The sequence below is a fragment of the Clostridium vincentii genome (genome assembly GCF_002995745.1).
Classification (GTDB): Bacteria; Bacillota; Clostridia; order Clostridiales; family Clostridiaceae; genus Clostridium; species Clostridium vincentii.
Map to the genome: position 1 here is coordinate 115,343 of NZ_PVXQ01000003.1, position 43,404 is coordinate 158,746.

42 protein-coding genes (1 of these 42 running past the window's edge) are annotated in these 43,404 nt (G+C 30.8%); 41 read left to right on the plus strand and 1 reads right to left on the minus strand.

Annotation, left to right across the window (positions count from 1 at the left end):
- From CLVI_RS02290 to CLVI_RS02415, 26 genes are all read left to right on the plus strand, one after another.
- Positions 1-1,100 carry the 3' portion of an acetate/propionate family kinase gene (locus CLVI_RS02290; protein WP_106058494.1) on the plus strand. The gene continues 97 nt to the left of window position 1, outside the view, so only the last 1,100 of its 1,197 coding nucleotides appear in the window; its start codon lies beyond the left edge, outside the window; the stop codon is at positions 1,098-1,100.
- Positions 1,101-1,196: 96 nt separating this feature from the next.
- A complete protein-coding gene (locus CLVI_RS02295) occupies positions 1,197-1,709 on the plus strand; it encodes a YceD family protein (protein WP_106058495.1) in 513 nt (170 codons plus the stop codon).
- Between the two features lie 2 nt (positions 1,710-1,711).
- On the plus strand, positions 1,712-1,897 hold the full coding sequence (gene rpmF, locus CLVI_RS02300) for a 50S ribosomal protein L32 (RefSeq protein ID WP_106058496.1): 186 nt from the start codon (positions 1,712-1,714) through the stop codon (positions 1,895-1,897).
- 55 nt (positions 1,898-1,952) lie between these two features.
- Positions 1,953-2,951 (plus strand): phosphate acyltransferase PlsX, encoded by a 999-nt coding sequence (plsX, locus tag CLVI_RS02305; RefSeq protein WP_106058497.1) that lies wholly within the window; start codon positions 1,953-1,955, stop codon positions 2,949-2,951.
- A gap of 85 nt (positions 2,952-3,036) precedes the next feature.
- Complete coding sequence (gene acpP / locus CLVI_RS02310) at positions 3,037-3,267, plus strand: acyl carrier protein (RefSeq protein ID WP_106058498.1); 231 nt, start codon at positions 3,037-3,039, stop codon at positions 3,265-3,267.
- A gap of 103 nt (positions 3,268-3,370) precedes the next feature.
- A complete protein-coding gene (gene rnc, locus CLVI_RS02315) occupies positions 3,371-4,063 on the plus strand; it encodes a ribonuclease III (RefSeq protein ID WP_106058499.1) in 693 nt (230 codons plus the stop codon).
- Positions 4,056-5,063: an elongator complex protein 3 gene (locus tag CLVI_RS02320; protein ID WP_106058500.1), complete on the plus strand. Its 1,008-nt coding sequence runs from the start codon at positions 4,056-4,058 to the stop codon at positions 5,061-5,063. The genes rnc and CLVI_RS02320 overlap by 8 nt, the downstream gene beginning before the upstream one ends.
- Positions 5,064-5,333: 270 nt before the next feature.
- A complete protein-coding gene (locus CLVI_RS02325; protein WP_106058501.1) occupies positions 5,334-6,092 on the plus strand; it encodes a phage replisome organizer N-terminal domain-containing protein in 759 nt (252 codons plus the stop codon).
- Between the two features lie 101 nt (positions 6,093-6,193).
- Positions 6,194-6,445 carry a hypothetical protein gene (locus CLVI_RS02330; RefSeq protein WP_106058502.1) on the plus strand — a complete coding sequence of 84 codons (252 nt, stop codon included), beginning with the start codon at positions 6,194-6,196 and terminating at the stop codon, positions 6,443-6,445.
- A 438-nt stretch (positions 6,446-6,883) separates the two neighbouring features.
- The gene (locus tag CLVI_RS02335; protein WP_106058503.1) at positions 6,884-7,552 is read left to right on the plus strand and encodes a response regulator transcription factor; all 669 of its coding nucleotides are present in this window, start codon (positions 6,884-6,886) and stop codon (positions 7,550-7,552) included.
- Positions 7,539-8,522: a sensor histidine kinase gene (locus tag CLVI_RS02340; protein WP_106058504.1), complete on the plus strand. Its 984-nt coding sequence runs from the start codon at positions 7,539-7,541 to the stop codon at positions 8,520-8,522. Before CLVI_RS02335 ends, CLVI_RS02340 begins: the two co-directional genes overlap by 14 nt.
- 102 nt (positions 8,523-8,624) lie before the next feature.
- Entirely contained in the window at positions 8,625-9,380 is a 756-nt protein-coding gene (locus tag CLVI_RS02345; RefSeq protein ID WP_106058505.1) for an ABC transporter ATP-binding protein, read from the plus strand.
- Positions 9,380-11,353, plus strand: a complete 1,974-nt coding sequence (locus tag CLVI_RS02350; protein ID WP_106058506.1) for an FtsX-like permease family protein — start codon at positions 9,380-9,382, stop codon at positions 11,351-11,353. Before CLVI_RS02345 ends, CLVI_RS02350 begins: the two co-directional genes overlap by 1 nt.
- 339 nt (positions 11,354-11,692) lie before the next feature.
- On the plus strand, positions 11,693-12,004 hold the full coding sequence (locus CLVI_RS02355) for a PadR family transcriptional regulator (RefSeq protein ID WP_106058507.1): 312 nt from the start codon (positions 11,693-11,695) through the stop codon (positions 12,002-12,004).
- Positions 12,005-12,017: 13 nt separating this feature from the next.
- Complete coding sequence (locus tag CLVI_RS02360; protein WP_106058508.1) at positions 12,018-12,533, plus strand: DUF2812 domain-containing protein; 516 nt, start codon at positions 12,018-12,020, stop codon at positions 12,531-12,533.
- A 305-nt stretch (positions 12,534-12,838) separates the two neighbouring features.
- Complete coding sequence (gene smc, locus CLVI_RS02365) at positions 12,839-16,393, plus strand: chromosome segregation protein SMC (protein WP_106058509.1); 3,555 nt, start codon at positions 12,839-12,841, stop codon at positions 16,391-16,393.
- 19 nt (positions 16,394-16,412) lie between these two features.
- The gene (ftsY, locus tag CLVI_RS02370) at positions 16,413-17,324 is read left to right on the plus strand and encodes a signal recognition particle-docking protein FtsY (RefSeq protein ID WP_106058510.1); all 912 of its coding nucleotides are present in this window, start codon (positions 16,413-16,415) and stop codon (positions 17,322-17,324) included.
- 82 nt (positions 17,325-17,406) lie between these two features.
- Positions 17,407-17,736: a putative DNA-binding protein gene (locus CLVI_RS02375; protein ID WP_106058511.1), complete on the plus strand. Its 330-nt coding sequence runs from the start codon at positions 17,407-17,409 to the stop codon at positions 17,734-17,736.
- A gap of 19 nt (positions 17,737-17,755) precedes the next feature.
- Positions 17,756-19,111, plus strand: a complete 1,356-nt coding sequence (gene ffh, locus CLVI_RS02380) for a signal recognition particle protein (RefSeq protein WP_106058512.1) — start codon at positions 17,756-17,758, stop codon at positions 19,109-19,111.
- 34 nt (positions 19,112-19,145) lie between these two features.
- Positions 19,146-19,391, plus strand: a complete 246-nt coding sequence (gene rpsP / locus CLVI_RS02385; protein ID WP_106058513.1) for a 30S ribosomal protein S16 — start codon at positions 19,146-19,148, stop codon at positions 19,389-19,391.
- Positions 19,392-19,440: 49 nt separating this feature from the next.
- Positions 19,441-19,668 carry a KH domain-containing protein gene (locus CLVI_RS02390; RefSeq protein WP_106058514.1) on the plus strand — a complete coding sequence of 76 codons (228 nt, stop codon included), beginning with the start codon at positions 19,441-19,443 and terminating at the stop codon, positions 19,666-19,668.
- 59 nt (positions 19,669-19,727) lie between these two features.
- Entirely contained in the window at positions 19,728-20,225 is a 498-nt protein-coding gene (gene rimM / locus CLVI_RS02395) for a ribosome maturation factor RimM (protein WP_106058515.1), read from the plus strand.
- Positions 20,215-20,931: a tRNA (guanosine(37)-N1)-methyltransferase TrmD gene (gene trmD, locus CLVI_RS02400; RefSeq protein WP_106058516.1), complete on the plus strand. Its 717-nt coding sequence runs from the start codon at positions 20,215-20,217 to the stop codon at positions 20,929-20,931. Before rimM ends, trmD begins: the two co-directional genes overlap by 11 nt.
- A gap of 119 nt (positions 20,932-21,050) precedes the next feature.
- The gene (gene rplS / locus CLVI_RS02405; protein ID WP_106058517.1) at positions 21,051-21,398 is read left to right on the plus strand and encodes a 50S ribosomal protein L19; all 348 of its coding nucleotides are present in this window, start codon (positions 21,051-21,053) and stop codon (positions 21,396-21,398) included.
- Positions 21,399-21,467: 69 nt separating this feature from the next.
- Positions 21,468-22,424, plus strand: coding sequence for a ribosome biogenesis GTPase YlqF (ylqF, locus tag CLVI_RS02410; protein ID WP_106058518.1), 957 nt, complete (start codon positions 21,468-21,470; stop codon positions 22,422-22,424).
- 1 nt (position 22,425) lies between these two features.
- Positions 22,426-23,244 carry a ribonuclease HII gene (locus CLVI_RS02415; RefSeq protein WP_106058519.1) on the plus strand — a complete coding sequence of 273 codons (819 nt, stop codon included), beginning with the start codon at positions 22,426-22,428 and terminating at the stop codon, positions 23,242-23,244.
- Between the two features lie 25 nt (positions 23,245-23,269).
- Here the strand turns inward: CLVI_RS02415 and CLVI_RS02420 are convergent, their stop codons facing one another.
- Positions 23,270-23,635, minus strand: coding sequence for a YraN family protein (locus tag CLVI_RS02420; protein ID WP_106058520.1), 366 nt, complete (start codon positions 23,633-23,635; stop codon positions 23,270-23,272).
- A 117-nt stretch (positions 23,636-23,752) separates the two neighbouring features.
- Between CLVI_RS02420 and CLVI_RS02425 the strand changes: the two genes are divergently transcribed.
- From CLVI_RS02425 to CLVI_RS02495, 15 genes are all read left to right on the plus strand, one after another.
- Positions 23,753-25,279 (plus strand): YifB family Mg chelatase-like AAA ATPase, encoded by a 1,527-nt coding sequence (locus CLVI_RS02425; RefSeq protein WP_106058521.1) that lies wholly within the window; start codon positions 23,753-23,755, stop codon positions 25,277-25,279.
- A gap of 16 nt (positions 25,280-25,295) precedes the next feature.
- Complete coding sequence (dprA, locus tag CLVI_RS02430; protein ID WP_106058538.1) at positions 25,296-26,348, plus strand: DNA-processing protein DprA; 1,053 nt, start codon at positions 25,296-25,298, stop codon at positions 26,346-26,348.
- Positions 26,349-26,396: 48 nt separating this feature from the next.
- Positions 26,397-28,493 carry a type I DNA topoisomerase gene (topA, locus tag CLVI_RS02435; RefSeq protein ID WP_106058522.1) on the plus strand — a complete coding sequence of 699 codons (2,097 nt, stop codon included), beginning with the start codon at positions 26,397-26,399 and terminating at the stop codon, positions 28,491-28,493.
- 214 nt (positions 28,494-28,707) lie between these two features.
- Complete coding sequence (gene codY / locus CLVI_RS02440; protein ID WP_106058523.1) at positions 28,708-29,484, plus strand: GTP-sensing pleiotropic transcriptional regulator CodY; 777 nt, start codon at positions 28,708-28,710, stop codon at positions 29,482-29,484.
- A 273-nt stretch (positions 29,485-29,757) separates the two neighbouring features.
- Complete coding sequence (gene rpsB / locus CLVI_RS02445) at positions 29,758-30,483, plus strand: 30S ribosomal protein S2 (protein WP_106058539.1); 726 nt, start codon at positions 29,758-29,760, stop codon at positions 30,481-30,483.
- A 95-nt stretch (positions 30,484-30,578) separates the two neighbouring features.
- The gene (tsf, locus tag CLVI_RS02450) at positions 30,579-31,490 is read left to right on the plus strand and encodes a translation elongation factor Ts (protein WP_106058524.1); all 912 of its coding nucleotides are present in this window, start codon (positions 30,579-30,581) and stop codon (positions 31,488-31,490) included.
- Positions 31,491-31,560: 70 nt separating this feature from the next.
- Positions 31,561-32,271 carry a UMP kinase gene (gene pyrH, locus CLVI_RS02455; protein WP_106058525.1) on the plus strand — a complete coding sequence of 237 codons (711 nt, stop codon included), beginning with the start codon at positions 31,561-31,563 and terminating at the stop codon, positions 32,269-32,271.
- 13 nt (positions 32,272-32,284) lie between these two features.
- Positions 32,285-32,842, plus strand: a complete 558-nt coding sequence (gene frr / locus CLVI_RS02460) for a ribosome recycling factor (RefSeq protein WP_106058526.1) — start codon at positions 32,285-32,287, stop codon at positions 32,840-32,842.
- Positions 32,843-32,908: 66 nt separating this feature from the next.
- Positions 32,909-33,682: an isoprenyl transferase gene (locus CLVI_RS02465; protein ID WP_106058527.1), complete on the plus strand. Its 774-nt coding sequence runs from the start codon at positions 32,909-32,911 to the stop codon at positions 33,680-33,682.
- Positions 33,683-33,692: 10 nt separating this feature from the next.
- A complete protein-coding gene (locus CLVI_RS02470; protein WP_106058540.1) occupies positions 33,693-34,487 on the plus strand; it encodes a phosphatidate cytidylyltransferase in 795 nt (264 codons plus the stop codon).
- A gap of 117 nt (positions 34,488-34,604) precedes the next feature.
- Positions 34,605-35,561: an AI-2E family transporter gene (locus CLVI_RS02475; protein WP_242980522.1), complete on the plus strand. Its 957-nt coding sequence runs from the start codon at positions 34,605-34,607 to the stop codon at positions 35,559-35,561.
- Between the two features lie 23 nt (positions 35,562-35,584).
- A complete protein-coding gene (gene dxr / locus CLVI_RS02480) occupies positions 35,585-36,745 on the plus strand; it encodes a 1-deoxy-D-xylulose-5-phosphate reductoisomerase (protein WP_106058529.1) in 1,161 nt (386 codons plus the stop codon).
- Between the two features lie 11 nt (positions 36,746-36,756).
- Complete coding sequence (locus tag CLVI_RS02485) at positions 36,757-37,815, plus strand: M50 family metallopeptidase (RefSeq protein WP_106058530.1); 1,059 nt, start codon at positions 36,757-36,759, stop codon at positions 37,813-37,815.
- A 12-nt stretch (positions 37,816-37,827) separates the two neighbouring features.
- Complete coding sequence (gene ispG / locus CLVI_RS02490) at positions 37,828-38,877, plus strand: flavodoxin-dependent (E)-4-hydroxy-3-methylbut-2-enyl-diphosphate synthase (protein WP_106058531.1); 1,050 nt, start codon at positions 37,828-37,830, stop codon at positions 38,875-38,877.
- 80 nt (positions 38,878-38,957) lie between these two features.
- Complete coding sequence (locus CLVI_RS02495) at positions 38,958-43,280, plus strand: PolC-type DNA polymerase III (RefSeq protein WP_106058532.1); 4,323 nt, start codon at positions 38,958-38,960, stop codon at positions 43,278-43,280.
- Positions 43,281-43,404 lie beyond the last annotated feature (124 nt).

Genomic DNA, 43,404 nt, shown 5'->3' on the forward strand with positions numbered 1-43,404 from the left:
GAGTAGGAATAGATGGATCAATTCTTACTCAGAAAGTAAAGGGTAGAGATAAGTATATTGTACAAGTGCCTATGAAGGATCATAAGGAAGCGATTAGTCATGCTTTAAATGCATTAGTTGATAAGACTAATGGAGTTATTAAAAGCATGGATGAAATTTCTGCTGTAGGTCATAGAGTTGTTCATGGAGGAGAAAAATATTCACAATCTGTATTAGTTAATGATGAAGTTATGGACTATTTAGAAGAATGTGTAAAATTAGCACCGCTTCATAACAGGCCAAACATAATAGGTATAGAAGCTTGTAAGGCACTTATGCCCAGGATTCCTATGGCTGTAGTTTTTGATACAGCATTTCATGGAACAATGCCTAAACGGGCATACCTTTACCCACTACCATATGAACTTTATGAAAAGCATGGCATTAGAAAATATGGTTTTCACGGAACTAGTCATAAATATGTTTCGCAAAAAGTTGCTCAGGTTATGGGTAAAAACATTGAAGACATAAATATTATTTCTTGCCATATAGGAAATGGAGCAAGTATTACAGCTATTAAGGGCGGAAAATCTATAGATACTTCAATGGGATTTACCCCTCTTGACGGTGTAGCAATGGGAACTAGGAGCGGTAGTATCGATCCAGCAATTATAATGTATTTGGTTAAGGAACTTGGATATACAATTGATGAAGTTAGTGAAATTTTAAATAAAAAGTCTGGAGTTTTAGGAATCACAAGTATAAGCTCAGACTTAAGAGATATTAAGGAAGCTGCGTATAACAATGAAAATGAAATTGCTAAATTAGCTTTAGACATTTTTAGTTATAAGATAAAAACACAAATTGGTGCATATGCTGCAGCCTTAGGTGGAGTAGATGTTATTGTATTTACAGCAGGTATTGGTGAAAATTCTTTTGAAACAAGAATCGACATTTTAGAAGGCCTTGAATATATGGGCGTGCATTTAAATAAGGAAAGAAATAAGGTTATGGGAGAGATTGCTTTAATATCAACTGATGATTCGAAAGTCAAAGTTTATGTCATTCCGACTAACGAAGAGTTAATGATTGCAAAAGAAACAAGAGACTTATTACATTAATCCCTTGACTTTTAGTCCGATGCTTTATATAATAAATTGTGTTTGTTCAGCAAATATTTCTACTAAGGAGTGAAAAGACTCATTAGAGTCTGTCTTATGAAGATTAAATTATCAGACTTAATTTCAAAAAAAGAACGGAAAAAGAATATTTCACTTAATTTTAAGATTGAACCCTTTACTTTTGAAGGGGACAAAGTTAATCCAATATCAGAAGTTATAACAGAAGGTTCAGCTGCGGCGGATAATGATGTTGTAAGCATACAAATACATATCCAGTGTGAAGTAGAACTTATTTGTTCAAGATGTTTAGATACCTTTATCTATCCAATAGATATTGATATAGAAGAAAGGTTTACAAGTGATAGTAGTCTTCTAATAGGGGAAGATAATCTAACATTTGTACAAGATGATGTTTTAGACATCGCAGAAATTGTTGAAAATTCAATAATTTCGACCTTACCTATTAAAAAACTTTGCCAGGTGCATTGCAAAGGATTATGTCAAAGTTGTGGTGCTAACCTAAATAGGCAAAGTTGTAACTGTAACAACGAAGACTATGATATCAGATTAGAAGGATTAAGATCGTTGTTGAATAATAAGGAGGTGTAACAATGGGAAATCCAACAAGAAAAACATTTAGAGCTAGAAGAGATTCAAGAAGAGCTCAAACTATGAAGACAAGTATACCTGGTATAGTTGAATGTCCTCAATGTCATGACATGAAACTTAGTCATAGAGTATGTAAGAATTGTGGTTATTATAAGGGCATAGAAGTAGTAGCAATTGCTCAAGAATAAAGAAAGTCTTTTGACTTTCTTTTCTTTTATTTAAACGAAAAAAGGAGAGAAAATTATGAAGATAGCTATAGATGGAATGGGTGGAGATCATGCACCTAGGGCTGTAGTAGAGGGTATGGTACAAGCATTAAAAGAATATAATGATTTAGAAATATATATTACTGGGCCAAAAGATAAAATTGAAGCGGAACTTTTTAAATATAATTACTCTAAGGAACGAGTAACAATAGTAAATGCAACAGAGGTTATAGAAGCTAATGAGCATCCTGTTATGGCCTTAAGAAAGAAAAAAGATTCAAGTATAGTTAAAGCATTGAACTTAGTAAGTACAGGGGAATGTGAAGCAATAATTTCTGCAGGAAGTACGGGAGCATTTTTAGCGGGATGTACCCTTATTATTGGAAGAATTAAAGGAATTGAGAGACCGGCCCTAGCGCCTATAATGCCAGGACGACGAGGAAAATTTATGGTTGTCGATGTTGGTGCTAATGTGGATTGTAAACCGGAGTATCTAGTTCAATTTGCTAAGATGGGTAAAATATACTATGAAGCTATGTTTGATTCAAAAAATACTTCTGTGGGTCTTGTTAATATAGGGGTGGAAGACGAAAAGGGTAATGAATTAACTAAAGCTACTTATAAACTTCTTAAGGAAGAGGAGTTTAATTTCGTTGGTAATGTTGAACCTAGAGAAATTCCTAAGGGAGAAGTTAATGTATTAGTTACAGATGGATTTGTTGGAAATACAGTTTTAAAAATGTATGAAGGCTGCGCTTCAAATTTATTAGGAATGATTAAGGATGAAATTTATTCATCGTCAATATTTGCGAAACTGGGAGCTTTACTATTAAAGCCTGTTTTCAAAAAACTTATGGTTAAATTTGATTATAAGGAAGTTGGAGGAGCACCGTTTTTAGGAGTAAAGGCAGTTTGTATAAAAGCACATGGTAGTTCTGATGGAAAGGCTTTTAAAAATGCAATAAAACAAGCTAAGAGTTTCAAAGAAAGAGGGATATTGTCTAAAATTGAAAGCGAAATGGCAAAAACAAAATAATATTCCAAATTTATTTAAAAGGTATATTGACGAATATATTTATATATACTATTATCAAAAGGAAAGGACTTTGGAGGTGAAGATAATGTTTGAAAAAATACAAGAAATAATAGCAGATAAACTTAGTATTAATGTTGAAGAAATTACTTTGGAATCATCATTTACAGATGATTTGAATGCAGATTCTTTAGATATTGTTGAATTAATAATGGCTTTAGAAGATGAACTAGACTTAGAGATACCTGATGAAGAAGTTGAAGGATTCAAAACAGTTGGAGATGTAGTTACTTACGTAAAGACACAACAAGAGGACTAATATAATCCCGCATTTTGGCGGGATTTTCATTTTAGAATAGTGTATTCTTGAATTTATTAGAATGAAAATCTAAAGATTGAAGAATACACTTATAGGAGGCACAATGAAGAATTTAATAAATGTTGAAGAGGCTATTGGAGTCAAATTCAATAATTCAACTTTAATACAGACTGCACTTACTCATAGTTCATATGCAAAGCAGTTTAAGGATGCACAGTACAACGAGAGGTTAGAATTTTTAGGTGATTCTGTTTTACAATTATGTATTACAGAATATTTGTTTGTAAATTATAAAAATAAGTCAGAAGGGGAATTGACTAAGATTAGAAGCCTAATAGTATGTGAAAATTCCTTATATAAAGTTGCCCGAAAAATTAATCTATCAGAGTTTATTAGAATGAGTCGAGGAGAAGAACTAACTGGCGGTAGAGAAAGAATTTCTATACAAGCTGATGCTGTTGAAGCCGTTCTTGCTGCTATATATTTAGATAGAGGGATTGAAGAAGCAAATAAATTTATTATGGAAAAGTTTATGGACATAATTAGCAAAGCTGTTCAAAATAAGATAATATTGGATTTTAAGACCAAATTACAAGAACTCTTACAGGTAAATGGAGAAGTAAATATTACTTATGAGTTAATTAAATATGAAGGGCCACCCCATCATAGAAAGTTTTTTGTTAGTGTTTTTCTGGCTGACAAGGAGATGGGTAAAGGTCTAGGGTATAGTAAAAAGGAAGCTGAACAAAATGCAGCAAAGGAAGCCTTGATTAACTTGGAAGCTATAGATGAGTAAAGATTATTATATTATACCTATATTTGTACCCCACGAAGGATGCCCACATAACTGTGTATTCTGTAATCAAGATAGGATAACAGGTGTAAAGGATAGAGTTACTGCTAGAACTGTATACAATATAGTTGATGAGTATTTAAGTACTATTAATAGAATTGGTTCTACTGTGGAAATATCTTTTTTTGGGGGGACATTTACAGCTATAGAGGAAAAGAAACAACAGGAACTTTTGCAAGTAGCCATGGAATATAAGGATAAAGGTTTAATTGATAAAATAAGATTGTCGACTCGTCCTGATGCAATTAATCAGTATATACTTAATTACATTGAGGAATACAAGGTTGATATTATTGAACTTGGAGTACAATCTCTCTATGATGATGTTCTTGTGGCTTCAGGAAGAGGACATACAGTTAAGGATGTGGAAGTGGCATCTAAGCTAATTAAAGAGTCTGGCTTTACATTAGGGCATCAGATTATGCCTGGGCTTCCAAAGGACAACTTTAATAAAGATATTATGTCTGTTAAAAAATCAATAGAGATGAAACCTGATATCTGTAGAATATATCCTTCCTTAGTAATAAAGGATACTCCAATGGAAACTATGTATCTAAGAGGGGAGTATATCCCATATTCATTAGAGGAAGCCGTTGAAGTATGTAAAGAGCTTTATAAATTATATACTGAGGCTAATGTTCAAATTATTAGAATAGGGCTTCAACCAACAGAAGCTATTGCTAAAGATGTGGATGTCATAGCTGGGCCATTTCACCCCGCATTTAGAGAATTAGTTGAGGGAAGTTTGATGAGTGAAAAGATTAGAGAAACATTAGGAAGTCCTTCAAAGGCATTGGTGGAAATTAATGAAAAAGATTTAAGCAAGTTATATGCAAATAAGAAATTTTATTATAATAAGCTGAGTAGAGAAGGTTACGAGATACAGGTTAAGGTTTCTGGTGAATTAGAAAGAGGAAATATTTTAATAAGTAAGATTATTTAAGATGCAGCTATTAGCTGTGTCTTTTTCAATATAAGGGAAATTATAGATTCTTTTATAAAAAGATATTACATCTTGTGGGATGTAGTGTCTTTTTTTTATTTTCTATAAAAATATAATCAAAAGGAAAAATTTGTAGAAATTTAATGAAAAAAAATCACTCGATTTACTGTAATATTTTTATGTAAAGCATATATCTAAAGTGAAAAGTACAATGAAAAAAATAAATCCGTGTACAAGCGAGTACGCGAGATATCATGAGGAGTGATTATTATGAGACCGAGAAAAATTGTTAAAATAAAAATTGATATGTATGAAGATATTAAATTAAAAATAATAGATACAAGGCCTGAAAGGGATCTTATCCAACATATTTGGTCTAGGCTTGTAAATTTAGCTGGTAAGGTTAATCAGGAAGGCGATTTATATATGTCAAAAAACATGCCATATACTATTGAAACCTTAGCAATAGAATTTAATAGAGACTGTAGGCAAATTAAGTTAGCCCTAGATACATTTATAGAATTAGAAATGATTGAACTTAATGAAGTTAATGTTTATAGAGTTACGAATTTTGCTAAACATCAAAACATTAAGGTGCAAGAAAAAATAAAGTCTAAAGATGAAGAGGTAAAAAATAAGGAAATAGTGGTAAAAGAAGATTTGAAAAAAGAGATATATGATAATGAAGATAAAGGGTTTGAAAATACAATAGGTCAAAATAAAGTTGAAGTTGTTAAAATTGAGGACATAGGTAATTTAGAAACTACTAGCAGTAGCATTAACAAAGTTGATAAAACAGTTAAGGACAAGCCTAATAATAAGTTGCAAGAGAAAATTCCTATAGGTTTGGAAACCAAGAAAAATATGATGATGGATAAAAAGAAGAAAAAAGAGAAAATCTATGATTTTACAGATGAAAAAGATGAAAAAGATGTTAAAGGTAATGATATGGTTGATTTTCAAGATTATGATGAGAATAAATCTTTGGGTAAAGGTGAGACTTTAGTTAGTCGCTTCGTGGTCTTTTAGATAGAGATGGGTGTTTGAATGTGACATATTATGTGATTGTTTACTAAAATCTAATGTATAATAGAGGTATGAAAATATATTTGCAAAGAAGGAGAGTTCATATGCCGTTATTAATAACACAAGAACAGTATAATCATGCAATGTCAATTATACATGGTAAAGACGTATTAATACCATTTTTTCAAGAGTTAAAAGAATGGATAGAAGAAGAATATCAGATTAATGTAATAGATTTTATTATGGAAGATTCAATTTGTGAAGATAAAAAGAGGATACTTATGCTAATTAATAAAAGTCTGAATTATCAAGAAAATAGGTATCGTAAAAAATTAGAGCAGATAAATAAAATATGATGAGGCATATATCACCTTTGACAGTAAGGAAGTTTTAGATACTTGTTATAATGGAAACCTATGGCACTATTATAAATAGTAATGTTTTCTATTTTTGCACGTGAGAGCGAGTAAAGTGTTGGTTATGTCTATAATTGGAAGCTGCTGTTGCTAGAGAAAAGGACTTAAATATTGAATAAAGTTTAGGATTATTAATGGGGAACCGTACCATAAATAGTACAATACTATATATGCTTTAAAATAATTCGGATTTAAACAATATGATCACAATTTAATATTATGGCTTATTGTAGTGATGAATTTAATGAAAACTCTAAATCGGATTTACAGTAGATTTATCTTAGGCGTGAAAGAACATATAAAAGGATTAAAGGTAAAATTATAGAATTAAATAATAAATAATAAATTTAAAATAAGATTAAATAAAAGAGGATGAAGATGAGGAAAAAACTTTTACTTATAGAAGATGATGCTAAGTTAATAAAATATATGGAAGAATACTTAAGTGCTTATGATTATTCAGTTCAAACAATAAAAGATTTCAATCATGTTGAGGAGGAAATATATAAGGCCGAAAGTGATTTAATACTTTTGGATATAAATCTTCCTAAGTTTGATGGATTCTATTTTTTGAAGGTAATTAGGAAAAAGCTAAATACTCCTATTATTATAGTTTCTTCAAGAAGTGAAGAGGGAGAACAAATTAGAGGGATAGATCTAGGCGCAGATGATTACATAACAAAACCTTTTAGCATGGGAATACTTTTATCAAAAATAAATGCAGTCTTAAGAAGAACAAATAGTTTCAATGAAAACATTATTGAGGTTAAGAATATAAAGCTTTTTTGTGAGAGCATGGAAATAAGAGTAGATAATGAAAGTATTCCTTTATCTAAAAATGAATACAAGCTCCTTAAGATATTTTTCATTAACTATGAAAAAGTAGTTAAAAGAGAAGAATTGCTAGAGGTATTATGGGATGAGGATGAATTTGTAGATGATAATACTTTAACAGTTAACATAACAAGGTTAAAGAAGAAGCTTAAGGATAAGGAAATACAATTAACCATAGAAACGAAGAGGGGGATGGGCTATGTCCTTAGGTAAATTAGTAAGAGCTACTTTAAAAAAGGAGAAAGTTTTTCTTTCTATTTATTTATGTAGTGTTTTTTCTATAATGCTCTTTTATTACTTTCTATATGATAAGGAATTTATGTTTTATCCTATTTTAATGTGTTTATTTTATTTAGGTGTATATTTAATTTATAAATTTTTTATATACAAATCATTTTATAAATCCCTTGAAGAAGTAAAAACAAGTCCTAGTTATAAAGCTGAAGATAGTATTTTTGAAGAAGTATTTGATGAAATTAGAGAAGTCCATAATGATTATATTTCAAAAATATATACTTTAGAAAACAGAAATGAAGAGAAGGAGAAATTACTTATAGAGTGGATTCATAATATGAAAACTTCTGTTGCAGTAATAAATTTGGCAATAGAAAAATTATCTGATGGAGATGTGGTTAAGGATATAAGAGGTGAAAACAGTTTATTACAAAAGAATTTAGAAGGAGCATTAAATATATTTAGACTTGGAGCATTTTCTAAAGACTATGTCCCAGAAGGTATAAATCTAAAGAAGCTAGTCAAGAAAAGTATTAATTCACAAAAAAGAAATTTCATCTATGCTAATGTATTTCCAGAGGTTAATATTCCTGAAGATTTTTATATCTTATCAGATTCAAAATGGAGTGAATATGTTGTTGTGCAAATTATAAGTAATGCTATAAAGTATTCATTAGCAGCAAGGAAGGTATGCTTTTATGCAGAAGAGAGTGAGGATAAGGTTATACTTTATATACAGGATTCAGGAATTGGAATAAAAACTGAGGAGCTTTCTAGAGTTTTTGAGGCGTTTTTTACAGGCAGTAATGGAAGAAAAGAAGAAAAATCTTCTGGTATAGGACTTTATATGTGTAAATGTATTTGTGATAATCTTAATGATGAAATACACATAACGTCTGAGGTTGATAAAGGGACAAGAGTTAGTATTACATATTTAAAAGAAAAGTAACCTTTCACTCATGTAAGGTTAGGTAAGCAAAATCGATTTGAGAATATGGTAATAGATAATATACTTTAGATAAAGTTTAGAAAAGGAATGAGGTATATTTATATGAAAGTTTTAGAATGTAAAAAAGTAACTAAAGTTTATGATGCATTTAAAGGCGCGCAAGCTATAAAAGCACTTAATGACATATCCTTTAAGGTTGAGGATGGAGAATTCTTAGGAGTTATGGGGCCTAGTGGAAGTGGTAAAACAACTTTATTAAATATTTTAGCTGGAATTGATAAAGCTACAGCAGGTGAAATTTTTATAGGTGAAAAAAATATTATTACTATGAAAAAGGATGATATGGCTATTTTTAGAAGGAACAATATTGGTTTTATATTTCAAGAGTATAATCTTTTAGATAGCTTAACTGTTAAAGAAAACATAGGATTTCCTTTAACATTAGATAGGGTAAAACCAAAAGTTATTGAGGATAAGGTTAATGAATTAATAGAATATTTTGGTTTAAAGGAAGTGAAAAATAGTTATCCTTATAATATTTCAGGTGGTCAAAAGCAAAGAACGGCAGAGGCTAGGGCGTTAATTAAAGAGCCTAAAATAATACTGGGGGATGAGCCTACAGGAAATTTAGATTCAAAATCATCAATGAATATAATGGAAAGTTTTAAAAAGATAAATGAAGAGAAAAAATCTACAATTGTTATGGTAACTCATGATCCTTTTGCAGCATCCTTTTGCAAGAGAATTATATTTATAAAGGATGGAGCTATTAAGCTTGAGATAAACTCTAATGGAAATAGAAAAGGGTTCTTTGATAAGGTAATAGAAGCTCAACTTGTTATAGGGGGGCAAGAATAATGGATTTTTCTTCAATGATTATAAAAAATATTAAGCATAACATTAAGAATTACACAGCTTATCTTCTTGGCAATAGTCTTATTCAATGTATTCTATTTATGTTTTTTACTTTAATATTTAGTCAGGAATTTATGAATGCAGATGAAACTATACCTTTAAAAGCAAATATTAATTCTACAGTGATAATAATGGTAGCTTTTTCTGCAATATTTATAATATTTACAACAGTTTCTTTTACAAAATACAGGGGAAAAGAATTTGGAGTATATTTTACAATAGGATTAACTTCAAAAGAAATAATAAAGATACTTTGCTATGAAAATATTATAATTTCTATGTTATCTTTTCTATTTGCATCTATTGGGGGAAGTGTGTTTTCAAAACTTTTTCATATGGCTATAGGAAAAATATTAAGAATTGACAATATACTTATTCCTCTAAGTTTTAAAGCTTATGGAACAATATTATTAATTTCAGCTGGAATATTTTTATTTACTACAGGATATCAAATGGTGTTTTTAAAAAGATATTCAGTTATTAATATATTAAAGTCTAAGTCAAAGAAAGATGTAGGAAGTACAAGTGTTATTTTAGGAATTATAGGAATAATAATTTTTATTAGTTCACTTATTGCATTTAATATGCTTGTTAACGACAACGCAAAAATTAATTCAAACTTAGTTCTTTCATATTCTATATTTGGAACTGCAGTATCAGTTTATTTATTAATAGGGTTTTCAATGACTGTGGTAGTAAAGGTTCTGAGGAAATTTAAAAGAACCTATAATAATAATATATTATTTGTTAATTCGCTTGCACATAGGTTTATGTCTTATAAATCAGTGTTATATGTAGTTGCATTAATGGTTTCAGGTGCAATGATATTTATATCTATGGCCTATAGCAATTATAAGTCAACGGAGAGAAAAATTGAGATAAAGTATCCTTATGATATGAGTTTTATAGTTGATAAAAGTCAGATGAATAATAAAAACATAAAAGATATTGTTTTAAAGAACTTAGGTGAAGTTAAAAATTACATTGCGTTAGAAGGATTAAATATTCCTGATATCAGAGTTTATGAAGGTAAATGCTTATATCGTAGATTTAATTTGTTAGTAATAAGTGAAGATAACTATAGAAGTCTAGGAAAGAAGGAACTAAATTTAAAAAGAGGAGAAGTTCTTTATTCTCATACGCAAAAGACGGGAGGTCTTTTAGATGGGGGCTTTATTTTAGATTTATCTAAGAAAGAAATTAAAGATGAAGTATCTTTAGATCAATATAAAGAGCAACATAAGATGGATGAGTATATGTATGTAGCAAATGAAAATAAAAGAGATGAAGTATCTACTGCTGTAAATACCTTCTACAGCGATAACTATCTTAGAGGTGATGAGATAGTTGTTAATAATGAAGATTATAATATGATGAAGGAAAAGCTTGGAGATGAAGTAGTCACCTATGATGTACTTTTTAATGTTAAAAATAGTGAGGGTCATGAAGGTTTAAAGGATAGTTTAGAGTCTAATTTAAGTAAGGCAGTTAGTGATACATTAATTATTAAGGAATCCATGTTTGATGCTGCTATTAAAGGAAATGGTTTTATGCTATTTATTTTTAGTTTTATGGGAATGATGTTTTTAATAGGAAGTGCGGCAGTTTTATACTTTAAGACAATAGCATCTATTGAAGAGGATAGAGAAAGAAGTAAACAATTAATGAAAATAGGCTTAACTAGAAATGAAATTAATAAGTTAGCTATGAAAGAATTAGGTGCAGTATTTCTTGTCCCTCCAGTTATAGCTTTAACTTGTACAGGTTATTTTTTATCTACTATATTTAATGTTATTAGTGATGGTGAAAATATGTGGAAAAATAGTTTGTTTGTTTTTGCTGTATATTCTGTTATTCAAATTATATTTTATGTTATAACTAGTAGTAAGTATAAAAAGCAGATTAATAGAATTTAGCACTAGTTAATAAAAAAGTAGAGAAAATAAGATGTGTGTATTAATATAGTAAGTTTAATAGATCATTATCACTATAGACTTGTATCTCTAGGTGATGATGAATTAAGTGTAATAATAATTTATTAAACCATGTATATTACCAGGATTTATGGAGTTATTACCAAAGGAGCAAGAAATATTTAAGGATACCTATAAGGGATACAGTAGACTATTGTTTAGTTAAATTCAAAAATAGTGTAGCTTCGGCTATGCTATTTTTTTAAAATATATTATTGACACATATATCGAGAGGTGATATATTATATATATCACCGGACGATAGATAGGAGGTCGATATATTTGGATAAAAGTATACCATTGACAGAAGCTTTATTTTATATTTTATTGGCGGTACGAACACCTAACCATGGATATGGGATTATTCAGGATGTAAGTGAAATGACAGTTGGAAGGGTCACATTAGGACCAGGAACCTTATATGGTGCTATTAATTCAATGCTTACAAAAGAATGGATCAGTTTATATAGTGAGGATAAGGAATCTAGAAAGAAAAAGGAATACCTGCTTACAAATATAGGCAAAGAAGTATTTCAAAATGAAGTCAAAAGGTTGAAGGAACTTGTGAAAAACTCAAAAAATATGGAAGATTAGGAGGTATAGATAAATGTTAAAATTCAAACTATATTATGACAAAGATGAAGAAGAAGATTGGTTAAGAACAATGTCTTTAAATGGATGGGCCTTCAAAAAATTCTTCCTTGGATTTTATACTTTTCAACAATGTGAGCCTGGAGAATACAGTTATCAGATAGATTTGCTTGATAATTGGAAGGGTGACAAGGAGGAGTATGCATCTTTTATGGAGGAGGCAGGAATAGAAGTTATAGGTCAGTGGTGGAGATGGGTATATTTACAGAAAAAAGCAGTGGACGGTCCTTTTGAAATGTATACAGATGTGGAATCGAAAATCGCTCAATACAGTAAGATTGAGAAATTTTTCAAAGTATTTTTAGCAGTAGAAATCATTATTTTCTTTATAGAGTTGGTGGGGACAATTACAACTGGTTCATATATTATTGGAATATTTACAGTAGTACTTGCGGTGATATCTTTTTCAATTTTAAAGTTAGTTTTAAAATGCAAACGGAAAATTCAGCAATTTAAACGTGAAGAAATATAGGAGTTGATATACAGAAAAATAACAGCACTTGCTTAGTAAAATAAGTAAGTGCTATTTTATATTAATTTTTAAATTTAATAGTGATTTTATGATGTTATTAAATTGCCTATCCACTAATATACTTTTCTTACTCAGATTTATTGAATTTTAACAACATTTACTATAAACTTAGATTATAAGAATGGAGTGATTATTTTGAGAAAAAAGAAAAGACAATTAATTATATATGTATTAGCGGCCTTAATGGCAATTAGTTTTATTATTGGATTAATTCCAAGTATATTTTAGTATGAGGAGTGGATTAGGTGTTTTTAAAATCTCTTGAAATAAGAGGGTTCAAATCCTTTGCTGATAAAACAGAATTGAAATTTAAAAAGGGAGTAACGGCAGTCGTTGGTCCTAATGGCAGTGGGAAAAGTAATATTTCTGATTCAGTTAGATGGGTACTTGGAGAACAGAGTGTAAAGACCTTAAGAGGCGGAAAGATGGAAGATGTTATTTTTGCTGGAACCCAGTATAGAAAAGCTGTGGGTCTTGCGCAAGTTTCATTGACCTTAGATAATGAAGATGGTACTTTGTCTACTGATTATAATGAAGTAACCGTTTCAAGAAGAATTTTTAGGTCGGGAGAAGCTGAATATTTAATAAATGGATCTAAATGTAGACTAAAAGATATTACTCAATTGTTTATGGATACTGGTATAGGTAAGGAAGGTTACTCATTAATTGGACAAGGTAAGATAGAAGCGATTTTAAGTGGAAAGACAGAGGAGAGAAGGGCACTTCTTGAAGAAGCTGCGGGAATTGTTAAATATAAATCTCGAAAAGAAGAAGCTGAGAAGAAACTCTCAAATACTGATGTAAATCTTATACGGATTAAAGATATAATATCTACCTACGAAGAGAGAATTGAGCCTTTAAAAATTGAAAGAGAAAAAGCTCTAGAATATACGGAAATTTCAAATGAGCTTAAAGAGAAGGAAGTTTCTTTATTAGTCTGCTTTATTAATGAAATAGAAGTAAATTTAAAAGATTCTGTTTATGAAGTAAATTCAAGGCAGAAAGATTTAAACAACAAGAAAAAAGAACTTCAAGAAAATAAAGATAAACTTAGAGACTTAGAGGAAAAAATAGAGAATATTAATAAAATTACAAGTGAAAAGAAGTTGGAGTATTATAATAGAAAAGAACTTATAGGTAAAATTAATAATGATATTGAAATATATAAGGAAAGAATAAATAATATAAATGCCAATATAGAAAAGAATGCTGACATTATACATGGAGTAAATATTAAGATAGATCTTTTGAAGGATGAAAAGTTAAAAGCAGAAAAGGATTTAAATGACAAAGCTGCTCAACAGGAATTAAAAGAAGTAGCAATAAAGGATTTAGAGGAGAAAAGCTTAGATTCAATTAATTCAATTTCTATTGCTGAAAATGAAATTAGAGATTTAAAAGAAGATGAATTTGAATTCTTAAGAGGGCAGTCAGATATTAAAAATGCTATTACTTTAATAAATAATGATTCTAAATTTAAGAAAGATAAGAAAGAATTATTTAATTTATCCTTATCCTCAACAGAAGAAAATATAAAGATTAATTTAGCTACATTAGAAGAAATCAAGGAAAGATTACAAGAGGACAATTCTTATGTTAAAGGCTTAGAATATGGAATACTTGAAAAGAAAAAAGAAACATCTATATTAAGTACAAATATAACAAAAAAATATTCAGAGGTTAATTTAGTTAATAAATCAATAAATCAATTAGAAGCTAATAAGACTATACTAACAAATCTTGAAAAGCATTATGAAGGATATAATAGATCTGTTAAGGTTCTGATGGAAAGAATTCAGACTGGAGCTATAAAACTGGCGGATGAGACTAAAGTAGTAGGAGAGATATTTAAGGTTAATAAGGATTATGAAACTGCTATTGAAATTGCACTAGGTGCAGGAATTTCTAATGTCATAACTGAAGATGAAAAAATTGCTAAAGATCTTATTAATTATTTAAAGAACAATCATTTGGGAAGAGCTACATTTTTACCTTTAAATAATATTAGAGGTAATAAGATTCAACTAGATAGTTATATTAAAAATATAGATGGATTTATAGGAATAGCCTCAGAGGTTATATCCTTTTCTGAAAAGTATGAAAAGGCAATTAATAACCTTTTAGGAAGAACTATTGTATGCAGGGATATGGATTCAGCATTAAACATATCTAAAAAAGGAAATAATAACTACAGAATAGTTACTTTGGCAGGTGAAATTATAACTCCAGGGGGAGCTTTAACTGGAGGTAGTATTCATGCTAAACACACTAATATACTTAGTAGAAAAAGAGAAATAGAGGAAATACATGAAAATCTTGAAAATAAGAAGCGAGAACTAGCAAAGATTTCAAACGAATTAGAAGCGTTAAAATTAAAACTTAAAACTTTAGATGAAGAAATGTTAAATAACAAAGATGAAGTTCACTTTAAAACTGTAGAAATTGCTAAAGCTGAAAGTCAACTTGGTTCATTAAAAAATGAAACACAAAAATTATCTTATAGCCTTGAAATCTCAAAGGGTGAAAAGAAGAGAAATGAAGAGGATATAGTGAGGTTAAATAAGGAATTAAAGAAAAAAGAATCTGAACTTTTAATTTTAAATGGGGAAACATTTTCAAATAAGGAAAAGGTTAAAAACCTAGAAAGTATTCTACAAACATCAAAGGGTGAAATTAGTCAGGATAGGGAAAAGTTAACCCAACTTAAGGTTAATAAGGGAGCAATAGATGAGATTCTTTTAAATAAAATAAGTGAAGTAGAACGTATTAAAATTGAGATAGAAGAAAACAATTCAAGCGTTTTTAAAATACTTAAAGAGAATGAAGAAAATAATAAAGGGATTAATAATTTAAACAGTGAAATCATATTAAAGTTCAAGGAGATAAAAGAATCACAGGAAATAGTAGAAACTTTAGAAAGTGCTTTTAAGGAAAAGGAATTTTCCAAAGAAAAATTTAAGGAAGATTTTAGAATAAAAGATAGTGTAATTAATGAATCCTTAGATATAATAAATAAAGAAGAGGCCGAGTTAAATAAAAGAGAACTTCAAAGGGCTAAAAATGAGATGGAAATGAATAATCTTTATACTAAACTAAATGAAGAACTTGGGTTAACCCTTGCAGAAGCAGTAGATATAGCTGTAGAGGTGAAGGATGCAAATAGTTTTAAAGATAATATAACAACGTTAAAAAGGAAGGTAACATCTTTAGGAATTGTAAATTTAGCCGCAATTGAAGAATATGAAGAGATTAAAGAAAAATACGAGTTTATGTCATCTCAACGGGAGGATCTAGAAAAAGCAGAAGCAGAACTACTCTCTGTTATAGGTGAAATGACTGATAAAATGAAAATTTTATTTAGAGATAATTTCAAAATTATTAATAAATACTTTAATGAAACCTTTAAGGAATTATTTAAAGGAGGGAATGCCGAGCTAATTCTTTCAGAAGGTGATGAACTTACTGCTAATATAGATATTAATGTGGAGCTTCCAGGAAAAAAACTCCAAAACATTAATCTAATGTCTGGTGGGGAAAAGGTATTATCTGCTATTGCATTATTATTTGCTATTTTAAAGATGAAGCCTACACCGTTTTGTATTTTAGATGAGATAGAAGCCGCCCTTGATGATGCTAATGTAAACAGATATGCTGAATTTTTAGTAGAGTTTTCAAAGAAAATACAATTTATAGTAATAACTCATAGAAAGGGAACTATGGAAGCCAGTGACTTAATGTATGGTGTTACTATGGAAGAAAAGGGAGTTTCAAAGGTTGTTTCAGTTAATTTAAACAGATAAAATTTAAGGAGGAAAAATAATGTTTGGTAATTTATTTGATAAACTAAAAGCCGGATTATCAAAGACTAGAGATGGTCTAACAGACAAAATAAATGAAGCTCTTAAGCTTGCAGTTACTATAGATGAAGATTTATATGAGGAAATTGAGGAAATACTTATAACATCAGATATAGGTATGGACACAACAATGGAAATAATAGAAAGACTTAGAAATAAAATTAGAAAAGAAAAAATTAATGATACTAATCAGGTTATTCCCACTTTGAAAAAGGTGATAAAAGAAATAATGCTACAGGGAACAGATGACGATAGTAAAGGCATTGACAAGAAAGTTATGCTAGTTATTGGTGTTAATGGAGTTGGTAAAACAACCTCTATAGGAAAATTAGCTGCTAAAAAAAAGGCTGAGGGTAAAAAAGTCTTATTAGTTGCTGCTGACACCTTTCGTGCTGCAGCCATTGAGCAACTTGAAATATGGAGCAATAGAGCTGGTGTTGATATGATAAGGCATGAAGAAGGCTCAGACCCTGCTGCAGTTGTATTTGATGGAATTCAAGCTGCTAAGGCTAGAAAAATAGACTTGCTTATATGTGATACTGCAGGAAGACTTCATAATAAGAAAAATCTTATGAATGAATTATCAAAGATTAATAGGATAATTGATAGGGGTTTCGGTGAAGAGAATAAAGAGATTCTATTAGTTTTAGATGGAACAACGGGTCAAAATGCTGTAATTCAAGCAAGACAATTTATGGAGGTATGTCCTATAGATGGGATTATACTTACAAAATTAGATGGAACTGCTAAGGGCGGAGTAGTAATATCTATTAAGAATAGTTTAAACATACCAGTTAGATATATTGGTGTAGGTGAAGGCGTGGATGATTTACAAGAATTTGATGCGGAAAGCTTTGCAGAGGCATTGTTTTAAAATTTATTAAGGTGTTAAGTAAAATTACTTGACACTATAAAGTAAATCTGATATTATATTTTTTGTAGGTAAGGTGATTATTATGGAAGATAGGGTTGAGATTTCACTATTAATGGATTTGTATAATCCGTTATTAACTGAGAAACAGTGTAACATTATGGATTTGTATTATAATGAGGATTTATCCTTGGCTGAAATTGCTGAACTTAACAAAACAAGCCGTCAAGCCATCCATGATTTAATAAAAAGATGTTACAAATTACTTACATCCTATGAAAGTAAGCTTAACTTACTTCAAAAGAGTATAAATCGTGAAAGTAAAATTGTAGATATTTTAAATAACTTAAAAGTTAAATATTCAATTAATGATGAAGAGTATGAAGAATTTAAGAACAAATTAGAGAATCTATAATAAGTATAGGAGGTTTAATATGGCTTTTGAAGGATTAGCAGAAAAACTTCAAGCTACCTTGAAGAAATTAAAAGGTAAAGGGAAGTTAAACGAAAAAGATATTAAAGAAGCTATGAGAGAAGTAAAGCTTGCTTTGTTAGAAGCCGATGTCAACTATAAGGTTGTAAAGAACTTTGTTTCTAATGTAAGTACTAAATGTGTTGGAGAAGAAGTATTACAAAGTTTAACTCCAGGGCAACAAGTAGTTAAGATAGTTAACGAAGAACTTACAAATCTTATGGGTGGAAGTCAAAGTAAACTAAATTACGCAAGCACAGGGCCGACTGTTATTATGCTAGTAGGACTTCAAGGTGCAGGTAAGACTACAATGTGTGGTAAGCTTGCTCTAGAACTTAGAAAGAATAATAAAAAGCCGCTACTTGTTGCATGCGATATTTATAGACCAGCAGCTATTAAACAGTTACAAGTTGTTGGAAACCAAATAGATATTCCAGTATTTTCTATGGGAGATAAAATTTCTCCAGTAGATATAGCAAAAGCTGCTATAAAACAAGGAAGAGAAGATGGTAATAATGTTATTATTATCGATACTGCTGGTAGGCTTCACATTGATGAGGAACTTATGCAGGAACTTAAAGATGTTAAGGAAGCAATAACTCCAGAGGAAATATTGTTGGTAGTTGATTCAATGACTGGTCAAGATGCGGTAAATGTTGCTGAAAGCTTTAATAATCAGCTTGATATAACAGGTGTAATCTTAACTAAACTTGATGGAGATACTAGAGGTGGTGCTGCACTATCAATTAGAAGCATTGCTGAAAAGCCAATAAAATTTGTAGGTGTTGGAGAGAAAATGAGTGACTTTGAGGTGTTCTATCCTGATAGGATGGCTTCAAGAATTTTAGGTATGGGAGATGTTTTATCTTTAATTGAAAAGGCTCAAGAATCTATTGATGAAAAAGAAGCTGGAGACTTAGCAAAAAAGATGATGAGTTCAGAACTGAATTTTGAGGACTATCTAACAGCAATGGAACAGATGAAGAAACTTGGACCTCTTGATAAACTTTTAGAGATGGTTCCAGGGCTTGATTCAAAGCAATTAGGTCAAGTTGACCTAGGGAAAAGTGAAAAGCAAATGTCAGGTGCTGAAGCTATTATTCACTCTATGACAATAAAGGAAAGACGTAATCCAACTCTAGTAATAGGCTCATCTTCAAGAAAGAAGAGAATAGCGCTAGGGTCAGGAACAACAATACAAGAAATCAATAAACTCATTAAAGGCTACGAGATGATGAAAAAGCAAATGAAGCAAATGAAATCATTGACTAAGAAGTCTAAAAAGGGAATGCTTGGTAAGATGCCTTTTATGAGTTAAATAGATAATAAACCTTTAAGGGGGTGAAAATATAATGGCAGTTAAAATAAGATTAAGAAGAATGGGTGCTCACAAAAATCCTTTTTATAGAATAGTAGTTGCTGATTCAAGAAGTCCAAGAGACGGAAGATTCATCGAAGAAATAGGATACTATAACCCAATAGCTACACCAATGGAACTTAAAGTAGATGAAGCAAAAGCTACTGAATGGTTAGGTAAGGGTGCACAAGCTACAGATGTAGTTAAGAGATTATTAAAGCAAGTAGGCCTTAACAAGTAATTTTTGGAGGTGATTTCTGCAAGGATTGTATAGTTCTTGCAGGTCTTATATGAAAGAATTAGTTGAAATCATAGCTAAAGCCCTAGTAGATCATCCTGAAGATGTGGAAGTTAATGAAGTTGTAACTGAACAATCAATTACCCTTCAGCTTAAGGTTGCATCTGACGATATGGGTAAGGTTATTGGAAAACAGGGGAGAACAGCGAAAGCTATTAGAACCGTAGTAAAGGCTGCATCAGTTAAGGAAGAAAAAAAGATATTAGTAGAAATAATCTAAAATTAAGAGTTAGGTATATCCTAACTCTTTTTGTACATTTAAAAGAATGAGGTGAGATTATGAGTGAACTTTTTAAAGTAGGGCAAATTGTTAATACACATGGAATTAAAGGTGAGGTTAAGGTGATGTCTTTAACTAGCAATCCTGAAAATTTTAAAAGATATAAATGTGTATTAGTTGAAGATAAATGGATGAATATATTAGGTGTGAAATTTCAAAAGGATAGGGTTATTCTTAAACTTGAAGGTATAGAAGATATGAATCAAGCTGAAACCTATAAGCAAAAGTATATTAGTGTTCAAAGGGACAAAGAACCTGAACTTGAGGCTGATACCTTTTATGTTACAGATTTAATAGGTTGCACAGTATATGATACTGAAGATGTTAATTTAGGTTTGGTTTTTGATGTGTTAGAAACTAAAAATAATGATGTTTATTGGATTAAAGAACCTAAAGAATTATTAATACCTGTTCTTAGGGATATAGTATTAGATGTAGTTATAGCAGAAAAAAGAATTCTAATTAAACCAGTAAGGGAATGGCAGGATGAAGATTAGTATTTTAACTCTTTTTCCTGATATGTTTTCTATATTTAACAACTCAATTATAGGAAGAGCAAGAGAAAATGAGCTTGTTAAAATAGAATGTATAAATATACGTGACTATACTTTAAGCAAACACAAAAAGGTAGATGATTCTCCTTATGGTGGTGGCGCTGGAATGGTTATGGGGCCACAACCTATAGTGGATTCTATTAAGGCCTCAAAAATACATAACAAAGGTAAAGTTATTTTTCTAGGCCCTAGAGGTGAGACATTTAATCAGAAAATGGCAAGTGAACTTTCAAAGGAAAAAGAATTGATTTTTTTATGTGGCCATTATGAAGGCATAGACGAGAGGGTGTATGGACATATTGATATGGAGATATCCCTAGGAGACTTTATTGTCACCGGTGGTGAAATGGCAGCTATTCCGGTTATAGATTCTATTTTACGACTAGTACCTGGCGTTCTTGGTAAGGAAGAGAGCTTTATGGAGGAATCCTATTCTGAAGGTCTATTAGAATATCCTCAATATACTAGGCCCGAAGAATACGAAGGCCATAAGGTTCCTCAAATACTTTTATCGGGACACCATGAAAATATTAGAAAATGGAGAAGGAAGAAATCTCTTTTAATTACGAAAGAAAGACGACACGATCTTTATAAGAAAATTGTTCTTTCTAAGGAAGATTTAAAGATACTTAATGATGAAAAATTGTAAAATATTCTTGCATTAAGGGATTTCCTATGATAAAATAAAATTTGTGCTAGTACTGGCGATCCTCTACTGAACAAGGCTTTGGTATGAACGTCAAAATTATTTTTAAGGAGGACTACACGATGAATGAAATTATAAGAGCTATAGAGCAAGAACAAATAAGAACTGATCTACCTAGTTTTAACGTTGGAGACACTGTAAAAGTATACGTTAAAATTAAAGAAGGTGCTAGAGAAAGAGTTCAAATGTTCGAGGGTACTGTTATTAAGAAGCAAAATGGTGGTTGTAGAGAAACTTTCACTGTAAGAAGAATTGCTCTTGGTACAGCAGTTGAAAGAACATTCCCAATACATGCTCCAATTATCGAAAAGATAGAAATATCTAGAAAAGGTAGAGTAAGAAGAGCTCACTTAGGATACTTAAGAGCAAGAGTAGGTAAGGCAGCTAAGGTTAGAGAATTATTAAGATAATACTTTAACAGAACTTGAGGACTTCTTTGAAGTCCTCTTTTTTATTATAAAAATTTAGGAGGAACAACAATGGCTATTAATTGGTTTCCAGGCCATATGAAAAAAACCCAAAGAGAAATTAAAGAAAATTTAAAGTTAGTTGACGCAATTATTGAAGTTAGAGATGCAAGAATACCAAGCAGTTCAGCTAACCCTGATATAGAAAAATTAGTTGAAGATAAACCAAGGATTATTCTCTTAAACAAAAGTGATTTAACTGAAAAAAAAGTTACAACTGAATGGATTAAATCATTGTCATTAAGCAATGTAAAAGTGCTAGAAGTAAATTGTTTAACAGGAGTGGGGCTAAATGCTATAAAGCCGGCTTTGCTTGAACTATTGAAGGAAAAACATGATAGGTTGAGAAAAAAAGGACTAGTTAATATAACAACTCGGGCAATGGTTGTTGGGATACCTAATTGCGGTAAATCTACTTTCATTAATAAAATGGCTAGAAAAAGTATTGCTAAAACTGGTGATAGACCAGGTGTTACTAAGAGCAAGCAATGGATTAAAACCTCTATGGGAATTGAACTTTTAGATACGCCAGGGGTTTTGTGGCCAAGATTTGAAGATGAAGAAACTGCCTTAAATTTAGCTTTTACAGGTGGAATTAAAGATGAAGTTATGGATATAGAAGAGCTTGCATATAAGCTTGTAGTAAGACTTCAAACTTTTTATCCGGAAAAATTAATTGAAAGATATAAGCTTGATGAGGTTTTTGAAAATCCTATGGATATTCTTGATGCTATTGCAATAAAGAGAGGTTGTATAATGCGTGGGAAAGAGATAGATTATACAAGAATTGCAGTATTGCTTCTAGATGAATTTAGAGGTGGTAAGATAGGCAATATTACCTTGGAAAGACCGAAAAAAGAAGAATGTAAAGAAGAGAAAGAAAAACATATAGAAGAACACATAGAAGAGAAAGAAGAACGTAAAGAAGAACATATAGAAGAGAAAGAAGAAAATAAAGAGGAGAATTAAAATGGATTTATTTACGGAGGACATAGCTTTAAAAAGTCATAAAGCTATTAAGGATAGTGTAGATAATATAAGTTTAAATGAAGGATTAGATAATAATAAACTGAATGTTTTAATTAATATATTAAAAAATGATGGTAGAAAGAATGTTATAGCTCTTGGAACAAAACTCCAAAGAAGCAAGGATAAGATTATAAAGGAAATAGAACGGGTTAAAACTATGTATAACTTTGACAAATCCTTTGGAGACTATAAATATGTAGCAGGAGTTGATGAAGTAGGCAGAGGACCCCTTGCAGGACCTATAGTGGCTTGTGCTGTGATATTAGATATTAGTACCTTAGAAGAAGAACTGATTTTGGGTATTAATGATTCGAAAAAAGTTTCAGAGAAGAAAAGAGAAGAACTTTCTATAATTATTAAAGAGAAAGCATTGGCATATAATATTTCAGTATCTTCAAATGAAGAAATTGATAATAAGGGAATAGCATATTCTAATAATAAAATATTCCTTGAAGCTTGTAATTCTATGGCAATTATTCCGGAATTAGTTCTATCTGATGGTTATTTAGTTAAGGGAATTCAAATAGAAAATAAGGCTGTAATAAAAGGTGATACAAAAAGTGCTTGTATTGCTGCTGCATCTATAGTGGCTAAAGTATATAGAGATAATTTAATGAAGGAATATGCCAAACAATATCCTCAATATCATTTTGAAGATAATGTTGGCTATGGAACTAGCAAACATATTGAATGCTTAAAAAAATATGGACCCTGTTCCATTCATAGAATGAGTTTTTTAACAAAAATATTACAATTTTAGAAGTAGGCTTTTAGCTTACTTTTTTTTATCTAAAGGCATCATTTATATGATTAATTTTATAGCTGTCATCATGATAATTTAAACTAATCTCAATAACATCAAAACGAACATTGCAATTATATAAACTATGTTTATATATAAAGTAAGAAGCAATCAGCTTAATTGTATTTTGCTTTGAAAATGTCACTCCATCTAGGGGAATACCGTAAAGACGATTATATCTTGTTTTAACTTCAGTAAATACAATTATATCCTCTACTCTAGATACAATATCTATCTCACCTTTTTTTATTCTAAAATTATTCGTTAGGATAATATGTTTAATCTTTTTCAAGTAATCTGTTGCCAATTGTTCTCCATAGTTTCCTATATTTTTGTTTTCACTATGCATTTTATCACCTCAAAATCTAATATATTAAATTAATTCCCTAAAACCATAAAAATATTCTTCCATGATTAAGGTTTAATTATTAAAAGTGAGGGTAATAATCTAAAAGGGTGATAAAATATGGCAATAAAAATTTATAGTGCGACATATTCAGCAATGGAAGGCTTAATTGTTAACGTGGAAGTTGACATAACTAAAGGAATGCCTACTTTCACAATCGTAGGACTTCCTGATACTGCAGTTAAAGAATCAAAACAGAGAGTAAGATCAGCTATTATTAATAGTGGATTTGAATTTCCTATAGGAAGGATAACAATAAACTTAGCTCCTGCCGACATGAGGAAGATAGGATCTTTGTTGGATTTACCTATAGCACTTGGAATACTAATGGAAACTAAGCAGATGAGACAAAGAGATCTGACGGATTATATAGTTTTTGGTGAACTCTCCTTGTCAGGAGAAATAAAAGGTGTTAGAGGAACTCTTCCTATTATAATAGGTGGGTTAGAAAAATCCTTTAAAAAATATATATTTCCTTATGAAAATGTTAATGAATGTATATACAGCCATAATACATTACATTTTCCCTTTAATAAATTAAAGGAGGCAGTTTCATTTATTAATTTTGAAGATGTACTACCTTATGAAGAGGAAGATTTAAGGAAAGAAATAGATAATGAATTTTTAGACTTTTCTCAGATAGTAGGGCAAGAAAATTCGAAAAGAGCTATGGAAATAGCAGCAGCTGGAAACCACAATATTATACTTTATGGTAGCACTGGAGTTGGGAAGACTATGCTTGCAAAGGCTTTGCCATCTATTCTTCCGTCATTAACACCGGAGGAGGAATTAGAAGTTGCAAAAGTATATAGTATTTCAGGACTATTACAAGAACAAAATAGGGTAAAGCGTCCATTTAGAACACCTCATCATACTGCTACAAGATGTTCTATTGTAGGTGGGGGACGAGGTGTAAGGGCTGGAGAGGTGACTCTGGCACACAAAGGAGTTTTGTTTTTTGATGAGTTATTAGAGTTTAGTCGTGAAGTCCTGGAGGTTCTTCGTGAACCACTTGAAGATGGTTTCATACATATTAATAGATTATATAACAACTATAAGCTCCCATCAGACTTTTTATTTGTAGGATCTTTTAATTTGTGCCCTTGTGGAAAAAGTAGCTTGGATTCAATGGAAGATATAAGCTGTACTTGTACTGAAATGCAAAGGACTAGGTACCTTAATAGGTTATCTAAAGCCCTTAAAGATAGAATAGATATATACGCATATGTGCCAAGGGTGGAATATAAGGATATTAAAGATATTAAAAATGAATACAATTCCAACAAGATGAGGGAGAGAGTTACTAATGCTAGAGAATCTCAAAGAGTTAGATTAAATGGAAGTAAGTATTATTACAATTCACAGATAAAGGGAAGAGACATTTATGAGCTTTGTAGAATTAGTAGATCTGTTGAGAAAATATTAGAGCAATATTTTAATAGTAGTAAACCCTCTTTACGGGCTTATGGAAAAGTTATAAAACTAGGTAGAACTATAGCTGATATAGAAGGGTTTAAAGATATTACTGAAGGTAATATAATTGAAGCTATGGGATTTAGAAAAGATTATAATGGAGAAATCCTATGAAAGGTGTAGACGTTTTATGAAGTACAAAATATGGTTAGTACTATTAAATGTAAGCGACAATATAAAAATTAATTTTCTTGAAAAATTTAAAAGTGAGAAAAATATTTATGATAATTTTCATAATTTGGCAATAGAAGAAACTTCTATATTAAAAAAATTACAAGACTATAATAAGAAAGTAGAACTTGAAAAAGCAGAAGATATGCTAAGCTGGATGAATGATAATAAAGTGGGGCTTATTACTATACAAAATGAGGAGTATCCAGAGTCTTTAAAGAATATTCAATATCCTCCATATGGACTATTTTATAAAGGCAATATAGAACTTTTAAAAAATAAAATAGTAGCGATTGTTGGTTCAAGGACATGTACAACATATGGTATTCAGGTGACAAAGCTATTGACAAAAGAGCTGATAAATTATAATATCACAATCATAAGTGGAGGAGCTAAGGGGATAGATTCTGTTGCTCATAATACTGTTATTGAAGATGATAGGAGTACAATTGTGGTGTTAGGATGTGGAATAGATGTGGTTTATCCTATGCAAAATAAGTTACTTTTTAAACAAATAGAGAGAAATGGGCTTATATTGTCAGAATTTTTGCCGAAGACTGCTCCATTAAGTTTTAATTTTCCTAGAAGAAATAGAATTATAAGCGGATTGAGTGAACTTGTATTAGTTATTGAAGCTTCAGAAAAAAGTGGATCTCTAATTACTGCAAATTATGCTATGGAACAAAATAAAGATGTAATGGTTATTCCAGGATCCATATTTTCTAAGGGAAGCGTAGGATGTAATAGGCTAATACGCGACGGAGCACAAATGTTTTGCAGCATGGAAGATTTATATTTATTATTAAAATTAGATACCAATAGAAGTATAAAAATGTTATCTCCTATAAAGAAAAAGATACTAAATATAGTTTCAGATGGACCTACACATATTGACGATATTGTTAATAAGGCGTATGTTGGAAGGGAAGCGTTGTTTAATGTATTGTTTGAGATGCAAAATAAAAAAGAAATAATTAGCCTACCTGGCAATTATTATGCGAAGATTATTTGAAGTTATAAGGGGGTGAAGGCTCCATAAATTTATATGGAGTTTTTTAATATGGGACAAAATTTAGTTATAGTAGAATCGCCTGCAAAGGCGAAAACTATTCAAAAATATTTAGGTAAGAATTTTATTGTTGAGGCATCCATGGGGCATGTAAGAGATTTACCAAAGAGCAAGTTAGGCGTTGATATAGAAGATAATTTTAATCCGAAATACATAACTATAAGGGGAAAAGGCGAGCTTATTACTAAACTTAAAAAGCTAGCTAAAAAAGCAGATAAGGTTTATCTTGCAACGGATCCTGATCGCGAAGGCGAAGCAATATCATGGCATTTAGCATATATATTAAAGATAGATGAGGAATCAGAATGCAGAATTGTATTTAATGAAATAACAAAAACTGCAGTTAAAGGAGCTATTAAAGCAGCTAGGAAAATTAACCTTAATTTAGTAGATGCACAACAAGGTAGAAGAATATTAGATAGGTTAGTTGGATATGAAATTAGTCCTATACTTTGGAGAAATGTTAAGTGGGGTTTAAGTGCAGGAAGAGTTCAATCTGTAGCATTAAAACTTATTTGTGATAAGGAAACTGAAATAAAGGCCTTTATTCCTAAAGAATATTGGTCTGTTGATTGTGTCATGAAGAAAAAAAATAAAAGCTTTGCCATTAGGCTTAATTCAAAAAATGGTAAGAAGATAGAAATTCCAAATGAAATAAGCGCAGGCGAAATCGTTAATGAACTTAAAGATGGAGAATTTCAAATTAAAACAATTAAAAAAGGTAAGAAAAACAAAAATCCTTTACCACCTTTTATAACAAGTACACTTCAACAAGATGCAAGTAAAAAACTTAATTTTATGACAAGAAGAACAATGTCCATAGCACAAGGTCTTTATGAAGGTATAGATATTAAAGGATATGGAACAGTTGGCCTAATTACTTATATGAGAACAGATTCTGTTAGAATCGCAGATGAAGCTCAAGAAGGTGCAATGGCTTATATTGAAAAAACTTATGGAAAAGAATATTTACCGGAAACTCCAAGAGTATATAAATCAAAGAAAAATATTCAAGATGGACATGAAGCAATAAGACCGACTTATATTGAAATAAGTCCAGAGGTTGCAAAGGTTAGTTTAACACCAGAGCAATTTAAACTTTATTCATTAATATGGAAAAGGTTTATGGCAAGTCAAATGGCTACATGTATTTTGAATACTAATTCAATTGACATACTTAATGGAGAATATAAGTTCAAGGCAAGTGGATCTGTTGTAGAGTTTGATGGATTTATGAAGTTGTATGATTATATGATAGAGGAAGAAGAAACATCTGTGTTACTTCCAAACCTTGAAGAAGGAGAAGTTCTTGAGAGTAATTCTATAGATAAAGTGCAACATTTTACTCAACCACAAGCAAGGTTCACAGAAGCATCTTTCGTAAAATTAATGGAAGAAAAGGGAATAGGAAGACCAAGTACGTACGTTCCAACTATATCAACTTTACTAAGTAGGGATTATGTCCATAGAGAAAAGAAAAATTTGATTCCAACAGAACTCGGATTTATAGTAAATAATATAGTAAGTGAATTTTTCGAACAAATAGTAGATGTTGATTTTACTGCTGAGATGGAAAGAAAATTAGATAATGTTGAAGAAGGTAGTGATCAGTGGAGAAGGGTTGTAGAAGAGTTCTTCGCACCTTTAAAGATAGCTATTGATAAGGCCGAAAAAGAAGTTTGCAAGGTAGTTATTGAGGACAAGGTAAGTGATGTTCCTTGTGACAAATGTGGAAAAATGATGGTTATAAAAAGAGGGAGATATGGTAATTTCCTTGCTTGCCCAGGATATCCTGAGTGTAAGAATGCAAAACCGATAGTAGAGAAACTTGATGTTTTATGCCCTGAATGTGGCAAAAATATAGTTGTCAAAAAGAGTAAAAGAGGCAAAAAGTTTTTTGGCTGCTCTGGATATCCAGACTGTAAATTTGTTAGCTGGAATGAACCGGTTAAAGAAAAATGCCCGAAATGTGATGTTTTTATGGTAAAACGATATTCTAAAAAAAGTGGAAATTATGTAGAATGTTCCAATAAAGAATGTGATTATAAAAGAGAATTGCCAAAGGAAGATAATAAAAACGAACAATAGAGTAAAAAGCCCCCTAATCTATATGATTAGGGGGCTTTTAAATATAATGAATTAGGTAAGAAAGTATGCTAATCGTGAAATATTTTTTGTTGTAATAAGTCAAATGCTGTGTTAATATTGAATGTGTTGTTGAAATAATTTGAAAATTAAAACAATTCGAACAGGTTAAAAGGTAATTGAAAGTAAATTGCATACATTGCAAGGGGGATAATAAATGTCATCATTACTAAATAAAACAAGAATGTTAAATAAAATTTTACAAAAATCAGGTGCAGAACCGGTTGTATTTGAAGATATATGTAAACTTCTAAGTGATGTATTGGCGTGTAACGTTTATATGGCAAGTAGAAAAGGAAAAATATTAGGGCATACTTTTTCTGAAAATTTCAACTGTGAAATCATGAAGAAGAAAGTAGTAGATGATAGAAGATTCCCAGCAGATTATAATACTAGGTTGTTAAATACAACAGAAACTTCTGCAAATCTTAAAAATAAAGGAATGTGTGTTCTTGAAGGGGAAGAAAATTGCGAGTTTTCAGACAAGCTTTCAACTATTGTGCCAATAATGGGAAATAGAGAAAGACTTGGAACCTTATTATTAGCTAGATTTGGAAATCCATTTACTGATGATGATTTAGTTATTGTTGAGTATAGCGCAACAGTAGTTGGAATGGAGATGCTAAGAGCTAAACAAAATGAGATAGAGGATGAAGCTAGAAAAAAAGCAGTAGTTCAGTTAGCAATTGGAACTCTTTCTTACTCTGAACTCGAAGCTGTAGAACATATTTTTGATGAATTAAATGGTATGGAAGGATTACTTGTTGCCTCAAAGATTGCTGATAAAGTTGGTATAACAAGAAGTGTAATAGTAAATGCTTTAAGAAAATTTGAAAGTGCTGGAGTAATTGAATCAAGATCTCTTGGAATGAAGGGCACACATATAAAAATTCTTAATGAAAAGTTACTAGATGAGTTGAAAAAAATTAGGTAAAAAGTGTAGAATTAAACATAGATGTAAGCTAGATAGAAATTCGATTAGAGTTTTTATCTAGTTTTTTTTATTTAAATAACAAAAAATGTTCATATTTATGCGTAATATCAATATAAGTTGCAAAAATATATAAAAATATTGTTGATACGTAAAAAACCTTATGGTATACTAAGTTAGTAAATAAATACACACATTATCTAACAAGTCTAATTGGTGCCTTAGGGAGGTTAGACAAGAATGAAGATAGTGGAGGTAAAACCAGGAGGTAATAAAATGTCAGTAATATCAATGAAACAATTATTAGAAGCCGGTGTACATTTTGGACACCAAACAAGAAGATGGAACCCTAAGATGGCTCCATATATCTTTACAGAAAGAAACGGTATATATATTATCGATCTTCAAAAAACTGTAAAGAAAGCTGAAGAAGCTTACAACTTTATTAGACAAGTTGCAGCTGAAGGAAAAGATGTCTTATTTGTAGGAACTAAAAAACAAGCTCAAGAAGCTATTAAAGAAGAAGCATTAAGAGCAAATATGCACTTCGTTAATAATAGATGGTTGGGTGGAATGCTAACTAATTTCCATACTATAAAAGCTAGAATAAAGAGATTAGAAGCAATTGAAAAAATGGAAGAAGATGGTACATTTGAGGTTCTACCTAAGAAAGAAGTTATAAAACTTAAGGGAGAACTTGAAAAATTAGAGAGAAATCTTGGTGGTATCAGAAACATTGATGCTCAAAATATAGGAGCAATGTTTGTTGTAGATCCAAGAAAAGAAAAAAATGCTATTTTAGAAGCTAAGATTTTAGGAATTCCTGTAGTTGCTATAGTTGATACTAACTGTGATCCAGAAGAAATTGACTATGTAATCCCAGGTAATGATGATGCTATAAGAGCAGTTAAATTAATTACTTCAAAAATGGCTGATGGAATTATTGAAGCAAGACAAGCACAAGAAGAAGAAGAACAAGAGGAAGTAGTCGTTGCTGAATAGTTTTTTTAAAAATAAAAGGTAAGTGAGCAAATTGCTTCATTTACCTTTTGCCCTAGTTGGTAAGGGTTACTTTCAAAATTGAGGAGGAATTAAATATGATAACTGCTAAATCAGTTAAAGAGTTAAGAGAAAAAACCGGTGCAGGAATGATGAACTGCAAAAAAGCTTTAACAGAAACTAATGGAGACATAGAAAAGGCTGTAGAACTTTTAAGAGAAAAGGGATTAGCTGATGCTGCTAAGAAAGCAGGAAGAGTTGCAGCAGAAGGTCTTGTTAAGACATATATTACAGAAGACAATAAAACAGCAGGTATAGTTGAAGTAAATTGTGAAACAGATTTTGTTTCTGCTAATGAGCAATTCATAGCATTTACTGATAAAGTAGCAAAGATGTCCTCAGAAACAAGTGCTACAACAGTTGAAGAATTATTAAGTGAAAAGTATGAAGGCGAAAAGACAGTTCAAGAAGCTCTTACAGAATTGATTGCTACATTAGGCGAAAATATGACAGTAAGAAGATTCAAGAAATTCTCAATTGAAAAAGGTGCAATTAAAACTTACATCCATGGTGGTGGAAGAATTGGCGTTGTAGTCGAAGTTGCATGTGAAACTGAATCTGAAATACTTTTAGAAGTTGCTAAAGAACTTTGTATGCAAGTTGCAGCTGTAAACCCATTATTCTTAGACAAGAGTGGAGTAGATCAAGACGCTGTTGAAAAAGAAAAGGAAGTTTATAGAGCTCAAGCATTAAATGAAGGAAAGCCTGAAAAGATCGTTGATAAAATGGTTATAGGAAGAATTCAAAAGTACTACAAAGAAGTTTGTCTTTTAGAACAGTTATGGGTTAAAGATGGAGATAAAACAATTACTAAGTTTATTGAAGAAAAGTCAAAAGAAGTTGGTTCTCCAATAACAGTTAACAGTTTTATAAGATTTGAAAGAGGCGAAGGAATCGTAAAGGTTGAAGAAAACTTTGCTGAAGAAGTTGCTAGACAAATGGGTAAATAAAATCAAAGAGAACACTCAGTGTTCTCTTTTTTTAGGAAATGAATAAGTTATATTTAGTGGAGGTATGAAAATGGCTGAATGCAAATATAAAAGAGTCATGTTAAAACTATCTGGTGAAGCTCTTGCAGGCGAGAGTGGTTTTGGATTGGATTTTAACGTTGCAAAGAACATAGCTTTAGAGATTAAAGAAATCGTAGATATGGGCATAGAGGTTGGAGCTGTTGTTGGTGGCGGAAATATCTGGAGAGGTAGAACTGGCGAAGGTATGGATAGAACTACTGCGGACTACATGGGAATGCTAGCTACATGCATAAATGCATTAGCACTTCAGGATTCTTTAGAACAAGTAGGAGTGAAAACAAGGGTGCAAACTGCTATTGAAATGAAGGAAGTCGCTGAACCTTTTATTAGAAGAAGGGCTATGAGACACCTTGAAAAAGGTAGAGTTGTAATATTTGCAGCAGGAACAGGTAACCCATATTTTTCAACTGATACTACAGCTGCATTAAGAGCTGCTGAAATTGAAGCTGAAATTATACTTTTAGCTAAAAAAGTTGATGGAGTATATGATAAGGATCCACATAAGTACTCTGATGCAAAGAAATATGACAAACTAACATATTTAGAAATTCTAGATCAAGGGTTGCAAGTTATGGATTCTACGGCTACTTCGTTATGTATGGATAATAATATACCAATATTAGTATTTGGACTTGATGATCCTAAAAACATTAGAAGAGCAATTTTAGGCGAAAAGCTTGGAACTTTAGTATCTAAGTAGTAGGAGGGTTTTTATGATAAAAGATATAATTAAAAATTCTGAAGAAAAAATGAAAAAAACAATTGGTGTTTTAAAGTCAGATTTAAACACAATGAGAGCCGGAAGAGCTAATCCAACTATGCTTGATAGAATTCAAGTAGATTATTATGGAAGTCCATGTCCGATATCTCAACTTGCTAATGTGTCATCTCCAGAACCAAGGGTATTAATGATAACACCTTGGGAAAAGCCTTTATTAAAGGATATTGAAAGGGCTATATTAAAGTCTGATTTAGGCCTTAATCCCTCAAATGATGGTTCTGTAATAAGACTTATAATTCCTGAATTAACTGAAGAAACTAGGAAGAAATTAGTTAAAAATATTAAAAAAGCAGGTGAAGAATCTAAAGTTGCATTAAGATCTATTAGAAGAGATGCTAACGAAAAGATAAAGGCAATGAAAAAAGAAAATGATGTTTCAGAAGATGAAATTAAAGATTCTGAAGATGATATTCAAAAAGTTACTGATACTTATGTAAAGGAAGTTGAATCTATAATTATTTCTAAGGAAAAGGAAGTAATGTCTATATAGGGCTAGCATGAAAAACCTGCTCTTTAGCAGGTTTTTCTTAATTTTATAGTTAGGAGGTATTACTTTTTGCGAAATATTTTTAAGTTATTTAAGAAAAAAACATCGTTAGAAAACAATGATGTACAATTAGATATGGAAAATATCCCTAAACATATTGCTATAATAATGGATGGTAATGGCAGATGGGCCAAGGCTAAGAATCTTCCAAGAGCTTTAGGACATAAGGCTGGAGTGGAAACTATTCGAAGAATTATTAAAGAAGCTGATAGGCTAGGGGTTAAGTATATGACTTTGTATGCTTTTTCTACAGAAAACTGGAAAAGACCTAAAAATGAAGTTAATACTTTAATGAAGCTTTTAGTACAATATCTTAAAGAAGAGATTAGTGAACTCCATAAGAATGGTGTTGTTATAAATGTGTTAGGTGATTCATCGAGACTTCCTAATGATTGTATAGATGAAATACAAAAAGCTAAAGAAATAACAAAGAATAATACTGGTATAGTTATGAATGTTGCGTTAAATTATGGAGGAAGAGATGAAATAATTAGAGCAACCCGAGAAATTGCTGAAATGGTTGCTCTTGGTGAAATTAAACCTTCTGAGATAGATGATAAAATGTTTGAAAATCATTTATATACTAAAAATATGCCAGATCCAGATATTATAATTAGACCCTCTGGTGAACAAAGATTAAGTAATTTTCTATTATGGCAATGTGCTTATTCGGAATTTTGGTATTCAAATATAAATTGGCCAGATTTCACTGAGGAAGATTTAAGAAGAGCCATTTATGATTTCCAAAACAGAGATAGACGTTTTGGTGCAATTAAAGATTGAGGTGAACAATTTGAAATCTAATAACAGATATTTAGGTGCTTTGATGATTGCTCCTTTTATACTATTCCTCTTTATAGGAGGACTTCCTTTAGAAATTTTTGTATTTGTATTATCATTAGTGGGGATGTATGAATTCTATAATGCTTTAAGGAAAAAGGAATTTAATCCTATTGCTCCTATAGGATATTCATTATTATTAATATACTATCTATTTAATCATAATATGGAATATTTAATGAATTTTATAATAATAGCAACTTTTTTACTTTTAATTATACCTGTAATTAATTTGAAATATACTTTTATAGATGTAGCTATTACTTTATTTGGATTTTTATATGTAGGAATATTTTTTAGTTTTATATATTTAGTAAATATAAAAATGGATGGAATATTTTTAGTATGGTTAATTTTTATAGGCTCCTGGATGAGCGATACTGTAGCTTTTTATTCTGGAAAACTTTTCGGAAAGAGAAAGCTTTGTCCAAGGGTTAGTCCGAAAAAAACTGTTGAAGGATCTATTGGTGGTTTAATAGGTGCTACGTTTTTTTGTGGACTATTTGGTATGTTTGCAAGAAATCAAGGCGTAGATATATCAATATATCATTTTCTAATAATAGGTGCTCTTTGTGGAGGAATTAGCCAATTTGGAGACTTAGTTGCATCCTCTATAAAGCGATATGTTGGAATAAAGGATTATAGCAATTTAATACCTGGACATGGCGGAATTTTAGATAGATTTGATTCTATTTTGTTTTCTGCAATAGTGGTGTTTTACTATTTAACCTTTATACTTAATTTATAGGAATAATTCACGTTGATTTAGATATCAACGTGTTTTTTTATTTTAAAAAAAATATGTATACTTAAGACTATCCCCTATGCATATATTTTTAAGGTAACATTTTAAATAGGTGGAAAAGTGGAGTTTAGAAAAAAATATGAAAAACTTATAGATTTAGTTATTTTATTTATTGTAATAACGTCAATAACTCTAGCAATAAAATATTATTTTAAACCCTTCATTGCAATGATAATAATTTTTTGCGTATCAAAACCTCTATATAAGTTTATTATTAAATTTAATATTCCTGCAGGTATAGCAGGTGCTCTCAGTATATTTTTTGTAAATACAGTACTAATTATTATAATTATTTATCTAGGGAATTCTATATATTGGTTGATTGATAAATTATATTATGAAAATATAAATAGTATAGAAGAACTATTGCTGTATGCAGGACAATTTCTAGAAGGAAATATAAATTTTGTAGAAAAAGCTTTAGCAATTTTGGACAAGGATCTTATTAAATCAGGAGCGTCGGCTACAGGGGAAGGAATTATGTCCTATTTTATAGGAAATGTTTGTGCATATTTTATGCTTGTAGATAGAGATAAAATAGTAGGATTATTAAAAAAAATACTGCCAAAAGATATTATTAATAAGGTTACTTATCAAAGAGGAAATTTAAGAGAAATTGTGATAATACAAGTAGTACTAATAATTATATCTACTATAGAAATGATTATTGGTTTTATTATCTTAAAAGTTGAAAGACCTATATTTTTAGGCGTAATATGCGGTATTTTAGATATCTTACCCTACGTTGGAACTATAATTGTATTTATTCCAATTATAATATACAATATTATAGTAAAAGATTATTTAATAGCTTTTGGATTAATAGTATTATACATATTAGTACAGGTTATTCGCGAAATCTTAGAAGCTAAATTTTTAAGTAGTAAGCTTCAAATACATCCTCTTCTAATTTTCTTATCAATTTATATTGGAATAAAATTATTTGGGATATTGGGGCTTATGGTAGGACCATTATATGGAATATTAGCAAATGAAATTATTTACCATGAAGGGTAAATTACTATTAGGAGGAAAAACCAATGAAGAAACTTTCTATTTTAGGTGCAACGGGTTCAATAGGAATGCAAACCCTTGATGTACTAAGAAAATCACCAGGAGAATTTGAACTGTTAGGAGTTACAGCAAACTCTTCCGTTGAAAAAATGAAAGATATAATTACGGAATTTAACCCTAAATATTTAGCTATGATGAATACAGAAAGTGCAAAAGAAATTGAATGTTTTTGTAGGGAAAAGCAATTTAATATAAAAGTTTATTCTGGTATGGCCGGGTTGATAAAAATTGCTACCCTGGAAGAAATTAATATAGCTCTAATAGCTGTTGTTGGAATGATTGGACTCAAACCTACAATGGCTGCAATAGAAGCAAATAAGGACATTGCTTTAGCTAATAAAGAGACATTAGTAGTCGCTGGGGAAATTGTCATGAAGAGGGCTTGTGAAAAGGGTGTCAAAATACTGCCTGTAGATTCAGAGCACAGTGCGATATTTCAAGCTTTACAAGGAAATGATATTAAATCATTGAAAAAAATAATATTAACGGCCTCAGGAGGTCCATTTAGAGGAAAAAGCGCAAAAGAACTTGAAAATATTTCAGTTGATGAAGCTTTAAATCACCCTAACTGGAGTATGGGAAATAAAATAACAATAGATTCAGCTACCTTAATGAATAAAGGCCTAGAGGTAATTGAAGCACATTTTTTATTTAATTGTGATTATGATAATATTCAAGTTTTAGTACACCCTGAAAGTATAATACACTCAATGGTTGAATATAAAGACTCAAGTATTATTGCACAATTAGGATCTGCAGATATGAGATTACCAATACAATATGCTTTAAATTATACTTGCAGAAAAAATGAAATAGCAAAGTCTATAGATTTTTATGAAATATCACAACTGAATTTTGAGAAGCCTAATACAGATGTATTTAGATGTCTAAAATTAGCTTTTAAAGCTGGCACTCGAGGTGGGGTCATGCCTGCAATTATGAATGCTGCAAATGAAGTAGCTGTAGATCTCTTTTTAAATAAAAAAATTCAATTTTTAGAAATATCTCATATAATCGAAGATGCTATGGTAAACTTTGAAGAACATATGAATACAGAATTGACTATTGATAATGTAATTAATATAGATAATAAAGTTAGAGAATATGTTTTAAATAAAAATAGCTAGGAGGGAAAAGTTTGTATTATATTTTAGGTATACTTGCAATTGGAGTAATGATAATAATCCATGAACTAGGTCATTATATACTGGCTAAGATAAATGGAGTAAAGGTGTTGGAATTTGCTATAGGCTTTGGGCCTAAAATAATTTCACATCAAGGAAAGGAAACTTTGTTTTCCATAGGCTTATTACCTATAGGTGGATATGTAAATATGCTCGGGTCTATTGATTATGACAGTAAAGATGATGATAAAGACGATGATAAGCAGATAGAAGAAGAACCAGAGGATAGATATTTTAAAAATAAATCTCCACTTCAAAGATTTTCAATTATTATAGCAGGACCTCTTATGAATATCCTTTTATCTATAGTTTTATTTAGTGCATTTTATACTCATTTTGGCTTTGCAGATACAACATTAAGCCAGGTGCAGGAAGAAAGTGCTGCCCAGGAGATTGGACTTGCGGTTGGAGATAAAATAACAGGGATAAATGATGGCAAAGTCTTCACTGTGGATGATGTTAATATTGAAATTGGATTATCAAAGGGTGAAACTATGAATATCGAATTTGAGAGAGATGGAAATAAGGTTGAAAAATCCATTACTCCTAAGTACAACGAGGAACAGGAAAAATATATGTTAGGTGTTGTTTTTAGTGTTGTTGAGAATCCTAGTTTTGGAGCTGGATTTAAGCATAGTTTAAATGAAACAGCAACAATTGTAACTAATAACTATAAGGTTATAGCAAACCTTCTACAAGGAAAAGGAAATTTGAAAACTGATCTTGGTGGTCCTGTTGCGATACTTCAGATTTCGTCAAGTGCTGCAAAGGCAGGTATATGGAACCTCACATATTTAATTGCAGTTATGTCAGCTGGGCTTGGAATAGTTAATCTTTTACCTCTTCCAGTACTAGATGGAGGAAATTGCATATTAATTTTAATTGAATTAATAACAAGAAGAAAAGTTCCAGATAAAATAGTTGGAGTGTTAAACACTATAGGATTTATATTCTTATTTGGAGTAATGATATTAGTAACGGTTAAAGATATATTATTCCCAATGAACTTTTAGGAGTGAATAACAATGGATAGAAAAGAAACTATATTAGTTAAGGTTAAAAACGTCTTAATAGGTGGTAAGACCCCTGTAACTATACAATCTATGACGAATACAGATACGAGAGATTCGGAAGCAACTTTAATGCAAATAAGAACTCTTTATAACGCAGGTTGTGAAATAATTAGATGTGCAGTGCCCGATATGGAGGCTGCTGACGCCTTAAAAATAATAACAAGTCAGTCACCTATTCCAGTAGTTGCTGATATTCATTTTGATTACAAATTAGCATTAAAGGCTATAGAAAATGGAGTTGATGCACTGAGGATAAATCCTGGAAATATAGGGAGCAAAGAAAAAGTAAAAATGGTAGTTGAGGCGGCGTCGGAAAAGAAAATTCCCATTAGGATAGGTGTTAATTCAGGATCTCTAGAAAAAGATATTTTAGAAAGAGATGGTAAACCTACAGCAGAGGGGCTCGTGGAAAGTGCTTTAAGACATGTAAAAATTCTTGAAGAATTAGATTTTTATGATATAGTAATTTCCATAAAGTCTTCTAATGTAGCTATGATGATAGAGGCTTATAGGCTCATGAGTGTAAAGTGTAATTATCCACTTCATTTAGGAGTTACTGAGGCCGGAACAAAGTTTAAAGGAACTATAAAATCGAGTGTAGGAATAGGAACATTACTTGCAGAAGGAATTGGAGATACTATACGCGTATCTTTAACAAGTGATCCTATTGAAGAAATTAAGGTGGCTAAGGAAATTTTAAAGGCTGTTGGACTTAGAAAAGACGGATTAGAGTTCATTTCTTGTCCTACTTGTGGAAGAACTCAAATAAATTTAATAAAAATAGCTGAAGAGGTCGAGAGAAGGATCGAGGGGCTTAATAAAAACATAAAGATTGCTGTCATGGGATGTGTTGTAAATGGTCCTGGTGAAGCTCGAGAAGCTGATATTGGAATTGCTGGAGGTAAAGGTGAAGGCATAATTTTCAAAAAAGGTGTAATAATTAAAAAAGTTAAAGAAGAGGAATTAGTTTCAGAATTAATGAAGGAAATTGAAGCTTTATAAAAGGTGGCTAGTCCACCTTTTTTATTTTAAAATTAAAACTATTTATATAACAACTATTAAAGATATTAAGGAGGGATACTTTGAGTACAGATTTTATAAAAAAACTTAGAATGGAGCTTAAAAAAAATGAATCTTTAGAAGATAAAGAACTTAAGCTTATTCGATTTCAGTTTTTAAAAAAGAGTAATCTCCTTAAAATAATAGTAAGAGCACAGGAATCTTTAAATAAAGAAGAAGAAAGTTTTATAAAAAACACAGTTTTAAAAGAATTAGGATTAAATATAGATGTAGAGATATTATGCTATAAGGATGTTTGTAATCTTTCTACAGAGGAAATAGTAAATAAGTATTGGCTTGATATTACTCAAGAGATAGTTAAAAAAAATCCTCTTGCAAAGGAAGTGTTAAATTCAAAGCATAGGAGCATAGTAAATAATAAAGTAATAATAGGATATGGCTCAGAGGCTTTGGTTAATCATTTAAAGACTAAGAAGGTTGAAGAGAAGATATCAGAGAAGATAAAAGATATATTTAATACACAAATAAAAATTGAATTAAGTTTTGATGTTTCTCTAGAGGAAAGTAACTATGAAGAGGCAAAACTTAAAGAAAATAAAAAAATGCTTAAGAATGCTTTTGAAGGAAGATCGGTTTCTAAGGATGATACAGGATCAAGGGAAAAGAGTAAATCTAAGGAGCAACCTAAATATCAAAAGCAAAGTTATAAAAGAGAGCCTAAGGGCGAGAATACTATTTATGGTAGAAATATCAGCTTAGAAGCAACTGACATTAATAAAATAGATGAGACTTCAGGTTATGTTGCTGTTATAGGTGAAATATTTAAAACTGAAATTTTAGAAACAAGAACAGGGAAAATCATCTTAACCTTTTTTATTACTGATTATACAAGTTCAATTGCAGTAAAATGCTTTTTAAAGCTTAATGAAAAGGATGAGGTTTTGGACAACGTTAAAAAGGGACTCTATTGTAAGGTTAGAGGGGAAGCTGTTTTTGATAGTTATGCAAAAGAAGTTGTATTAATGGGTAGAGATATAGTTAAAATGAAAAAGATTGAAAGAATGGATGGCGCTCAAGAGAAAAGGATTGAACTACATTTACATACAACTATGAGTAGTATGGATGGTATGACCTCAGCAGGCAAACTAATTGAACAAGCTGCAAAGTGGGGACATGAGGCTATAGCGATTACAGATCATGGGGTAGTTCAGGCATTTCCAGAAGCTCAAACAACTGCAAAAAGAAATAATATTAAGATTTTATATGGGGTAGAGGCTTACTTAGTAGATAATGGAGTTCCTATGGTCCTAAATGAGAAAGGAAATACCTTAAAAGATACATATGTTATATTTGACTTAGAAACAACAGGTTTTTCTTCGAAAAATCATAAGATTATAGAAATTGGAGCAGTTAAAATTAGAAATGGTGAAGTTATAGAAAGATTTAGTGAGTTTGTTAATCCAAAGGTTAGAATACCCTATAAGATTACCGAATTAACTACCATTACAGATGATATGGTTCGCGATTCTGAAACAATAGAAATGATTTTACCTACCTTTATGGAATTTTGCAAAGATAGCGTTTTAGTTGCTCACAATGCTCCCTTTGATGTTGGGTTTATTAAAAAGAATTGCAAGGATGTGGGTTTAGACTTTGATTTCTCTATAATGGATACAATACCTCTTGCAAGATTTGCATATCCAGAACTTAAAAGGGTTAAATTAAATATTGTAGCAAAGCATTTAGGTGTGGAGCTTAATAGTCATCATAGAGCTATTGATGATGCTAAATGTGCTTGCGATATTCTTTTAAAGTGTTTTGAAAAGATCGAAGAGGAAATGGATATTCACGATTTAGATACTTTAAATAAAAAATATTTAAGTAATATTGATATAAAAAAACAACCAAGTTATCATACGATAATTTTTGCGAAGACACAAAAAGGTCTAAAGAATTTATATAAATTAATTTCTGAATCGCATCTAAATTATTTTAGTAAGTCTCCAAGAATTCCTAAAACAAAACTTGTAGAATTGAGGGAAGGGCTTATTATTGGGTCAGCATGTGAAGCAGGTCAACTATTTAGGGCTATTCTAGATGGAAGATCTGATGAAGAACTTAAGGGAATAATTGATTTTTATGATTATTTAGAAATACAACCTGTAGGAAATAATCAGTTTTTAATAGAAAAGGGATCAGTCAAGGATGTAGATGAGATTAGGGATATAAATATGAGAATATATAATTTAGGCAAAGCTTGTAATAAGGCTACTGTTGCTACTGGCGATGTTCATTTTTTGAATCCGGAAGATGCAGAGTTTAGAAAAATTATTATGGCGGGAAAGGGATTCTCAGATTCAGATAATCAACCTCCTCTTTACTTTAAGACAACTGATGAAATGCTTAGGGAATTTTCCTACCTTGGTGAGGAAAAAGCAAGAGAGGTTGTTATAAAAAATCCTAAAATTATATCAGATAGCTTTGAATTTATTAAGCCTATTCCTGATGAAACATATGTTCCGAAAATTGAAGGCGCAGAGGATGATATTAGAAATATGACTATGAATAAGGTCCATTCTATTTATGGAGATCCACTTCCAGAGGTTGTTCAAAAAAGATTAGATAAGGAATTAAATTCAATAATAAATAATGGATATGCTGTTCTTTATTTAATTGCACAAAAATTAGTGGCAAAGTCTCTTAGTGATGGTTATCTAGTAGGTTCGAGAGGATCTGTTGGTTCTTCATTCGTTGCAAATATGTCAGATATTACAGAAGTTAATGGATTGCCACCTCATTATGTTTGTCCTAATTGCAAAAATTCAGAGTTCTTTACTGATGGATCTGTAAGTTCAGGGGCAGATTTGCCAGACAAAAATTGTCCAAAGTGCGGAACTAAATATATAAGAGATGGACATGATATTCCCTTTGAAACTTTTTTGGGCTTTGAAGGCGATAAGGAGCCTGATATTGACCTTAATTTCTCTGGAGATAACCAAGGTGATATACATAGATACACTGAGGTTTTATTTGGAGAAGGTTATGTATTTAAAGCGGGAACAATAGGAACAATAGCAGAGAAAACTGCATATGGATATGTAAAAAAATATTTAGATTCTAGAAGTATGACAGTATCCGGCGCGGAAATAGAACGATTAACTCTAGGTTGTACTGGTATTAAAAGAACAACTGGTCAACATCCTGGTGGGATTATGGTTGTTCCCAGCGACAATGATATTCACAATTTTACTCCTGTTCAGCATCCGGCAGATGATAGTGAGTCAGATGTTAAGACAACACATTTTGATTATCATTCAATTTCTGGTAGACTGCTAAAGCTTGATATACTAGGTCATGATGATCCGACTGTACTTAGAATGCTTCAGGATTTAACTGGTCTTGATCCGACGACAATACCACTAAATGATGAGAAGGTAATATCTTTATTTACATCACCAAAAGCATTAGGAGTTACTAAAGAGGATATCCATTGTGAGGTAGGTTCCTATGGATTACCTGAGTTTGGAACAAAATTTGTTCGAGGCATGCTTGTAGATACTCAGCCAAAGAGTTTCGCTGATTTGGTTAGAATATCAGGACTTTCACATGGGACTGATGTTTGGCTTAATAATGCACAATATTATATAAAAGAAGGGCTTACAACGCTTAAGGATTGCATAGCAACTAGGGATGATATTATGGTTTATCTAATGCACAAGGAATTAGAACCAAAGCTTTCTTTTACAATAATGGAGAAAGTAAGAAAAGGTAAGGGGCTTACAGATGAAGATGAAAAAGAAATGAAAGCCCATAGTGTTCCTGACTGGTATATAGATTCATGCAAAAAGATAAAGTACATGTTTCCAAAAGGTCATGCTGTTGCTTATGTAATGATGGCAGTTAGAATTGCTTATTTTAAGGTATATTATCCCTTAGCATATTATGCAACATATTTTACTGTGCGAGCAGATGATTTTGATGCTGAACTAATATGTAAAGGAGAAGGGGCTATTTATCATAATCTTCAGGAACTATATGAAATAGGAAATGCTGCGTCTGTTAAGGAAAAAGGTTTAACAACAGCCTTAGAACTTTCCTTTGAGATGATCAAAAGAGGGTTTGAATTTTTAAAAGTCGATCTTTATGAATCTGATGCAACAAAGTTTAAGATTGAAGGAAATTCACTAAGACCTCCTATTAATGCACTTGTCGGTGTTGGTGACAATGCAGCTAAATCAATTATCAATGCAAGACAAGATGGGGAGTTTATATCAAAGGAAGATTTAAGGCGCAGGGCTAAAATCACAAAAACAGCTATAGAAACTATGACCCAACATGGATGCTTAGATGGGATGTCTGATACTAATCAACTGTCTTTATTCTAGTTAGAGTATAATTTTAGTAGGCAAAGGTAGCAAAAAAATAAAGGAGATGTAAAAACATCTCCCCAATACATAAATTATCCATTATAATTTTATTGCTAAGATAAAAAGAATGGAGTTGGATTTA

Excerpts from the sequence above, each read along its gene's own strand:
- CLVI_RS02335 (WP_106058503.1), top strand. The coding sequence starts at position 6,884 with ATGAGGAAAAAACTTTTACTTATAGAAGATGATGCTAAGTTAATAAAA.
- CLVI_RS02320 (WP_106058500.1), top strand. The coding sequence starts at position 4,056 with ATGAGTAAAGATTATTATATTATACCTATATTTGTACCCCACGAAGGA.
- dxr (WP_106058529.1), top strand. The coding sequence starts at position 35,585 with ATGAAGAAACTTTCTATTTTAGGTGCAACGGGTTCAATAGGAATGCAA.
- CLVI_RS02345 (WP_106058505.1), top strand. The coding sequence starts at position 8,625 with ATGAAAGTTTTAGAATGTAAAAAAGTAACTAAAGTTTATGATGCATTT.
- plsX (WP_106058497.1), top strand. The coding sequence starts at position 1,953 with ATGAAGATAGCTATAGATGGAATGGGTGGAGATCATGCACCTAGGGCT.
- ffh (WP_106058512.1), top strand. The coding sequence starts at position 17,756 with ATGGCTTTTGAAGGATTAGCAGAAAAACTTCAAGCTACCTTGAAGAAA.
- topA (WP_106058522.1), top strand. The coding sequence starts at position 26,397 with ATGGGACAAAATTTAGTTATAGTAGAATCGCCTGCAAAGGCGAAAACT.
- rpsB (WP_106058539.1), top strand. The coding sequence starts at position 29,758 with ATGTCAGTAATATCAATGAAACAATTATTAGAAGCCGGTGTACATTTT.
- CLVI_RS02295 (WP_106058495.1), top strand. The coding sequence starts at position 1,197 with ATGAAGATTAAATTATCAGACTTAATTTCAAAAAAAGAACGGAAAAAG.
- CLVI_RS02425 (WP_106058521.1), top strand. The coding sequence starts at position 23,753 with ATGGCAATAAAAATTTATAGTGCGACATATTCAGCAATGGAAGGCTTA.
- acpP (WP_106058498.1), top strand. The coding sequence starts at position 3,037 with ATGTTTGAAAAAATACAAGAAATAATAGCAGATAAACTTAGTATTAAT.
- trmD (WP_106058516.1), top strand. The coding sequence starts at position 20,215 with ATGAAGATTAGTATTTTAACTCTTTTTCCTGATATGTTTTCTATATTT.
- rplS (WP_106058517.1), top strand. The coding sequence starts at position 21,051 with ATGAATGAAATTATAAGAGCTATAGAGCAAGAACAAATAAGAACTGAT.
- rpmF (WP_106058496.1), top strand. The coding sequence starts at position 1,712 with ATGGGAAATCCAACAAGAAAAACATTTAGAGCTAGAAGAGATTCAAGA.
- pyrH (WP_106058525.1), top strand. The coding sequence starts at position 31,561 with ATGGCTGAATGCAAATATAAAAGAGTCATGTTAAAACTATCTGGTGAA.
- CLVI_RS02375 (WP_106058511.1), top strand. The coding sequence starts at position 17,407 with ATGGAAGATAGGGTTGAGATTTCACTATTAATGGATTTGTATAATCCG.
- CLVI_RS02340 (WP_106058504.1), top strand. The coding sequence starts at position 7,539 with ATGTCCTTAGGTAAATTAGTAAGAGCTACTTTAAAAAAGGAGAAAGTT.
- CLVI_RS02350 (WP_106058506.1), top strand. The coding sequence starts at position 9,380 with ATGGATTTTTCTTCAATGATTATAAAAAATATTAAGCATAACATTAAG.
- codY (WP_106058523.1), top strand. The coding sequence starts at position 28,708 with ATGTCATCATTACTAAATAAAACAAGAATGTTAAATAAAATTTTACAA.
- CLVI_RS02330 (WP_106058502.1), top strand. The coding sequence starts at position 6,194 with ATGCCGTTATTAATAACACAAGAACAGTATAATCATGCAATGTCAATT.
- CLVI_RS02420 (WP_106058520.1), bottom strand. The coding sequence starts at position 23,635 with ATGCATAGTGAAAACAAAAATATAGGAAACTATGGAGAACAATTGGCA.
- rimM (WP_106058515.1), top strand. The coding sequence starts at position 19,728 with ATGAGTGAACTTTTTAAAGTAGGGCAAATTGTTAATACACATGGAATT.
- ylqF (WP_106058518.1), top strand. The coding sequence starts at position 21,468 with ATGGCTATTAATTGGTTTCCAGGCCATATGAAAAAAACCCAAAGAGAA.
- CLVI_RS02390 (WP_106058514.1), top strand. The coding sequence starts at position 19,441 with ATGAAAGAATTAGTTGAAATCATAGCTAAAGCCCTAGTAGATCATCCT.
- CLVI_RS02415 (WP_106058519.1), top strand. The coding sequence starts at position 22,426 with ATGGATTTATTTACGGAGGACATAGCTTTAAAAAGTCATAAAGCTATT.
- ftsY (WP_106058510.1), top strand. The coding sequence starts at position 16,413 with ATGTTTGGTAATTTATTTGATAAACTAAAAGCCGGATTATCAAAGACT.
- rnc (WP_106058499.1), top strand. The coding sequence starts at position 3,371 with ATGAAGAATTTAATAAATGTTGAAGAGGCTATTGGAGTCAAATTCAAT.
- frr (WP_106058526.1), top strand. The coding sequence starts at position 32,285 with ATGATAAAAGATATAATTAAAAATTCTGAAGAAAAAATGAAAAAAACA.
- dprA (WP_106058538.1), top strand. The coding sequence starts at position 25,296 with ATGAAGTACAAAATATGGTTAGTACTATTAAATGTAAGCGACAATATA.
- CLVI_RS02325 (WP_106058501.1), top strand. The coding sequence starts at position 5,334 with ATGAGACCGAGAAAAATTGTTAAAATAAAAATTGATATGTATGAAGAT.
- ispG (WP_106058531.1), top strand. The coding sequence starts at position 37,828 with ATGGATAGAAAAGAAACTATATTAGTTAAGGTTAAAAACGTCTTAATA.
- rpsP (WP_106058513.1), top strand. The coding sequence starts at position 19,146 with ATGGCAGTTAAAATAAGATTAAGAAGAATGGGTGCTCACAAAAATCCT.
- CLVI_RS02360 (WP_106058508.1), top strand. The coding sequence starts at position 12,018 with ATGTTAAAATTCAAACTATATTATGACAAAGATGAAGAAGAAGATTGG.
- tsf (WP_106058524.1), top strand. The coding sequence starts at position 30,579 with ATGATAACTGCTAAATCAGTTAAAGAGTTAAGAGAAAAAACCGGTGCA.